General features: G+C 59.6%; 54 protein-coding genes and 2 tRNA genes (1 of these 56 running past the window's edge). 30 read left to right on the top strand and 26 right to left on the bottom strand.

Going from position 1 to position 57671, the window contains the following annotated elements; translation table 11 throughout:
* The 4 genes in view from KGL31_12475 to mazG are tightly spaced (at most 33 nt apart) and all read right to left on the bottom strand, a layout consistent with a single transcriptional unit that may run on beyond the window.
* Nucleotides 1-255, bottom strand: the 5' portion of a protein-coding gene (locus tag KGL31_12475) for a DUF427 domain-containing protein (protein MDE2322707.1). Its footprint begins 27 nt before the window's first position; 255 of the gene's 282 nt are visible here — the first part of the coding sequence; the start codon lies at nucleotides 253-255; its stop codon lies off the left edge, out of view.
* Nucleotides 252-1070, bottom strand: a complete 819-nt coding sequence (locus KGL31_12470; GenBank protein ID MDE2322706.1) for a slipin family protein — start codon at nucleotides 1068-1070, stop codon at nucleotides 252-254. Before KGL31_12470 ends, KGL31_12475 begins: the two co-directional genes overlap by 4 nt.
* Nucleotides 1067-2425: a nodulation protein NfeD gene (locus tag KGL31_12465; GenBank protein ID MDE2322705.1), complete on the bottom strand. Its 1359-nt coding sequence runs from the start codon at nucleotides 2423-2425 to the stop codon at nucleotides 1067-1069. The genes KGL31_12470 and KGL31_12465 overlap by 4 nt, the downstream gene beginning before the upstream one ends.
* Nucleotides 2426-2458: 33 nt before the next feature.
* Complete coding sequence (mazG, locus tag KGL31_12460) at nucleotides 2459-3265, bottom strand: nucleoside triphosphate pyrophosphohydrolase (GenBank protein MDE2322704.1); 807 nt, start codon at nucleotides 3263-3265, stop codon at nucleotides 2459-2461.
* Between the two features lie 175 nt (nucleotides 3266-3440).
* Between mazG and KGL31_12455 the strand changes: the two genes are divergently transcribed.
* The 13 genes from KGL31_12455 (at nucleotide 3441) to KGL31_12395 (ending at nucleotide 17870) form a co-directional block, all read left to right on the top strand.
* A complete protein-coding gene (locus tag KGL31_12455; GenBank protein MDE2322703.1) occupies nucleotides 3441-4178 on the top strand; it encodes a ZIP family metal transporter in 738 nt (245 codons plus the stop codon).
* A 112-nt stretch (nucleotides 4179-4290) separates the two neighbouring features.
* Entirely contained in the window at nucleotides 4291-4986 is a 696-nt protein-coding gene (locus tag KGL31_12450; protein MDE2322702.1) for a lytic transglycosylase domain-containing protein, read from the top strand.
* 233 nt (nucleotides 4987-5219) lie between these two features.
* Complete coding sequence (gene fae / locus KGL31_12445; GenBank protein MDE2322701.1) at nucleotides 5220-5720, top strand: formaldehyde-activating enzyme; 501 nt, start codon at nucleotides 5220-5222, stop codon at nucleotides 5718-5720.
* 130 nt (nucleotides 5721-5850) lie between these two features.
* Nucleotides 5851-6735: a methylenetetrahydromethanopterin dehydrogenase gene (locus tag KGL31_12440; GenBank protein MDE2322700.1), complete on the top strand. Its 885-nt coding sequence runs from the start codon at nucleotides 5851-5853 to the stop codon at nucleotides 6733-6735.
* Between the two features lie 126 nt (nucleotides 6736-6861).
* On the top strand, nucleotides 6862-7200 hold the full coding sequence (locus tag KGL31_12435) for a formylmethanofuran dehydrogenase (protein ID MDE2322699.1): 339 nt from the start codon (nucleotides 6862-6864) through the stop codon (nucleotides 7198-7200).
* Nucleotides 7193-8548, top strand: coding sequence for a formylmethanofuran dehydrogenase subunit B (locus KGL31_12430; GenBank protein MDE2322698.1), 1356 nt, complete (start codon nucleotides 7193-7195; stop codon nucleotides 8546-8548). Before KGL31_12435 ends, KGL31_12430 begins: the two co-directional genes overlap by 8 nt.
* Before the next feature lie 11 nt (nucleotides 8549-8559).
* Entirely contained in the window at nucleotides 8560-10200 is a 1641-nt protein-coding gene (locus KGL31_12425) for a formylmethanofuran dehydrogenase subunit A (protein MDE2322697.1), read from the top strand.
* A gap of 27 nt (nucleotides 10201-10227) precedes the next feature.
* Nucleotides 10228-11142, top strand: a complete 915-nt coding sequence (fhcD, locus tag KGL31_12420; protein MDE2322696.1) for a formylmethanofuran--tetrahydromethanopterin N-formyltransferase — start codon at nucleotides 10228-10230, stop codon at nucleotides 11140-11142.
* 33 nt (nucleotides 11143-11175) lie between these two features.
* Nucleotides 11176-11985, top strand: coding sequence for a formylmethanofuran dehydrogenase subunit C (locus tag KGL31_12415; protein MDE2322695.1), 810 nt, complete (start codon nucleotides 11176-11178; stop codon nucleotides 11983-11985).
* A 13-nt stretch (nucleotides 11986-11998) separates the two neighbouring features.
* A complete protein-coding gene (locus KGL31_12410; GenBank protein MDE2322694.1) occupies nucleotides 11999-12949 on the top strand; it encodes a methenyltetrahydromethanopterin cyclohydrolase in 951 nt (316 codons plus the stop codon).
* Between the two features lie 153 nt (nucleotides 12950-13102).
* Nucleotides 13103-13972, top strand: a complete 870-nt coding sequence (locus KGL31_12405) for a RimK family alpha-L-glutamate ligase (protein ID MDE2322693.1) — start codon at nucleotides 13103-13105, stop codon at nucleotides 13970-13972.
* Between the two features lie 155 nt (nucleotides 13973-14127).
* On the top strand, nucleotides 14128-15003 hold the full coding sequence (locus tag KGL31_12400) for a triphosphoribosyl-dephospho-CoA synthase (protein MDE2322692.1): 876 nt from the start codon (nucleotides 14128-14130) through the stop codon (nucleotides 15001-15003).
* A gap of 200 nt (nucleotides 15004-15203) precedes the next feature.
* A complete protein-coding gene (locus KGL31_12395) occupies nucleotides 15204-17870 on the top strand; it encodes a bifunctional acetate--CoA ligase family protein/GNAT family N-acetyltransferase (GenBank protein ID MDE2322691.1) in 2667 nt (888 codons plus the stop codon).
* Between the two features lie 38 nt (nucleotides 17871-17908).
* Here KGL31_12395 and KGL31_12390 read toward each other — a convergent pair whose 3' ends face one another.
* From KGL31_12390 to KGL31_12335, 12 genes are all read right to left on the bottom strand, one after another.
* A complete protein-coding gene (locus KGL31_12390; GenBank protein ID MDE2322690.1) occupies nucleotides 17909-18862 on the bottom strand; it encodes an alpha/beta fold hydrolase in 954 nt (317 codons plus the stop codon).
* On the bottom strand, nucleotides 18859-20253 hold the full coding sequence (locus tag KGL31_12385) for an aminotransferase class III-fold pyridoxal phosphate-dependent enzyme (protein MDE2322689.1): 1395 nt from the start codon (nucleotides 20251-20253) through the stop codon (nucleotides 18859-18861). The genes KGL31_12390 and KGL31_12385 overlap by 4 nt, the downstream gene beginning before the upstream one ends.
* Complete coding sequence (locus tag KGL31_12380; protein ID MDE2322688.1) at nucleotides 20250-21002, bottom strand: HAD-IB family phosphatase; 753 nt, start codon at nucleotides 21000-21002, stop codon at nucleotides 20250-20252. The genes KGL31_12385 and KGL31_12380 overlap by 4 nt, the downstream gene beginning before the upstream one ends.
* A 254-nt stretch (nucleotides 21003-21256) precedes the next feature.
* Nucleotides 21257-22624: a sigma-54-dependent Fis family transcriptional regulator gene (locus tag KGL31_12375; protein MDE2322687.1), complete on the bottom strand. Its 1368-nt coding sequence runs from the start codon at nucleotides 22622-22624 to the stop codon at nucleotides 21257-21259.
* Nucleotides 22617-23768 carry a hypothetical protein gene (locus KGL31_12370; protein ID MDE2322686.1) on the bottom strand — a complete coding sequence of 384 codons (1152 nt, stop codon included), beginning with the start codon at nucleotides 23766-23768 and terminating at the stop codon, nucleotides 22617-22619. The genes KGL31_12375 and KGL31_12370 overlap by 8 nt, the downstream gene beginning before the upstream one ends.
* 38 nt (nucleotides 23769-23806) lie before the next feature.
* Nucleotides 23807-24796 (bottom strand): kinase, encoded by a 990-nt coding sequence (locus tag KGL31_12365; protein ID MDE2322685.1) that lies wholly within the window; start codon nucleotides 24794-24796, stop codon nucleotides 23807-23809.
* Nucleotides 24793-25386, bottom strand: a complete 594-nt coding sequence (locus KGL31_12360) for a DUF447 family protein (protein MDE2322684.1) — start codon at nucleotides 25384-25386, stop codon at nucleotides 24793-24795. Before KGL31_12360 ends, KGL31_12365 begins: the two co-directional genes overlap by 4 nt.
* Nucleotides 25370-26710 carry a PTS mannitol transporter subunit IIABC gene (locus tag KGL31_12355; protein MDE2322683.1) on the bottom strand — a complete coding sequence of 447 codons (1341 nt, stop codon included), beginning with the start codon at nucleotides 26708-26710 and terminating at the stop codon, nucleotides 25370-25372. The genes KGL31_12360 and KGL31_12355 overlap by 17 nt, the downstream gene beginning before the upstream one ends.
* A 20-nt stretch (nucleotides 26711-26730) precedes the next feature.
* Nucleotides 26731-27486, bottom strand: a complete 756-nt coding sequence (locus tag KGL31_12350; GenBank protein ID MDE2322682.1) for an SDR family oxidoreductase — start codon at nucleotides 27484-27486, stop codon at nucleotides 26731-26733.
* A 186-nt stretch (nucleotides 27487-27672) separates the two neighbouring features.
* Entirely contained in the window at nucleotides 27673-28896 is a 1224-nt protein-coding gene (locus tag KGL31_12345) for a GNAT family N-acetyltransferase (GenBank protein MDE2322681.1), read from the bottom strand.
* The gene (locus KGL31_12340; protein MDE2322680.1) at nucleotides 28842-29207 is read right to left on the bottom strand and encodes an EamA family transporter; all 366 of its coding nucleotides are present in this window, start codon (nucleotides 29205-29207) and stop codon (nucleotides 28842-28844) included. The genes KGL31_12345 and KGL31_12340 overlap by 55 nt, the downstream gene beginning before the upstream one ends.
* Complete coding sequence (locus KGL31_12335) at nucleotides 29204-29659, bottom strand: EamA family transporter (GenBank protein MDE2322679.1); 456 nt, start codon at nucleotides 29657-29659, stop codon at nucleotides 29204-29206. Before KGL31_12335 ends, KGL31_12340 begins: the two co-directional genes overlap by 4 nt.
* Before the next feature lie 225 nt (nucleotides 29660-29884).
* Between KGL31_12335 and KGL31_12330 the strand changes: the two genes are divergently transcribed.
* Nucleotides 29885-29960, top strand: a tRNA-Val gene (locus KGL31_12330).
* A gap of 98 nt (nucleotides 29961-30058) precedes the next feature.
* Entirely contained in the window at nucleotides 30059-30475 is a 417-nt protein-coding gene (locus KGL31_12325) for a cupin domain-containing protein (protein MDE2322678.1), read from the top strand.
* 97 nt (nucleotides 30476-30572) lie between these two features.
* Here the strand turns inward: KGL31_12325 and KGL31_12320 are convergent.
* The 4 genes from KGL31_12320 to KGL31_12305 form a co-directional block, all read right to left on the bottom strand.
* A tRNA-Met gene (locus KGL31_12320) sits at nucleotides 30573-30649 on the bottom strand.
* A 114-nt stretch (nucleotides 30650-30763) separates the two neighbouring features.
* The gene (locus tag KGL31_12315) at nucleotides 30764-31072 is read right to left on the bottom strand and encodes a hypothetical protein (protein ID MDE2322677.1); all 309 of its coding nucleotides are present in this window, start codon (nucleotides 31070-31072) and stop codon (nucleotides 30764-30766) included.
* Between the two features lie 212 nt (nucleotides 31073-31284).
* The gene (locus KGL31_12310; GenBank protein ID MDE2322676.1) at nucleotides 31285-32781 is read right to left on the bottom strand and encodes an HD domain-containing protein; all 1497 of its coding nucleotides are present in this window, start codon (nucleotides 32779-32781) and stop codon (nucleotides 31285-31287) included.
* An 11-nt stretch (nucleotides 32782-32792) separates the two neighbouring features.
* Complete coding sequence (locus KGL31_12305; protein MDE2322675.1) at nucleotides 32793-35273, bottom strand: DEAD/DEAH box helicase; 2481 nt, start codon at nucleotides 35271-35273, stop codon at nucleotides 32793-32795.
* A 190-nt stretch (nucleotides 35274-35463) separates the two neighbouring features.
* Here KGL31_12305 and KGL31_12300 point away from each other — a divergent pair, with 190 nt between their 5' ends.
* Nucleotides 35464-35694, top strand: coding sequence for a hypothetical protein (locus KGL31_12300; protein MDE2322674.1), 231 nt, complete (start codon nucleotides 35464-35466; stop codon nucleotides 35692-35694).
* Between the two features lie 3 nt (nucleotides 35695-35697).
* Here KGL31_12300 and KGL31_12295 read toward each other — a convergent pair whose 3' ends face one another.
* From KGL31_12295 to KGL31_12270, 6 genes are all read right to left on the bottom strand, one after another.
* On the bottom strand, nucleotides 35698-35907 hold the full coding sequence (locus KGL31_12295; protein ID MDE2322673.1) for a hypothetical protein: 210 nt from the start codon (nucleotides 35905-35907) through the stop codon (nucleotides 35698-35700).
* Between the two features lie 13 nt (nucleotides 35908-35920).
* Nucleotides 35921-36586: an ABC transporter substrate-binding protein gene (locus tag KGL31_12290; GenBank protein ID MDE2322672.1), complete on the bottom strand. Its 666-nt coding sequence runs from the start codon at nucleotides 36584-36586 to the stop codon at nucleotides 35921-35923.
* Nucleotides 36583-37977 carry a TolC family protein gene (locus KGL31_12285; GenBank protein ID MDE2322671.1) on the bottom strand — a complete coding sequence of 465 codons (1395 nt, stop codon included), beginning with the start codon at nucleotides 37975-37977 and terminating at the stop codon, nucleotides 36583-36585. The genes KGL31_12290 and KGL31_12285 overlap by 4 nt, the downstream gene beginning before the upstream one ends.
* A 54-nt stretch (nucleotides 37978-38031) precedes the next feature.
* Nucleotides 38032-38472, bottom strand: a complete 441-nt coding sequence (gene mlaD, locus KGL31_12280; GenBank protein MDE2322670.1) for an outer membrane lipid asymmetry maintenance protein MlaD — start codon at nucleotides 38470-38472, stop codon at nucleotides 38032-38034.
* Between the two features lie 74 nt (nucleotides 38473-38546).
* Entirely contained in the window at nucleotides 38547-39293 is a 747-nt protein-coding gene (locus tag KGL31_12275; GenBank protein ID MDE2322669.1) for an ABC transporter ATP-binding protein, read from the bottom strand.
* Nucleotides 39294-39298: 5 nt separating this feature from the next.
* Nucleotides 39299-40069, bottom strand: a complete 771-nt coding sequence (locus KGL31_12270; GenBank protein MDE2322668.1) for an ABC transporter permease — start codon at nucleotides 40067-40069, stop codon at nucleotides 39299-39301.
* Between the two features lie 335 nt (nucleotides 40070-40404).
* Here KGL31_12270 and bioB point away from each other — a divergent pair, with 335 nt between their 5' ends.
* From bioB to KGL31_12200, 14 genes are all read left to right on the top strand, one after another.
* Nucleotides 40405-41451 (top strand): biotin synthase BioB, encoded by a 1047-nt coding sequence (gene bioB, locus KGL31_12265; protein ID MDE2322667.1) that lies wholly within the window; start codon nucleotides 40405-40407, stop codon nucleotides 41449-41451.
* Nucleotides 41452-41459: 8 nt separating this feature from the next.
* Nucleotides 41460-42806 (top strand): adenosylmethionine--8-amino-7-oxononanoate transaminase, encoded by a 1347-nt coding sequence (gene bioA / locus KGL31_12260; GenBank protein ID MDE2322666.1) that lies wholly within the window; start codon nucleotides 41460-41462, stop codon nucleotides 42804-42806.
* Nucleotides 42807-43006: 200 nt separating this feature from the next.
* Entirely contained in the window at nucleotides 43007-43744 is a 738-nt protein-coding gene (gene bioD / locus KGL31_12255) for a dethiobiotin synthase (GenBank protein ID MDE2322665.1), read from the top strand.
* Between the two features lie 4 nt (nucleotides 43745-43748).
* Nucleotides 43749-44408, top strand: a complete 660-nt coding sequence (locus KGL31_12250) for a septal ring lytic transglycosylase RlpA family protein (GenBank protein MDE2322664.1) — start codon at nucleotides 43749-43751, stop codon at nucleotides 44406-44408.
* Between the two features lie 233 nt (nucleotides 44409-44641).
* On the top strand, nucleotides 44642-45157 hold the full coding sequence (locus tag KGL31_12245) for a purine-binding chemotaxis protein CheW (protein MDE2322663.1): 516 nt from the start codon (nucleotides 44642-44644) through the stop codon (nucleotides 45155-45157).
* Nucleotides 45154-46551: a tetratricopeptide repeat protein gene (locus tag KGL31_12240; protein MDE2322662.1), complete on the top strand. Its 1398-nt coding sequence runs from the start codon at nucleotides 45154-45156 to the stop codon at nucleotides 46549-46551. Before KGL31_12245 ends, KGL31_12240 begins: the two co-directional genes overlap by 4 nt.
* Complete coding sequence (locus tag KGL31_12235) at nucleotides 46548-47162, top strand: purine-binding chemotaxis protein CheW (protein ID MDE2322661.1); 615 nt, start codon at nucleotides 46548-46550, stop codon at nucleotides 47160-47162. Before KGL31_12240 ends, KGL31_12235 begins: the two co-directional genes overlap by 4 nt.
* A gap of 26 nt (nucleotides 47163-47188) precedes the next feature.
* Nucleotides 47189-48208: an MCP four helix bundle domain-containing protein gene (locus KGL31_12230; protein MDE2322660.1), complete on the top strand. Its 1020-nt coding sequence runs from the start codon at nucleotides 47189-47191 to the stop codon at nucleotides 48206-48208.
* A 36-nt stretch (nucleotides 48209-48244) separates the two neighbouring features.
* A complete protein-coding gene (locus KGL31_12225; protein MDE2322659.1) occupies nucleotides 48245-48661 on the top strand; it encodes a hypothetical protein in 417 nt (138 codons plus the stop codon).
* 336 nt (nucleotides 48662-48997) lie between these two features.
* Entirely contained in the window at nucleotides 48998-50425 is a 1428-nt protein-coding gene (locus KGL31_12220) for a hypothetical protein (GenBank protein ID MDE2322658.1), read from the top strand.
* A gap of 15 nt (nucleotides 50426-50440) precedes the next feature.
* Nucleotides 50441-52594: a response regulator gene (locus tag KGL31_12215; protein MDE2322657.1), complete on the top strand. Its 2154-nt coding sequence runs from the start codon at nucleotides 50441-50443 to the stop codon at nucleotides 52592-52594.
* A 35-nt stretch (nucleotides 52595-52629) separates the two neighbouring features.
* Nucleotides 52630-53664: a chemotaxis response regulator protein-glutamate methylesterase gene (locus KGL31_12210; protein ID MDE2322656.1), complete on the top strand. Its 1035-nt coding sequence runs from the start codon at nucleotides 52630-52632 to the stop codon at nucleotides 53662-53664.
* A 12-nt stretch (nucleotides 53665-53676) separates the two neighbouring features.
* The gene (locus KGL31_12205; protein ID MDE2322655.1) at nucleotides 53677-55614 is read left to right on the top strand and encodes a response regulator; all 1938 of its coding nucleotides are present in this window, start codon (nucleotides 53677-53679) and stop codon (nucleotides 55612-55614) included.
* A 694-nt stretch (nucleotides 55615-56308) separates the two neighbouring features.
* Nucleotides 56309-57671: HAMP domain-containing protein (locus KGL31_12200; GenBank protein ID MDE2322654.1), on the top strand; the 1363-nt coding region annotated here is incomplete at its 3' end.

Genomic DNA, 57671 nt, shown 5'->3' with positions numbered 1-57671 from the left:
GAACGCGACGCGATCGGCAATCTGTTTCGCGGCGTCCTTAGGCACAGGGTAGTACCACGCCGCGTCCGGATTCACTGCATCGCCGACGATCAGGTCGTAGTAGCTGGCTTCGCCCTTCCAGTGGCAGGTGCTATGGGTGGCGCTTTCGCGGAGACATTCGGATCGGACCGAGGCGCGGGGGAAGTAATGATTGCCCTCGACGACCACTGTATCGGTGCTCTCGGCGATAGTCACTCCCTTCCAGATGGCCTTCATGACTGAGTACTCTTTTTTTGGTCGTACAAGAAGATCTTCAAGATGTCGATCGGGATCGGGAAAACAATCGTGGAGTTCTTTTCTGTGGCGATCTCGGTGAGCGTCTGCAGGTATCGAAGCTGGATGGTGACAGATTCTGTGGCCAGGATCCTGCCCGCCTGCGCCAGTTTTTCGGAGGCTTGCAGCTCACCCTCGGCGTGGATGATCTTCGCCCGCTTCTCCCGCTCGGCCTCCGCCTGCTTGGCCATGGCCCGCTGCATCTCGTGCGGGAGGTCCACGAGCTTGATCTCCACCACGGTCACCTTGATCCCCCATGGATCGGTGTGCTGGTCGATAATCTGTTGAAGCCGCTGGTTGAGCCGGTCGCGTTCGGCCAGCAGCTCGTCCAGTTCCGACTGTCCCAGGACGCTCCTGAGGGTGGTTTGGGCGATCTGGGAGGTGGCGAAGAGGTAATTTTCGACCTGGACGATGGCGCGCTCCGGGTCGATCACCCGGAAGTAGATCACGGCGTTCACCTTGACCGACACATTATCCTTGGTGATGACGTCCTGGGAGGGAACGTCCATGGCCACCGTCCGCAGACTGACCTTCGTCATCCGATCGATCATCGGGATCAGGAGGATCAGGCCTGGTCCATTGCCGGTGCCGCCCACATTCACGATCGCCTTGGCGAGACGACCCAGACGGAAGATCACGGCCCGTTCGTATTCAGGGAGTATACGGACCGAGCTGGCAAGGATGAAAAGCGCCAGGATGAGGAGAAAGAGTATCGGGACTAAGCCGAAAACGGTCGAGAGAATCTGCACGGGATTCATGCCTGCCCTCCCTGTCGTTGTTGCGTTGACATGGCATCGGCTTCGACGGTCACTGCCTCATTGTCTTTGCTGACGAATAACATGAGCCCCTTCACCGCCCGGACCCGGACCTTGCTGCCGGGTTCAGCTCCCTCCTTGCATTGAGCCGACCAGAGCTCGCCTCCCACCAAGACGCTTCCCTCCGGTGTGAGCGGCGTCCTCACCGTTCCGATCTGCCCGATGAGGCCCTCCGCGCCGGTGGTGGTCTTTTGGCGCTGGGCCCTGAGGGCCATCGTGACGACGAAGATGAAGAACGCTGCCGTCACCGCTGTTGTCCCCAGAATCGCCGGCAGCGAGATCCGCATGAACGACTCCGGGCTCCTGATCAGCATCGTGGAGCCGAGGATCATGGCGATAATCCCGCCTACGGCAAGTATCCCGTGGGAGACGACCTTGACCTCGGCGATAAACAGAATGATCGCCAGCAGGATCAGGAGCAGTCCGGCGTAATTGATGGGCAGGGTCTGGAAGGCGTAAAAGGCCAGGATCAGGCAGATCCCCCCAAGGACACCGGGCAGGATGGCGCCCGGGGTCGAGAGCTCGAAATAGAGCCCGGCCATGCCCAACATGAGCAGCATGTACGCGATGGTCGGATCGGAGATTACCTTCAGGATCTTATCGCGCAGGCCCATCTCGAGCCGACTGACCTCGACCCCCTTGGTGTGGAGCGTAACCTTGTCGAGGGCCGTCGTGACCTCCCGGCCATCCAGCGCGACAAGCAGGTCATCCAGCTTGTCCGCCACGACGTCGATAATCTTAAGCTTCAGCGCCTCTTTCTCGGTCACCGAGACACTCTTACGGACGGCATCCTCGGCCCACTGGACATTCCGGCCGCGCTGCTCAGCGATAGTTCGGATATAAGCGGCCGCGTCGTTGGTGACTTTCTTGGTCATCTCTTTATCCATCTGGCCCCCCATATTGACCGGGTGGGCGGCACCGATATTGGTTCCCGGCGCCATGGCGGCGACGTGAGCGGCCAGGGTGATGAAGGCGCCGGCGGACGCGGCGCGGGCGCCCCTGGGCGAGACATAGACGATAATCGGGCGCTCGGCCGCCAGCATCTCCTTGATGATGGCGCGCATCGAGAGATCAAGGCCGCCAGGGGTGTCCAGCTCGATGACGAGGGCCTGGGCCACCTCGTGGTCGGTCTGTTTGATGGCGCGGATGATATAGTCGGCCGTACTGGGGGCGATCACCCCTTCGACCTGAATGGCCAGCACGGGCCTGGCGGTGGGCGCCGACCTCGAGTAGGTGGCGGCAGGCCACGCCAGCGCGATACCTATCAATATACACCAGATGACGAGTCGTTTAATCATGTGTGTACTCAAGTCATGGATGGCCAAAAAATGTCATGCGCCGGTGGAGCGGTTTTGACGCTTGGCGTGCTGCCATAGCCGCTCCATCTCCTCCAGGCCGATCTCTTTCATATGGCGACCATCCCGCTGTAGCGCCTTCTCCATAGACTGGAACCTGGTCGCGAATCGCGTGATGCTTTTGCGAAGCGCCTCCTCGGCGCTCAAGTTCAAAAATCTGGCGAGATTGACCAGGCTGAACAGCACGTCCCCCAGTTCTTGCTCAATCTCCTCCGGCGCAGCGGTCTTCATGGCCTCCCTGAGTTCGCCAAGCTCTTCTTCGATCTTTGCCGTGACTCCCGAGATCTCAGGCCAGTCAAATCCGACCCTTGCGGCCTTGTCCTGCAGCCGTTGAGCGCGGAGAAGGCCCGGCAGTTCTCTGGGAACACCGTCCAGGGCCGATACGGGGCTAGCGGCCGCAGTACTACGTTCCTTGCGCTTCAGCTCCTCCCACTGATCCAGGACCTCACGGGCCGTAGAGGCTGTGCCGCCGCCGAAGACATGGGGATGGCGGCGTACCATCTTGTCGGCTGTAGTCGCCAGAACCTGCCCTATGGTGAACTCTCGCCGCTCGGCCGCGACCTGGGCGTGAAAGACCACCTGAAAGAGCAGATCGCCGAGTTCTCCCATGATCTGCTTGGGGTCGCCCTCGTCGATCGCCTCCACCACTTCATAGGCTTCCTCGATCAGAAACGGCTTCAAGGTCTGCCGCGTCTGCTCCCGGTCCCATGGGCATCCATCATCTGCCCGGAGCCGCTCCATAATTCGCACTAACGCATCGAATTGCTCTCCGCTTGCGTCCATGTAGCCTCCTCAAAGCTGTAAACTGGCTGTTTTTTCTATTATAAGTATAATCTCCAGCAGCCTTCCAGGCAAAGCGAATCTCCCTGGGTAGCCAGGCACACCGACAAATGCTTTGACAAGGGGGCAACGACCAGCTACGTTACCATTTCACCAACTCTCCTCCGGGGTAACAATCATGGACTCTTTTTACATCGGCTTGATCTTTGGCTGCGCAGCCGCCGCGGCGAACGTGGCGGGCGGGCTCCTGGTCACGATCAAACAGCGATGGGACGAGGCGCTGCTCAAATACTTCATCGCCCTTGGAGCCGGTTTCATGCTCGGAGCGGCCTTCCTCGGCATGATTCCCGAAAGTATTCGTCTCACCGATCACGCCCCCCTGCTTATTCTGGCCGGCTATCTCCTGATCCATTTTGCTGAACATATACTGGCCTCGCATTTTCACTTCGGGGAGGAGACTCATACGGAGGTCGTCCTGGCGCCGTCGGTGAGCCTCTTTGCCCTCGCTGGGCTGTTGATCCACACCTTCTTCGACGGAGTGTCGATTGCGTCGGGTTTTCATGTCAGTGTGGGATTGGGATTTTTAATCTTTGTCGCGGTTGCTCTTCACAAGATCCCAGAGGGGTTCACGGTCGGCTCGATTATGCTGGCTGCGGGTAGGTCTCGCATGGTGGCGATGAGCTCATCGATTGGCATTGGTCTCTCGACCATAGTTGGCGCGATATGTGCATCTTATCTCCAGGGGCTGTTGGGATATCGGTTGGCGCTGTCTGCCGGGGTGATGATCTATGTGGCGGCGTCTGACCTGATGCCTGAGGTGAACCGCGAGAAGGGGATCCTGATGGCGCTCATGGTGTTTGTTGGCATTCTGCTGTTCTACCTGACCGAGCGGCTGCTCTCGAGTTTCGGCTTCTAAGGCAGAAGTTGGCGGATTCCGCTTGCATCCGGAGGCTGGGTTTGGTATACGGTAAAAATCATAGTTGCGGCCACGACTAGGAGGCGGTGTGAGAAAGAGTTGGCGGATTGCGATGGCGCTGGCGAGCCTCGTCCTGCTATCGGCAGGACCGGCGCGAGGGGAGATCTATTACCGAATCAACGAGGACGGGATCACTCACTTTACCAATACGCCGACAACACCGCAGCACAGGCTGCTCCAACCGGGAGTGTTGCCTTCCACCGCCCGACTTACCGGCGCGAACATGTCAGAACTGATCGACGCCCTCGCTGCTGAGTACGAGATTGATCCCGCCCTGATTCGAGCCGTGATTCAGGTGGAGTCGAACTTTAATCGCAAGGCCGTCTCGCGCAAGGGGGCGCAAGGGTTGATGCAACTCATGCCCGCCACCATCTGGCGCTTCTCAGTGGGTGATGCCTACGATCCTCACGAGAATATCGGGGCCGGCGTCCGCTACCTGCGCCAACTCCTGGACCTGTTCCAGGGGGATCTTACGCTGGCATTGGCCGCCTATAATGCCGGAGAGAACGCGGTCCTTCGGTACAGGGGCGTACCTCCCTATCAGGAGACTCGGGATTACGTAACCAAAGTCCTCGGCCTGTACCGACGCGGGCAACGGGAGCGTCAGAGGAATGGGGCAATCAAGGCGGTCACACAGGTAGTCGCTGCGCAATCGCCGGCCCCTGTACCGCCCTCGTCCATTTACAAGGCGGAGGCGTCCGATACGATCCTGTACTCCAATATCCCGCCTATCGTCCAATCGCCTTAGGCATGTGACGCGCGGTGTTTCCCTGCTGTTATGGTTCCGAGCTTACACCTCAGTAACGTCTGACTGTTGATCCCACCTTTACTTCAATATCTGAACTGAGATGTTGAGCGATAGAGGGAAAAAGCTTGACATGATGATCTGCTCAAATTAAATTATGAGCTTCGTGTCTGAGTAACGATAAATCGTTGTGAGCGGTAAACTTAACCGGTAAGGGTGAATAAGGAGAAGGAGGAATGTCGATGCGCGATATCATGGTTGGCGAGTCATTGGCGGGTGACGGCAACGAGGTGGCACATATTGACCTGATGATTGGTCCCAAGAGCGGTCCCGTCGGCGCCGTCTTCGCACAGCGTCTCGCTCAGCAGAGTGCGGGACACAGCGCCCTGTTGGCGGTCGTAGCGCCGAATTTGCTGGCGAAGCCTGCGACGGTGATGTTCAACAAGGTGACGATCAAGGGCGCGAAGCAGGCGGTCCAGATGTTCGGCCCAGCCCAGGCGGCTGTGGCGAAGGCAGTGGTGGATAGCGTTGCCGAAGGCGTGATCTCCGCCAAGGATGCTGAAGACCTGGCGGTCGTGGTCGGCGTCTTCATCCACTGGGAGGCCGATGACAATAAGAAGATCTACGACTACAACTATAAGGCGACCAAAGAGTCGATCGCGCGGGCCTTGGCAGAGCAGCCCTCAATGAGTGAGATCCTGGCGCAGAAGGATAAGGTCAAGCATCCATTCGCGTAGTCGGATCGATACGAGGCAGAATTAAAGAATACGATCATCTACATCGAAGGGGGCTGTCGGGCGAGCACTGAAGGCCTGATTGGCTTCTTGCCCGCCAGCCCCTTTGATTATTTCCACTGAGTGAGGGCCTATGACGACAGAGCGAAAGCACCTGCTCTATTTTTTGACGACGGAATCCCAACCGAGTCCATTTGACATCAACATGGCGTACGATGCGGGTTTCCACGCCGTAATTCCATATGGTAGTGTGACTGAGGAGTCGGCAGTCCTTCTGGTGCAGGATATCATCTTCTCCCGTGGGCCGAAAGGCGCCAAGTTTAGCGCGCTCTTTATCGGGGGTAACGACATAGAGTCGGCCGAGCGGGTCCGTGAGACCGCTGTGAAGAGCATGTTCCCCCCCTTCCAGGTGTCGATGATGATCGATCCCAAGGGGTCGTATACGACGGCTGTGGCGCTGGTTGCCAAGGCGGAGCAGGCGCTCGGCGGATTGCGCGGCAAACAGGTTGCCATCCCGGGCGGAACGGGCCCCGTGGGTACGGTTGCGGCGAGTCTCTGCGTGAAGCTGGGGGCCGAAGTGATTATCGGTTCCAGACAATTGAGTGCCGTCGAGCGTCTGGCCCAACGGCTATCAGCGCAGACGGGAGGCTCAGTCAAGGGCGCCGCAATGGCGACGGATGATGAGAAGATCTCGCATCTGCGTAGCGCTGATGTCATCCTGACGACCGGCAAGGCCGGCGTGCAGATGATTTCAGAGGCGGTTCTGAAAGCGCTCCCGTCGGGTAAGCTTGTGGCCGACGTCAATGCCGTTCCCCCGACCGGCATCTACAACCTGTCGCCGAATGATGATCTGAAAGAGATCGCGCCGGGTATCAAGGGAATCGGCGCGCTCGCCGTTGGGGTCCTGAAATATGATGTCGAGATCGAAATGCTCGAGACCATCCGAACCTCGGAGAAGTTCGTGGTTCTTGACGAGAATAAGGCTTTGGAGATTGCTCAGAGACGGCTCTTCGCCTGAGGCTTCATTGCGGGTGGCGCATATCGGCGCTTCAACTCTCACCTTCTCTGTTCAGGTGAACGTGTAGGTTCTGCTTGAATCGGTTCTGTGGTAAGATTTCACTATTAGGATAGGAGTGAGAATCAGGTGTCTGAAACACAGTTTATATTGATTACCGGTCGATCGACCAAGCAGGGAAGTTCAGCCCATCTAGGTAAGGAAGCCCAAGAGTACCGAGACGAGGTCTCGACCTTGCAGATGAACCTCAAGGATATTGAAGCGTTAGGGTTACAGGACGGGGTTCAGGCGCGGGTCAAATCGAACTACGGTTCGATCGTGGTCAAATTGAAAAAAACCGATATCCCGCAGGGGATCGTCTTTATTCCTTATGGAGAACTGAGTAACGCCCTGATCGGTCCGGATACCCAGGCTACAGGGATGCCGGATTCGAAGGGGATCACGGTGGAGGTTGAACGCCATGGCTGAGAGCGTTGCCGTGAAAGAACCGGCTGTGAAAGAACCGTATGTGATGACGGGCGTCGTGTGCCCCTTCTGCGGTGTGACGTGTGACGATCTTGAGGTCAAGGTCGAGAATGGGAAGATCGTAGAGGTTAAGAATGCCTGCGTCCTGGGTAAAGCCACCTTTCTCCATCACCTGGAGGGGTTGTCGACCCCGAGGATTCATGGAAAACCGGCGACGGTTGATGAGTGCATCGATGCGGCGGCAGAGATTCTCGCCAAGGCCAAGTACCCCCTCATCTATGGACTCGACTCGACCGAGCTGGGCGCGCAGCGGGCGTCGATCGAGCTGGCCGATCTGATCGGTGCGAATATCGACCATACCTCCTCGGTCTGTCACGCGCCGAGCTATCAGGCGGTGATGACCGTCGGCATCCCGACCTGCACGTCTGGAGAGACGAAGAACCGGGCCGATCTGGTGATCTTTTGGGGTTGTAATCCGGCCGAGGCTCACCCACGGCACGCCACTCGTTACTCGGTCACCGTCAAGGGGATGTTCACCCCCAAGGGTAAGAAGGACCGGATGGTCATTCATGTCGATGTCAGGCCGACGCCGACCACACGAATCGCCGACGCCTTTATCCAGATGAAACCGAACTCCGACTACGAGGTCATCTCTGCGCTCAGGGCGCTTGTGAGGGGCCACGAACTGCCGCAGGCCGAGGTTGGAGGCATACCAGTCGATGAGTTGAAAGCGCTTGTAGAGAAAATGAAGAGCGCCAAGTTCGGGATCATCTATTGGGGGATGGGTCTGACCCAGACCAGAGGAAAATACCTGAATCTTGTTGCGCTGCTCAAGCTCGCTCAAGATCTCAACCAGTTTACAAAGTTTTCGTGCGCGGCGATGAGGGGTCACGGGAATGTGGTGGGAATGGCACAGGTGCTGACATGGCAAACCGGCTTTCCGTTCCACGTCAACATGAGTCGCGGCTATCCCCGATTCAACCCCGGAGAATTTTCTGTAGTCGATATGTTGGCCCGTAAAGAGATCGATGCGTCGCTAGTGATCGCGGGTGACGCCATCGGGAACTTTCCCGGCAGTATGGGGGAGCATCTCAAATCAATCCCGCTGATTGCCATCGATCCTAAAGAGAGCGATACGACCAGAGTCGCCGACATCGTGATTCCGTCGGCGCAGGGCGCCATCGGTGCCGGAGGAATGGCGTACAGGATGGATCACATCCCCCTGTTGTTCAAAAAGGTGGTTGAGTCACCCTACCCATCGGATCGGGAGATCCTTGAGCGCATTATCGCAAAGATAAAGGCGATAAAGAGTCATAGCAATGCCGCTCCCGCCCCGGCCGGTAGAGGCTGAGGATAATCGACATGGGACGCTCATTACGAATTGTCGGCGGCGAGGTCTACGACCCGGCGAACGGGATCGATGGGACCATTAAAGAGATCTGTGTTGAGGATGGAAAGATCGTAGAGTCCTGCACCGCGCCTGCCGAGGTCATTGACGCCAGTAACTTGGTGGTTATGCCAGGTGGTGTCGATATTCATACCCACATCGGCAGTCCGGCGGTCAACGCGGCTCGCGGGTTCAGGCCGGAGGACCACCGGCATATGCTGTTCAGTGCGAAACCCGGCATGAGATCCGGCGTTGGTTCTACGGTCCCTTCTACATTTGCGACCGGCTACCTGTATGCTCAGATGGGCTATACCACGGTGATGGAGGGCGCAAACGCCCCCATCGGCGTTCGGCATACCCATGAGGAGTTGATCGACATCCCGATCGTAGATAAGGGGCTGTATATCGAATTGGGGAGTAATGAGTTTATTCTGAAGTTCATCAAGGCCGGCGAGATGGAGAAGGTCAAGCGATATGTCGCCTGGCTCCTCCGGTCGTTGAAGGCCTATGGCGTGAAACTGGTCAACCCCGGCGGGGTAGAGCAGTGGAAGTACGGGAAGGATATCGCGAATCTTGACGACAAGGTCCATTATTTCGACGTGACGCCGCGCCAGATTCTGAAGGCGCTCTCCTGGGCCAACGAAAGCCTCGGGTTGCCTCACTCGATCCACCTGCACGCCAATAGCCTGGGCACACCCAATAATTACCTGACGACCTTAGACACGATGCGGACGCTCGAGGGCGCACGGCTCCACGTGGCGCACGCGCAGTTTCACAGTTACGGCGGGGAAAACTGGGGCGGCTTCTGCTCAAAGGCGACTGAAATCGCGGAGTATATCAACACCCATCCCAACATCACGACGGACATCGGTCAGATCGTCTTCGGCGATGCCACTACCATCACGGCGGACGGCCCGTGGCAGTACCGGTTGTACAAGCTCAGTAAGAATAAGTGGTACAACCAGGACATAGAGGTAGAGTCAGGGTGCGGGATCGTCCCGTACACATATCGAGAGAATAACTTTGTGAACGCCCTTCAATGGGCCATTGGGCTGGAGCTCTTTCTCCTGATCCGTGATCCGTGGCGGGTGTTCCTCTCCACCGATCATCCCAACGGCGGTCCCTTCTACTTCTATCCCTGGATCATCAGGTTGCTCATGGACAAACCGTTCCGGGATGAGATGCTGAAGCGTGTTCACAAGCGTGTGATGCCCGAGACCATCCTGTCGTCCCTTGACCGTGAGTACACCCTGAATGAGATTGCCATCATCTCCAGGGCGGGTCCAGCGAGAGCATTGGGGCTCACGCACAAGGGCCACCTGGGGGTCGGAGCGGATGCCGACATTACGATCTATTCCAAAGATAGCGATAAGGAACAGATGTTTGAGCACCCGGTCTATGTCATCAAGGGCGGAGAGATGGTCCTTCGAGATGGTGAGATCGTTCATAGCCCTGACGGGAAGACGCTGTTTGTTATCCCGCCTGAAGTCGGCGAGATGGATCCGACCTTTAAGACCGAATTCGAAAACTACTATACGATCCGGTACCAGAATTTCCCAATCGATATTGAGGACATCCCCAACCGAGAGGCGATCCCTGTGGGAGCGCCTCGATGATATTGTTGTTGATCTGACGGAGACACGATGGAGATTAATGGTGTTTGCATCGACGAGACATATGCAGAGGCATTCGGCGCTTATGCCGGCCGGGTACTGATTACCGCGTGCAGCAAGGCGTGGGCCCTGGAGGCGGCGCGGAGCATGGCAGGTTTCGGCACGTCAGTCATTGGCTGCGGCTGTGAAGTGAGTATCGAGGGGATCGAGCCTCAGGAGACTCCTGATGACCGCCCCGGCGTAAGTGTGCTGCTGTTTGCCATGTCAAAAAAGGCGGTTCAGGAGCAGCTTATCAACCGGATCGGCCAGTGCGTGATGACCGCTCCTTCCTCGGCCTGTTACAACGCCTTGGAGGCGGAAGATCGTCTGTCGATAGGGGGCAAGCTCAAGTTCTTCGGCGACGGATTTCAGATCAGCAAACGATTCGACTCGCGGATGACCGGCAATGGGACCGGACCTCGCCGTTTCTGGCGGATTCCTGTAATGGACGGTGAGTTTATTGTCGAAGACCGGTTCGGCGTACAAAAGGGTGTCGCCGGCGGCAACTTCTTGTTGTTGGGAAGCGAGCTGTCCGGAACCCTGCAGGGCGCGGAGCGGGCAATTGAGGCGATGCGAAAGGTGCGAGGCGTGATTATGCCCTTCCCCGGCGGTATCGTCAGATCCGGCAGTAAGGTTGGCTCCCGCTACAAGTTCCTCAATGCCTCAAGCAACACGGCTTTCTGTCCATCGCTGAGAGGGGCGGTCCGGAGTGAACTGCCGGAAGGGGTCGGGGCGGTCCTTGAGATCGTCATCGATGGCCTGACGCCGGAGGCGGTAGGAGAGGCCATGCGGGTTGGTATTCGAGCCGCGTGCGGTCCAGGTGTCATGAAGATCTCCGCCGGTAACTACGGCGGAAAGCTGGGAAAACATCACTTTCACCTCCATCAGCTATTAGCTGAAGGCTGATCGCTGACAGCTGATTTATGAAAAGAGGGTAGCATGTCACCAGTCGTACTTCATACAAAAGAGATTCCGACGAATATCCCGCTTGAGGCTGAGTCGATCTCGCCCGATCTGTTCGTCGAGCGCAGCCAGGCCGAGATCGAGGCGATGCCCGTCGCATTGGGAAATGAGAGCCACCGACTTGGCGACTTCTTCAAGGTCGAGGGGGAGCGGTCGGACGAGATCATCATTGAGGGCTGCGCGGGACGGGTGAAGTGGATCGGCTCCGGAATGACGCGAGGTCGGGTCGTCGTCCGTGGCGATGCCGGGATGCATGCCGGGTCGTACATGCGAGGCGGCGAGATCCTCATCGAAGGCAATGCCGACGATTTCCTCGGTGTCGAAATGCAAGGTGGGCTGATCCGCGTCACGGGTAATGCCAGGCATCGCGTCGGAGCCGCCTATCGGGGCAGCAAGTACGGCATGCAGGGCGGGATTATCATAGTCGGGGGGAACGTCGGGCATGAAGTGGGCGCCTATATGCGGCGAGGCCTCATCGTCATCAAAGGGAATGCCGAGGACTTCCTGGGAGCCATGATGACGAACGGGACGATCTGTCTGTTTGGCCAGGCAGGCATCAGGACAGGAGGTGGAATGCAGAAGGGGACGATCGTCTGCCTGCGGCCCGTTGACCTGCTGCCGACCTTTGCCTACGACTGCACCTATGCGCCGGTCTTTCTCCGAATGCTGTTCAAAGGGCTCACGCAACTTGGGGTGGAGCCTCCCGTTCCTACGAATGGCCTGGTTCGACGCTACCATGGGGACCTGGCCGATGTCGGTAAGGGCGAAATCCTGATCGCCGCCTGAGGAGGATACGGCTGTGTCGCTCAGTCTGAATCGCCAGGCGGTTGAGATTCTTAATAGGATGTCGGCTCGAGCCTCCGCGCTCGGGATCTCGGTCTCGACGTTGAAGAACGGTGCCAGACTCGTCGATCTTGGGGTCAAGGTGCCGGGGGGGTTGCTGGCGGGGAAAGGGCTGGCGGAGATCTGCCTCGGCGGACTTGGGGAGGTCTCGTTCCTTCCGCTGGATTATGGCGACTTCTCGTTTTCCGGCATCAGCGTGGCGATCGACGGTCCGGTGCTCCCGTGCCTTGGTTCACAGTATGCCGGTTGGCGGGTCCATCGCGGGAAGTTTTTCGGGATGGGGTCGGGGCCAGCCCGGGCGCTGGCCAGGACCGAGGAGCTCTACGAAACGATCCGCATCCGGGACGACGCCGACTCAGCAGTTCTGGTGCTGGAGAGCGGGCGACTGCCGGATGAAGAGGTGGCCGAGTACGTGGCCGAGAAGTGCGGCGTCAAGCCGGATCGGGTCTCGTTGGCGGTCGCGGCCACGCGAAGTGTAGCCGGCGCGGTACAGATTGCGGCGCGGTCGGTCGAGACCGCCATGCACAAACTGTTCGAACTCGACTTTGACGTCACCAAGACGCTCAGTGGCTTTGGAACCTGTCCTATTGCCACCCCTTCTGCCGACGATCTGACGGCTATCGGACGGACCAACGACTGTGTGTTGTACGGCAGCAAGGTCTATCTGACGGTGTCGTCGACCGATGACGAGATCGCGGCGTTGATCGATAAGATTCCGTCCTGCGCGTCGCGGGACTATGGTCAGTTGTTCCGCGACCTGTTTAAGCGGTATGACGGCGACTTCTACAAGATCGATCCGTTCCTCTTCAGTCCGGCCAAGATCGCCATTACCAATGCCGCCAGCGGCCGAACCTTCAGGGCCGGGCGCTTCAATGCCGAACTGCTCCAGACTTCTCTCCTTAGTTGATCAGAAATGCTGTCAGCCGACAGCGATCAGCCATTGACAAGCAAGCTTGCAGCTCTCAGTCATCGGTTGTCAGCTACAAACGCGAGTTGGGATGGCGCCATCGGATCCCTTGGTTTGTGCTGTATGCTGACGGCTGATAGCTGATCGCTCAAAATGAAGATCGGGATCCTCGCCGATAGAAAAGCGTGGCACGTCGAGGCCCTTGCGAAGGCGCTGGCGCGACGCGGTTGCCAGACCGACTTTTTGCCGATTACCCGGCTGGTGGCCCGCGCTCCAGGTGATCCGCTTGTCGCGATCGATGGCCAACCCCTCGAATCGTACGATGCACTGCTGGTTCGAACGATTCCGGAAGGGTCATTAGAGCAGATCGTCTTCAGGATGAACGCACTGCACCGTCTGGAAGCGTCAGGGATTCGGATCATGAATCGGCCGAGCCCGCTGGAACAGACCGTCGATAAGTATTATACGTCCAGTCTGCTTGCGTCACGCGGCCTGCCAACTCCGAAGACCATAGTAGCTGAGGGGTTCGACGAGGCGATAGCGGCGTTCCACGAACTTAGCGACGTGGTCGTCAAGCCGCTTTTCGGCGCCGGGGGAAGAGGGATGATGCGACTCTGCGACGCCGATGTCGCCTATCGAGTCTTTCGCGCCCTCGCGCTGACTCGGAGCATCTTCTACATCCAGGAATTTGTCCCGCATGGCGATTACGATCTGAGGGGTCTGGTGATCGGAGATCGGGTGGTTGCGGCCATGCGTCGGCGGTCGGAAGGGTGGCGGCATAATGTCTCTCAGGGTGCGCGACCGGAGCCTCACGTTATGGATGACGAGGCAACCGGTCTCTGCCTCGAAGCGAGTAGACTCCTCGGGACCGATTATGCCGGGATCGACCTGCTTCAGACCTCTCACGGTTACACGGTTGTGGAGGTCAACAGCATTCCCGGCTGGTCCGGCCTGCAGCGGACTACGGAGATCGAGATCGCTCAAGAGGTCGCCGATCACCTGCTCAGGCAACTGCAACCATAAGCGATGCGAACTGACTCGTCATTGCGAGCCGCAGGCGAAGCAATCTCACCGTTCTCAGCTTACAGGGACACTATTACAGAACTTGGAGATTGCCACGGTCGCGGTACTCCCTCGCAATGACGCCACGCAAATGTACCTGTGCTAGGGATAGACTGATGTCGCCGGCCGACAAAGTCTCCCTCGCTGCTCAACTCGCCTGCCTCCTGGAGGTGAGCGCCGATAAGCCCGGGAACGTTACCCCATTCGCCGACTTCGCCGATACGCGCTATACCGATTTTCTCGCCAGTTCCATCGTCCTTGGACAGGTCCTGCGGAAAGCGGCCACCGTAGCGATCGGTTCATTGGTCCTTGACGCGGTTCGAGAGACGAAGCGGCTGGTCGGCCGGAACACCAACCTTGGTATCGCGCTCCTCTTTGTTCCGCTGGCAAAGGCGGCCTTGCGCAAAGGACGCCGATCCCTTCGGTCCAGCCTTCGGAGTGTGCTGACTGCCCTCACGCCCTACGATGGACAACGAGTTTACGAGGCGATTCGCCTGGCAGCACCCGGCGGCCTCGGACAGGCGGATCAGTTGGATGTCCGGGCAACGCATGGCAGGGTGCCGCTCCTTGAGGCGATGCGCGCGTCGGCTGATCGGGATTCGATCGCGCGCGAGTATGTTACCGACTTCGAGATTACCTTTACCATCGGTGCTCCGACCCTCGAGCGCTCTCTCCGGGAGTCAGGCGATCCGGAAGCTGCGGTCATTCAGACCTGTCTGACGCTGCTGTCGCGCGTACCGGATTCGCTCATTGCGCGTAAATGCGGAGCGCGCGAGGCCGCCAGGATCTCGCGGGAGGCGGGCAAGATCCTCGCTATCGGCGGGGTCTATACTGAGCAGGGTTGGCGAAGACTTCGGCGTTGGGATCGCGCTCTCCGCAGAGACGACAACCGACTCAATCCGGGGACCACCGCGGACCTGACCGCCTCGGCGCTCTTTGTGGTGGCGTTGGAGCGGGGGGGCGAATTTGTGCTGGGTGGCAGCGCACGTTGATATACGCGGTACGCTCTACAGCTCCTTGCCCCTCGTTCCCGTTCCCCTCTTTAAGACCCTCACGTTCGATCTGACATCCGCAATCGTCTGTCCGCAGTGCATGTCTTGTTTGAAACGCCGTTCTATACTATAGTTCCTTGTACTTTATTGTCAGACAACGTTCCATGTACAGTGCCGACGAACACGTGAGGGAGACGGGTATGAGTGGCCTGGATAAAATCGTCAGTCCGAAGACCATTGCCGTTATCGGTGCCTCTGAGCATACAGGTTCCGTGGGACGGGCCATCATGGAGAATCTCCTCGCGCAAAAGACTGCGTCGATCTTTCCGGTGAATCCGAACCGAAAAAAGATCCTGGGGATAGATGCCTGTACCCAAATTGCGGCGGTCCCGAAGCCGGTCGATCTTGCCGTGATTGCCACGCCTGCGTCCACAGTTCCCGATCTTGTTGGAGAGTGCGGAGAGGCCGGAGTGGGGGGGATCGTCATCATCTCCGCAGGGTTCAAGGAGGTCGGTGAAAAGGGCAAGAGGTTGGAGGATCGGATCCGGGAGACCCGGAAACGGTACGGTATGAGAATCATCGGGCCCAATTGTCTCGGTGTCATCCGGCCCGTCACCGGGCTGAACGCCTCTTTTCTGAAAGCCCGTCCTGACGCCGGGCGGATCGCCTTTATCTCCCAGAGTGGAGCGCTGGGGAGCGCGATCCTCGACTGGGCCATGCATGCCCATGTCGGTTTCAGCCTCTTTGCCTCTCTCGGCTCTATGATCGATGTCGATTTTGGGGATCTGATCGATTTCCTCGGCGATGATCCGAACACGAAAAGTATCATGCTCTATATGGAGGCGGTCGGGAACGCGAAGAAGTTCATCAGCGCCGCCAGGGGGTTTGCGAGGAACAAACCGATCATCGTGTTAAAGCCCGGAAAATTCGCCGAGAGCGCACAGGCTGCGTTGTCTCATACCGGATCGATGGGGGGTGAAGATCGAACATACGATGCCGCCTTCAAACGGATCGGCGTTGTCAGGGTGAGAGATATTTCGGATCTGTTTAATGTGGCTGAGGTCCTGCATGCAAAGCATCTCCCGAAAGGGTGCGAGATCGCGATTGTTACCAATGCAGGAGGAGCCGGGGTCATTGCGACGGACATGTTGATAGGGCTGGGCGGAAGGCTCGCACGACTGACGGATGACAGCACCAGGGCGCTGGACGCCCATCTTCCCGCATATTGGAGTAAGGCAAACCCGGTGGATATCCTGGGGGATGCGGATAGAGAGCGGTACGAGACGGCCGTCACCACCTGCCTGGATGATCCCGGCGTGAACGGCGTGATTACCATCTATACGCCGCAGGGGGCCACACAACCGGACGAACTCGCCAGGCGCTTCACCGAGATCGCCGATCAGAGCCGTAAACCATTCATTACCGTCTGGATGGGCGGGGAGCAGGTCGAAGGCGCGCGGAATACCACCCTTCAACACAACATCCCCACATATGCGACGCCGGAAGAGGCCGTGAAGACCTACCTCTACATGTACCGGTACGGGCGGAACCTCGAGCTCCTGTATGAAACCCCTGGGCAATTATCGGTAGACCAGGCGCCGCCCAAACATAACCTCAAGGCCTTCATCGCCGAGCTGTACAAAGAGGGGCGGATGCTCCTGACGGAGAACGAATCGAAGCGGTTTCTCGTGAATTACGGTGTTCCCACCGTCAAGCCGCATCTCACGAAGAATCTGGAAGAAGCCCTGAGTCTGGCGAATTTGGTCGGTTACCCGGTTGTGCTGAAGATCGTGTCCCCCGATATCTCTCATAAAAGCGACGTCGGCGGTGTGGTCATCGGGATCGATTCCGACCGTGAGCTGAAGAATAATTATGAACGTCTGATGAAAAGGGTTCAGAAGAAAGCCCCGCAGGCGAGCATCTCGGGGATCTCCGTTCAGCAGATGGTGGAAAAGGTCGATTACGAACTGATCCTGGGGATGAAAAAGGATAAAGAGTTCGGTGCGGTGATCCTCTTTGGAATGGGGGGAATCGGGGTAGAGATGTTTCAGGACTTCTCCATCGGTCTGCCGCCGTTGAACCAGACCCTTGCGAGAAGGCTGATGGAGGAGACGAAGGTCTTCAGGATGATCCAGGGCTATCGGGGGAGGCCCCCTGCGGATATGCAGCAGTTGGAGCAGATTCTGACGAGCTTTTCTAATCTAGTCGTCGATTTTCCGGAGATCGCCGAGATCGATATCAACCCACTCGCCATCTCCGAAGGCAAGGCCTGCGCCCTCGATGCCAGAATCATCCTCGATCCGGCGGGCCTGGGACACACCGACGGCTATCCCCATCTCGTCATTACCCCGTATCCTGCGCGATATGTGGCCCCATGGCGATTGACCGACGGGACCGAGGTACTCTTGAGGCCGATCCGACCGGAGGACGAACCTCTGGAGCGTGAGATGCTCTCGACCCTCTCCGAGGAGACATTGCGGGGGAGGTTCTTTCAGGTCTTAAAGAAGATCACGCATGAGATGCTGATTCGGTTCTGCAATATCGATTACGACCGGGAGATGGCGATTGTGGCGGAGCTGAGAGAGGGGGAGAAAAAACGGATTATCGGCATCGGACGGTTGATCATTGAGCCGGATTGCACGAGCAGCGAGTTTGCCGTTGTGGTGCACGATGATTTTCAGGGCAAAGGCCTGGGCTACAAACTGGTGGACATGCTGATTGGTGTGGCCCAGGATAAGGGGCTGGGAGAGGTCACCGGCACCGTCCTCACCGACAACACCAACATGCTTCGGGTGTGCGAGACGCTCGGATTCAAGATCAGCCATGAGCCTGAAGGGGTGAGCAAGGTCAGGCTGATATTGAAGTAAGACGAGAAAAAATCTCTTGCCTCGTCGTCCCGGGGAGGCTACGCGAGTTGATGCGTCTCCAATCTGGAGGTCTGGCGACCAAAGAACTCAATCAGGTGGTTGGCAACGGCCCTTCTCTGCTTATCCACTGTGATCACATGGTAGCAGTCATCCAACAGGATCAGGTGCTTCTGTTGTGACGCGATGGTATTGTAGACCAGCTCGCCATTGCGTGGACCGGTCATGTCGTCCTCGCGGGCCTGGAGGATTACGGTAGGTGCCGTCACCTCACCCAAGCGACCACGAACCCGCGCGATGAGCCGGTCGATATGGCTCAAGGTCTTCAGCGGGAAGATCGGATAGCCCTTCGAGGCCGCGGAGTTGGCGCGGATTGCGGCGTCGGCGCCACGGTTCTTCCATTGGGCCCACCTGTCCCTGATCCATCCGCGCATGAGCGCGAGCGGATGATACGCTGCCCGAATGTGGGCCTGAAGCTGCTCGTCCTTAATGCCAAAAGGCGGGCCATCCGCATGGAAGAGGAGATAGTGCAGGGGAGCCACCTTCATGACAAACGGCAAGAGCGCCCTGATCCGAGGCGTATTCCACCCATCATAGATGAATGTGGGCGACAGGACGCCGAGTGCGTCAACGTCTACGGTCACTGAGGATTGCAGGGCCAGAAGTGCGCCCGCACTTAGGCCGGCCACATAGAGGTAGTTATATCGTTCGCGCACGAAAGCCAGTTGTTCCTGCACGTGCGTGATCCAGTCATGTTCGGAAGTTTTCAGCAAATCTCTGATCCGCGTGCAGTGGCCCGGAAGGGTTGTGGCATAGACGTCCCATCCGTTGCGCGCCAGCCGCCGTCCGAGGTAGCTCATCTCCGTTGGTGTCCCTGTTACCCCGTGAATCAAGTACACCAGACCTTGTGAGCGGGTCTGGATGGCCAGGTCGGTCGGCCGTCGGCCGACCATCTCGTCAAGGGGGCCACACTGCGTGGCCGGCGGTCGTCTCATGGTTGTTCCTCGCACTGGGTAAACAGCCGGTCCAGCATTTCGATGGCCAGATCGATCTCGCCAGTGGTGATATCCAGACAAGGCGCAAGGGTGAAGACGTTCTTGTAATATCCCCCGACGTCCAACACTAACCCCATCGGGCCGCGGGATGTTGGAATCCCTCCAGCCAGGCCCCGCTCGAAGATCCGGTCTGTGAGCGGCTTGTTGGGTGTAAACCCGTCGGCCTGCGTGACCTCGATACGAAGCGCCAGACCAAGGCCGGAGACGTCCCCGATGGTAGTATGTCGTTTCTTGAGGTCCTCGAGCTGCTGTAAGAAATAGGCACCTGATTCGGCTACCTTCCGTTCATAATCCTGCTGCTCAATCCACTGCAATGTCGCTAAGGCTGCGGCCGTGCCCAACGGATTGGATGAGAAAGTGGAATGCGTCGACCCCGGTGGGAAGGCCTGGGGAGAGATGAGGCGCTCCTCGGCCCACAACCCGGAGATGGGATTAAGGCCGTTGGTCAATGCCTTCCCGAAGACGACGATGTTCGGCTTGACGCCGAAGTGCTCGATGGCCCAAAACCTCCCCGTCCTGAAAAATCCCATTTGAATCTCATCGTCTACCAGGAGGATTTGTCGCTCATCCAGGATGGTCTTGAGCCGCCGGAAATAGTCCGGCGGGGGTACGACGTAGCCTCCGGTACCCAGTACGGGCTCCACATAAAACGCAATAAACTCCGGCTCTTCAGCCTTCGCATCCCAGAATGAGTTGAACTCCGTTTCAAACAGGCGCCCAACCTGATCGGCGCAGTAATAGTCGCAGCTCTCCAGCTTCATCCCGTATGGACACCGGAAGCAATACGGGAACGGTACGAAATGCGCTCGGTTTGAAAAATGGCCAAAGCGTCGACGGTAGCGGTAGCTGGAAGTGATCTCGGAGGTCCCGAGGGTTCGGCCATGGTACCCGCCCATAAAGGCCATAAACAGGGACTTGCCAGTCGCATTGCGCACGAGCTTCATAGAGTCCTCGATGGCCTGGGAGCCCCCGACATTGAACTGCACGCGCCCTCTCATTCCGAATGCCCGCAGACATTCGGTCGCCAACCGCTCGGCCACCAGGACCTTTTCTTCGTGGAGATACTGGCACGCCAACTGTGGCAACTGATCGAGCTGCACCTTCAGTGCGTCCACAATGCTTGTATTGCGATAGCCAAAGTTCACCGCGGAGTACCACATCTGGAGATCGAGGTATGGCCTGTCCTCGCGATCGTAGAGAAAGCTGCCCTCGCAGCCTTGAAAGAACTTGGGAACGGACGAGTAGTGCACCGTATCGCCATGCGAGCAATACTGCGCTTCCTTTTCACGCAGCGCCGCTTCGCTGAGTCGGTTCTCGTCGACGCGATTCATTCGATCTGTTCTCCCTTCCGAAAGAGACGTTCAGTAACGTCGGTAAGCGTCTCGAACGGCTCACAGGCGATCCCCTGCAGATCGCACCACTCTCGCAGTCTTCCCTTGGCAAAGACCTGTTGTGCCACGGTTGATACGCACCGATCGGAACGTCCGTCTCCGATGTACGCCGTATCCTTCAGCGAAAGCCCGCCGGATGCGGCTGCAGCGCATTTACATGTGCCGGCCCCAACCCAACAGCCAGGCGATGCAAACGGGAAGCTGAGCGAGGGGTACCCGTTCCCATTCCAGACCAGGCGGTTGGAGATCGCAGGGATGTGCGAGAGACCGTGTTGCTGCAATACGGTCTCGATGATCAAATCGAGGCCGTCACTGACAATCATCAGTGGGATACCGCGCTCTATGCACCGTTGGTTAAGTGTGACAATTCCCTCGTCGACGGGGAGTTCAGCCGCAAACTGCACCAGTTCTGCCCGATCTGCCCGGATCAATTCGACTTGTCGAGACAGACACTCCCGGCTGGTGATCTCGCCTCGTTCCCATCGACCCTCCCATTCGCGAAAAGCCGACAGGGCAAAGGTTTCGAGGACGGCGTCCGTAGCATCTACTTTCGTGATGGTCCCGTCGAAATCACAGAGGACTTGAAGCGCTAACAGGTCGCGCGACAGGCCCGTTCGTCTGGGACTCAGCGTGTGGTTGCCGAGCCTGAAATTCGAATAGATTGTTTCTGAAACACACAGTTGATTCATAATAGAACATGAAAGTTTTATGCAAAATATATGCCGATGTTAAATCAGCCCATCGGTCTAACAAGGCTCCTGAGATAATCAATCTATTTTCAATATGTTACACCGCTAGCACGATAGAGATCCACAAGAAATACTAAGTAGCATGTATGTCCTGCTTGATCGGATGAGAGAAGGGAACTCCGTGAGAAATAAGGGGTTCTGACGCAGTGTGGCGTTTTCGCAGGTGTGGCGGATTGGTCGCCGTCCGATGGAGGTCACTCGTCGGTGAGGTCCAGCCCAAAGCGTTCGGCCATCCGATACAGCGTTCGCCGATCAATTCCGAGTATCTTGGCGGCTTGAGTCTTGTTGCCCCGTGTCTCATTAAGAATCCTGATAAGGTACCGCTTTTCCAGCTCTTCCAGCGTGACAAGGTTCGGAAATTCCAGTGTAGTGGCAACGGGCGCTGATTTGCGCAAAGCGACCGGAAGATCGTCCGGCATGATGATCTCGTGGCTGGTCATGATCACCGCCGATTCAACCGTATGCTCCAACTCCCGGATATTCCCGGGCCAATCCGCTTGCTGGAGTACCATCAGGGCTTCCGGCGAAATCCCTACCACCCGTTTCTGGTTCATGATAGCAAACTTTTGTATAAAATGATAGGCCAACATCGGGATATCTTCCCGACGGTCGCGCAGCGGCGGTAATGTAATGATCACACCGTTGAGGCGGTAGTACAGATCCTCGCGGAACTGCTCCTTCCTCACCATGGACCAGAGGTCGCGATTGGTGGAGGCGAGCACCCGGACATCAACGGGGATCGACCTGTCGCTTCCGACCCGTCGGATTTCCTGCTCCTGCAGGACCCGTAACAGTTTGGCTTGCAAGGCGGGGCTCATATCCCCCACCTCGTCCAGGAGAATCGTCCCGCCGGTGGCCTGCTCAAACAGCCCCGGCTTCACGGCCGTTGCCCCCGTAAAGGCACCCTTCTCGTGGCCGAACAGCTCGCTCTCCAGCAGGCTTTCGGTCAGAGCCGCGCAGTTCACCGCCACGAAGGGCGCATTTACCCGAGGCCCATTATAATGAATCGCCCTGGCAATCAGCTCTTTGCCGGTTCCGCTCTCACCTTGCAGCAGGACGGGGCTACGCCCGGGCGCCACACGGGCTACCAGCTTATACACGTCGATCATCACTCGGCTGCTTCCAATGATATTGGAAAACTGATATCGGTTGCGAAGCTCCTGTCGGTACTGCAGGTTCTCGCATAGTAACCGGCGCTGATCCAGGGCTCGACGGATTGTGAGCAGGACCTCATCCTTCTTGAACGGCTTGCTGATGTAATCATAGGCCCCGCCCTTGATCGCCTCGATAGCCGACTCTATGGCGCCGAAGGCGGTAAGGAGGATGATCGGGGTCTCCGGGCTGAACTCTCGAAACCGCTTGAGCACGGCCATACCGTCCATGCCTGCCATTTTGATATCGGTCAGCACCAGATCCACGGGATCCCGCTGACCCATTTCCACCGCTTCGGCTCCTCCGCCTGCCACCTCCACTTCGTAGCCGGCTTTGGTTAAGACTTCGGCCAAGACTGCGCCGGCTGTGGCATCATCATCGACGACGAGGATTCGAGGCGGCTTAGGCATACTGCTCCACACGCGTGTGGATCGGCAAGGCGATCTGTACGGTGGTTCCCGATCCTGCCTGGCTCTCCACGGTGAGGGTACCACCATGGGCCGTAATGATGTCTCTGGAGATCGCCAGTCCCAGGCCACTGCCTTTGCCGATCTCTTTAGTGGTGAAGAACGGTTCGAAGATGAACCTTTGATGTTCCTCAGCAATGCCTCGGCCATTATCCTGGACTGTAATCACCGCAATGCCATCAAGGTTTTTTTCATCCGGCAGTGGGGATGCCGTGTCGGCTTCGGCCCGAGGGTTGCGACGGACAGTTCGAAGGGTAAGTCTTCCGCCTTGCGGCATCGCTTCGATGGCGTTGGCGATGAGGTTCAACAATACCTGTTCGAGTTGGGTTTTATCGCACAATACCGGCGGTAGTGTCGTCAGAAACTCAGTCTGGACTCGTATGCCTTTTGCAGCCAGCATCGGGCGGGTGAGTTTCAGCGCATCTTGAACCACCGTATCGAGCAGGACCGGGGCCAAGGTCGGCTGGGGATTGCGCGTGGACACCAGGAGATCCTGGATGAGCAGCACCACGCGATCGACTTGCGATTGGATGATGCCGATGCGGTTTTTCATCTCTGCTGTGATTCCGGGTTCATCTTCCAGTATCTGGAGATGCATAGAAACCGAATGGAGCGGTGTGCCGATTTCGTGCGCGACTGAGGCCACCAACTTGCCCATCGCCGCCATTTGCTCGGCTCGCTTCAGCCGTTGCTCGGTTGCGAACAGCCGGCCGTACGCCGCGATAAGATCATCGTTCTGTCGCGACATATCCTGTGTCGCCTGCTGCAGTTTGGATTGCAGAGCCTCACGTGCCAGACTGAAATAGCCTGCAGCGGCCAAGACGACCGACGTAATGGACCGGTTAATCAGCGCTTCCCAGGTGAATTGCTCGATGGGACCCCACATTCCGGCATAGGTTAAGACGATGCACATTCCGATAGTGACAATGGCGATCCGCTTTGGGTAGAACGCGGATGCCAGAAGGATAGGTAAGACATAGCCGTACGAAATAAAGATGTTGCCTGGGGTCCACATCTCCATCAGCCAGATCGTAAACATGATCAGACCGAGAATCCAACGGGATCCCTGGATGGTGAATTGTGTCATCTTCGTGTCACTATTCAATGTATCCGGTTCCTTACAACTCAGCGGATGTCGGCCCCTCGATTGAAGGCCCTTACCGGAAAGATATCGGCGTTGATCTTGTGCGGGACGATTGTCCTCATCCTTCCCATAATCGATGCGGCCATCTCCTGATCCTTCGCCAGTCCATAGACCGCCGGTCCCCAGGAACTCTGCCCGACCCCTAACGCCCCAGCCCGCGACATCGCCTTGACCAGCGCCGCCCCCTGCGTGGTGGCGAACGTTCCGCCTTGGACGGATTGGAACCATGCTCCAACAATTCGCTGAATCCTGGTAAGCGACTCACCGAAGACGATAGGGTCGCGCTCAAGCACCGACGGGAGCATCTGCATGAGCACGATTCGGCTGAGTCGTCCCGCGTCGGCAGGACGGCCGGCGAGCCGGTGAAACGCCCGGACCTCTTTTTTTCCGGTGAGCCCATGACCAACGTGTGGGACCGCCACAACAAAGGTCCACTCCCTCGGAAGGGGATAGCGAACGATCGTTGGAGGGAGGAGCCCTGAGGTCCGTGCTTCAATGCGCTTCAACTCGCTCTCCACTGTTCTACCCATGCTCACCCTCCGTCCGGCGTCCACGATGAAACCGCCCCGCTCAAAGGCAGCGATCCCGATCCCCGACCGACCCCCTCTGCCCATCACGGCCGCCAACTTCCGAACATCGGCGTTGATGGAGAAAAGGCGAGCCAGCGCTGAAGCGACGCTGAGCGCAAGTTGCGTTCCCGAGCCTAGGCCGGCATGGGCGGGGATAGTTGTTTTGACGGCGATGTGTGCCCTGTGGCGAATATTATAGTGGCGGAGGAAGCGGCGGGCCAATGCGAGGACACGATCCCGCTCTTGCCCTGCGGCCGAGAGGCGATCTGCCGGCGTGGCCTCGAGTATGATCGCGGGTTCGTTGATTGACAGCCCGATGCTCCCGAACTGTCGACCCGATGAGCCATCGGGGTCGATGAAGCCGAAGTGAAGCCTGGCATGGGCCTTAACCGTCACCCTCATTGAGGCTGCCGCTCCACGTAGTTCTGGAGGTATTGCATCGCCAGGGCTTCCTGCTCACCCCCGGTCTTCTGCACAATCTCGGACAGGCGGCGATACTCCTGAAGGATCGTGTCCACTTCCATGAACCGGACCCGTGTGGCGAGGATGGCCGCCTCAATAATGGCGTTCTTCGCCCGGTTGAACCCGATAAATTCCCGCAGCACCCCCTTCTTGATGATCTTGCAGCGGAAGGTCGCGCGCGACGTGGCGGTATCGGCATACATGACTGAACACTCGTAATACGAGCAGGCGTCGGTCAACACAAGGCCGGTGATAAGCTCAGCCGGAAAGGTCGGAAACTGAGGGCTGGTGATAGCGCTTTCGGCGAACAGCCGGCAGTTGTCGGTCAGATTGACGACAGCAGCACTGGTGGCGACAAGATTCCGACAGGTGGCCGAATCGGTATAGGGCCGGATAACGATCTCCCCTTCGTCGATGGTGACCCCCATCGGCGCGAAGTTCGCCTCTCCCGCCTCATTCATCGTTGTGACGATACTCTCAATAATCATAGCCCTGTCCCCTTGCGCCTGCATTTCATTGAGGTAGGTCATAGTTAAGATATCCCCATTTCAGCTCGTCTTCTTGAATATATTTCTTCCCGAGCAGCATCGCCAACCTCGCCTTCATCAGCTCGCGACCCAGGTAAAAGGCGTGGCCGATCGGTTCCGGGCCGAGGTGTGTCGTGAGCTGGTCGAAGATCCGGCGGATGTCGGTCTCCTTGATGAAGAGATCGCGATTAAACACATAGATGGCTTCTCGGTCGGCAAAGATCCGGAAGTTCGGGTCCGTTACCATCCGCTGCATCTCCCTCAGCTCCGCCTCTGACGGGCAATCGATCCGCCGATCCTTGATGGTAAGCAGGCCGTCGTCGATATCTTTCGGCAACACCCCGTGCTGCCGGGCGTAATACATGAGACGGCGAGCCAGATCCAATTCGCGGACAGAGCCCCTGGCCCACGAGGCCACCTCGGTGGTGAGCGCATAGCGGATCTGTAGCTCCGACATCACCCCGGTGAGCAGCGCATTGATCCCGGTGCTGTCGGCATCGGTCAGCTCGGTGACGTTCCCCACCCCCATGAGGATTTCTGCCTGCGGGAAGCGACGCCTCGCCTCAGCGTAGCGAGCGAGCGATTCGGCGAAACCGAAGCTGATCGGCGCGAGGATCGGGTCGATGAGGTATCGTCGGCCGCCCAGGCGCTCTACCGCCTTGATATTTGCCGCGAGGGAATCCAGCCCCTTGCCGAAGTCGGGAATGATCACCGGGGTACACTGCAGATCCGGGGCCAGATGCAGGTTCTGAGCGTTCAGGCTCAGGAGCAGTTCGGCGCCGGCCTTGTCGGCGGCGAGGATCTCCTGCGGATCGAAACTGTCGATGCTGACCCGGAACCCTTCGGACCGAAGCGCCGAGACGATCTCGCCAACATTGCCGGCCGGTTGCCCCGGTGTACAACCGACGTCGATGACATCCGCGCCGCAGGCCGCGTAGTAGCGCGCCTTGCTGAGGATCTCGCCGACCGGCAGGGTGGGGGCGTCGTTGATCTCGGCCAGGATGGTCAGATCGTGCCCGCCATACCCCTCCCGTTGCTTCTCTACGCCAAAGTAGTAGGGGATATCACGCAGATCCTTGGGCCCCTTTTCGACCTTCACGCCCAGCGACTGCTCCAACTCGTGAGGTTCTATGCGGCAGAGTCCAGGGATCATCAGCAGATCAGCGCTGGGCGACCGAAGCGAATGGAGAATGAACGGCGTAGTCATCAGGGCGGCCACGCTGATCTTGAGAACGGCCACCTCGTGGTCGAACTCGGCCTGCATGCCGGCCAGCGTCTCTTTCAGGGCGCGCTCGGCCAGCTTGCCGGTAATGAAGAGGATCTTCATGCGCCCCCTGCATTCGCTCATTACACCCAGAGGCCGCCGTGGACGTGGAGGATCGCCCCTGTCACATATCGCGCTTTGTCGGACGCCAGGAAACTCACCGCCTCGGCGACATCGCCAGGCGTGCCTAATCGACCGAGGGGGATCATTCTGGTCCAGGCAGCTTTATCCTCGGCGCGATACTGACCGTAGGTTTCGGTTTCGATGAAACCGGGGTTGACGGCGTTCACTCGGATGCCCCATGGCGCTTCGGATCGTGCCAACGATCTGGTCAGCATGATCACGCCGGACTTGGCGATGTAGTAGACTGGGGCCTCAAAGACCCCAATCGGCGAATGCTCCACATTGAGCGCCCCGATATTGGTGATGCTGCCGGCCCGCCGCTTTCGCATGACCCGCAGGGCCGCTCTACTGCAATAAAAGGCGCTGCTCAGGTTGCTGTCCAGGGTTCGTCGCCATTCGTCATCGGTAGTGTCGGATAAGGCCCGCACGAAAAACGGCCCCACGTTGTTGACCAGGACATCAAGAGAGCCGAGTTGGCTGACTGCCGTCTCGATGACAAGGGACGCGCCGGCCGATGTGGAGACATCCGCTTTCACAGCTATCGTCTTGACGGGGAGGCTATCGAACTCCCGGAGGGCCGATTGGGCTGCACCGTCGTCGCCATGATAGTTCAGGACGATATCGCACCCATCCTGGGCGAGGCGGTAGGCGATCGCTTTGCCGATCCCTTTGGTGCCGCCGGTGATCACCGCCACCCGTTGCGCTTCTACTCGCATGATCCCTTACTTATTACCAATACCCTGCCCCCTCGCCTTCATCCTCTCCCCTCTCGGGGGAGAGGAGTCTTTTTATTTTCCCTCGCCCCTTTGGGGAGAGCGCGTGGGTGAGGGGCTCTCGAAGCAGTAATAACAATATGTTATGCCTGTCTTGCTGAAACTTCAAGACGAATCCGCCCTTGTACGTCATATCGAGTCATTCCCATGAGCCTTCAAGAATACCGCCAGATCCTCGTCCAGGGTTTCCCATGTCACATCCCGGGTGGCCGTTTCAAATAGGCCATGAAAGAACGGCGAGATGTGCTTGCAGTAGTTGGTCAAGGGGACCAGATCGTGCCCCACATCCAACTTGGCGCGATAGCCGGTTTGCCCGCTCTGCAGTTCGGTCGCGCCGGTGCGGGACGCCCATTCGACGAACTGTTCCCAGAGCTGGAAATACAGAAACCGATTGCCGCCGTCCAGCGTATAATCGATCCCGAGAAATTTGTTGATCGCCCGTGTCCCAAGCTGAAAGCAGAGCATAAAGGCCGCCAGCGCGTGCGTGTCGGTATCGCGCATCAGGATGAAATGGGCCTGCGGGCATCGGCGGATCTGCCGGAAGAACTCGATGTTGAATCGCTCGAATTTGGTCTTGCCTTTTTCGTAGGTCTGCCAGAACAGGCCCCAGATTTCATCCAGCGTCGCGTCATCTGGATGTTGCACAACCGTCGTGTGCAGCTTGCCCCGTTCCTTGCCGCGTCTGAGCTTCTTCTTCAGATTATGCCGCCGGGAGCCTGTGAGGTTCTTGAGATAGGGTTCAAAACCGGGACCGGAAAGGCGCAATTGAGTACTGGGAAAACTGACCAGCTTGAACAGCCCCAATTCCGTTTTAATCGACTCCAGATCGACCGCCTGAGGACCGGGAAAGTCCTTCCAGACGATCATGTTGCACTGTTCGACCCTGGCCCGTTCATCAGTAGCGCGTTGAATGACGGGGGCGACGTGTGCGAGTGAGATTCCCGGTTTCAGGCCGACCCATCCTTCATCGGCGCACACTGAGCCGATGAACAGTGTTCGCTGATAACGGACGACGCGGATGAGCGCCCCCAGCCACTTCAGGACGCCGGCGAGCTTCGGCGGGGCGACCAGGTCGATCGGCACGTCCATGACGAAGACCGGGACAATGCCCACCGGTTCGCCCGATCGCTCGATCTGCATATAGGCGAATCTGAACTGGTCCTCGATCCGGCTGTTCTCCAGCGCAGCATACCACCACTGGCCCTCCAGTGGAGGAGGGAAGCAGGTCTCCCACAGATCGTCGGCAATCTGCGTTGCGGACGCGAACCAGCGGACAGAGAATTCGGAATGGCCGGGCATCAACTGAATCCGACCAGGCAGACGCCCGCCAGGATCAATCCGATCCCCGCCCATCGCCTTGGGCTGACTTTTTCCTTCAGGAAGCTGCGCGAGAGTAACGTGACGACGACCAGTTCGACGCTGGCCATCGGCTGGGCCACGCTGACCGGCAGCAGGGTGAGGGCGATCGTCCAGAATCCCCATTCGACGCCGAAGCAGCCGATCCCGGCCCCGATCCACTCATACCTGGCAAACACCTTGCGAATCGCTGACAGCCTGGCGCTGCCGTGCGCGTGGTTGGCGGCCCGCTTGAAGCAGAGCTGCCCGACCGCCTCGCAGGCGACAGCGATGAGCACAAGCAGAATGCCGGTCATCCGCTGGCTCATGGCGAATCCTCGAGCGCATCGGTTACCGGATGGACCATTGAGGGTGCGCCGGTATGGTGCGTGGTTCTGCTGATGAGCCATACCCCGATCAGAATAAGCGAAATACCGGCAATTCGCAGCGGGGTAACGCGATCGGCCAGGAAATAGGCCGATCCCGCTGCTGTCAGAACGTAGCTGCACGCAGTGATCGGTTGGGCAAAACTGAGATCGGCCTTAGACAGTACAATCATCCAGTTGACGAACTGCATGGCATACATTCCAAGCATCGCATACAACAAGGGATGAGCGAACATGCCAAGGAGCGTATCCAGCGCGCCATCGCCCAGCACATCGGTGGCGGCCTTTGACCAGACAAGCTGAACAACGGTGTCGATGCAGACCGCAAAGATGAGACCCAGCCAGACACCCAGGGGGACCTTGTGGCCGGTCGTAGGCGGAGAAGCCGGCGACATTGGCCTACAACACTCTCACTTGCAGCATGCGCGACCCTTTCTGGAAAGCAATAACGATCTCTCGCTCAATCTCCTATGTTACCAACAAGAACTGTATGTTATGCTCGCACCGCTCAAACTTCAAGGCGAATCCGCCCTTGCGCGCGCAGGCGGCGCCATGGTCTGTGCCACTGGAATGACTTGACTTATTTTAGGTGGGATGTACAATAGCCAACGTAAAAGGTTGGGCGGTTAGCTCAGTCGGGAGAGCGCCGTCTTCACACGGCGGAGGTCACTGGTTCGATCCCAGTACCGCCCACCATGATCCCCCCGCCGCTTGGCGGGGGTTTCTGTTTTCGGTGGGCATTTGAGCTGTGAGTTTAATCGCGAAACAGTCGACGTTACAGAAAGGAGAAACCCATGAAACGCACCGCCTTGTTGCTCAGTTTCACATTGGCGACCGGGATCGCAGTGGGGGTAATCGGGACTCAAACCGTGAATGCTCAGCAGGCGCCGATGAACCGCACCGTGCTGCTCAAGACGCCTCTGGCAGGGATTGAAGGGAAGGAGGGTATGCTGGTCCTGGTGGAGTTTGCGCCGGGAGCGGTCACCGGGCTGCACTATCACCACGGAGAAGAGCTCATTTACCTCCTTGAAGGCACCATCAGCATGGAGGTCAAAGGGAAGCCACCAGTCACCTTGAAGCGCGGCGACACCTTCCATTTGGCGCCCGAGCAGGTGCATCGCGTCAAGAACCTCAGTGTGGCAACTCCCGCCAAGGCTTTGACGTTCAACATCGCAGAGAAGGACCAGCCGGATACCGTCCCCGTGAAGTAGCAGCGGATCGCGTGTCGGATGGCTGGCTGAATAGCGCGGCGATATTCCAGAGGCCCATGGCGGCTATACGTCGCCAGGGAAAGAAGGCGTGAGGACTTGGTGGCGGTGACTGGACTCGAACCAGTGACGCCGCGGATATGAGCCGCGTGCTCTGACCGACTGAGCTACACCGCCGTGATAACTTACGCACCCTTAAGGGTTTGTACGGTATTGTATAACGCTTGTCAAGCGGGAGGGGCCCCGGCTGGACGGTAGGACCGCCCTGCTGGAGCCTTGGCGAACCCGGTCTTAGAGGAGCTTGGTCATTACCTTGGCATCCCAGTCTTGAGCAATCTCGCTCAGCTCCTGGGCCAGCCGTCGTCCTTCTTGGTCCGTTGTCCAGAGCTTCTCCCATGCGTCGAGATCAGCATAGGCGGGGAACTCCCAGAGTGCCAGGTACTGAGGACGATGCCCCACGTAGAGGTCACGAGAGAAAAGGCCGACAAGCTTAAACTGCGGGAGGAGCTTTGCGAAGTGGTCGGCAAACTGCTGATACGCTTCGGCTACCTGTTTCCGTGTAATCCCTGACTTTTGATCGAACTCGATCATATAGTACATCGCCTGTCCCTCCACGCGGTATCCCTGGCCACAATGTCACAGATCTCTGTCGAACAAGACCGAACTGTTTTCGTGCAGCGTAGCTTGCCATGCGCTCGCCAAGATGTCAAACACTTTTCAGGGCTTTCTGAGAACTCTCAGCCGTTTCTACACCTGGACCGGCCAGGATTCCAGAGGAAGGGGTGTTGAACGCCTACATTAAGGTACCCCGTTTAGATGTTGGTCGGAACCGATTCACCGGCGGCGCCGGTCAGCGCCTTTTCGGAGGCCTCGCTGAGAGCCTTGACATAGCGGCGGTCTGTGGTGAAAACCCGGTACCGGGCTACCTTGGGCGGGATATCGCGAAATAGGTCCATGAGCGGTCTGGGCGACACTTCGCCCGTCGCCGGATTGTACATAAAGATCTGCTTGCTCCCTTCGGCCAGAGGGTTGATGGGCCGGGGATCGAGCGCGGCCATGTCCACCTTGAACTCGATCCCATGCAGGCGCGTGGACAGGTGGCGGCGGATCGCCTCCTCCAGATGTGCGGCGGTCTGAAACTGGACCATCCGCTGCGACTCCTCGATGGTGGACACGAAATCATAGGCCATCTTCCACTTGACCTTCCGACCCAAGATCTTCCCCCATTCCGCTCCCAGCGCCCGTTCGTGCGGATCCTTCGAGGTAGCCCACTCACGAACCCGTTCGAGTAGGAACCAATCGGTCAGTTCCAGGTATCGGTCCAGTGCCTTGTACGGATTATACGGAGCGATTCGCGCCATCGTCTCCTTGAAGATCTCCTGGACGTGCAGATCGATGGCTCTGGTCGTTCGGTGATGGTAGACGTGCGCGTAGAGGGCGAACTTTGCATTCAGGAATCGCATCAGGGCCGACTCTCCGGCTTTGTGCAGGGTCAGCCCCTTCGGTGTAAAAAATGTGTACAGCAGCAGCCGCTCGATGTCCACCATATCCAGCGAGAAACCGGTCATATAGGCATCTCGCTGAACATAATCAAGGTTGTCCACGGTGTAGATCCCGGAGAAGAGCGGGCGAAGCGCCAGCAGCCAGTCCGGAAAGCCGACCACGGGGCCGGTCCTGAGCCCTGTCGAAGGGCCGGTCTCCGGCTTCTTGATCAAAAACGCGATCTGTCCGGGGTCAAGTCGCTCATTCGACTGAAACGGCCCGCTCGGACTTCGGCGGATCGCTTTGATGATCCGCCCCAGCTTCTTCGTGAGGATAGCCATTCCCAGAATCTCGTGGTTCAGTCGCGCGCCACCGACGTGAAACTGCTGCAGGAAGTGGTCATCGAAAAAATGTCCGAAGGGACCATGTCCCACGTCGTGGAGCAGTCCGGTAAGCCTCAACAGCTCTTCGATGAACGGCTCCGACGGCAGGGTCTTCCCGAATGTCTCCTTCAGGGTGGGATAGAGGTGTCTGGCGAACGCGCCGGCCATGTGCATAGTCCCCAGGACATGCTGAAACCGACTGTGCTCGCCCGAGGGGTAGACCCACCAACTGCTCTGCAGTTGGTGAATGCGGCGCAACCGTTGGACCCAAGGGCTATCAATGATCTCCTTCTCGGTCCGTTCCGACCGGTTACCCGTCGGCACTGTGAAGACAATATAGCCGTGGATTGGATCCGCCAGTAAGGCCACCCCTTCGTAGGGTGACGCAAGCGGCGTGCTCCCGTTCCCGGTCGATTGCGGTGGAGTGGTGCGCGGTGCGGCCATCGATCACCCCTCTAGATCAATGCGGATTCCAACACGATGCCTCGATCTAACATCGCGGTCGCCCGCGACAGGGTTCGCGTCAGATCGACCGGCAACTCCGGACTCTCTTCAAGCTGCCGGCACAGGTCGATCAGTCGGCGGAATGCCCGGATGAGGTCGCCCTCATGTCCTCCGAAACTTTGCTCCACCAGCGCCAGCCAGTCGTCCTCGCCGGCAACCCACCGATGGGTGGCTGCCAGATAGGTCGTGTGCATCGAGACCGGAAGCTCAACCTGGTGGGACCGCTGGGCCCTGTCCACCTCCTGGCTCAGATCTTCCAGTATCTTCACGCGTCGGCGAAGGTGCGCCTGATCGCGGAGAAACAGCTTGGCGGCAGGCTGCTCGGTTCTCCGCGGTTCCTCCACCAGGCATGAGAGGAGCGCTGCCAGTTCCTCGGGCGAAAGCCCCTTCAGAAGCCCGGAGAAGACCACCCGGGCCACCAACAGCTCGTTATCGTGGCGCAGTGACGCAATCAGACGGCCTTCCGCACCCAGCCGTCCATCCTCGAGGTAGCCGAACTGCTGGAGGATTCCCACAACCCGCAGGAACTGTTCCCAGTAGGAATTCTGGAGTTGCTGCTGCGTCTGATGGTGGCGATCCAGCATCTTCCCCAGTTGTCGCGACTGCTTGAGCTGCCGCTCACGGAGCGGCCGTTCCGTGCAGCGGTGACACGGCATCTGGGAGAGGGCGAGGGCCATCGCGTCAAGTTTCGACCGGCTCTCCTCGAAGTCGCCCCAGAAAAGGGTTACGGAACCGGCAGGTCGTCGACCGCGACCTCGACCACCTGTACGGCCGGCCCGCGCGGTCGCGACCCGCAGATGCGCAAGCCGTTCCCGCTCGTGCTCCAGCGCGGCGCGCTGCTCCCGATACTCGATCAGCGTGCCGACCGGGCAACAGGGTGATGCTATGCCCTCGGCGTCGGCTAGTCTACGGATTAACCCCTCTTGTTCCCTCCGGCTGGCCTCGATCTTTCGACGATTCTGAAACTGGCCAAAGCTTTTCTCTATGGTTTTGCGGATCGCCTCGGGCTCGCGTTGTATGTCGATCAGTAACGCCGCGCTGCTGTAGCCGATCCGAAATCGGCTCTCGATCGGCTCCGGATCGCCGCATACCAGGCGAACGGCGTCTTCGGCCGCCTCAACTGAATCAAGCGCCAGGAGGCAGGTTCCTTCAGGATCGATCCCCCGTCGCCCGGCCCGACCGGCCATCTGGAACAACTCTCCCACGGTCAGTCCCCGAAACCCGAGATCGGTCCGCTTACGAAGCCCTCCGATCACCACGCTTTTGGCCGGCATATGAATCCCCAGGCTCATTGTTTCAGTCGCAAAGACGACCCGCACCAGTCCTCGTTCAAACAGAACCTCCGTGAGCCGCTTCAATGCCGGCAAGACGCCTGCGTGGTGCAGTCCTACACCGCGACGGAGCCCGTTCAGAATCAGTCGATTCAGATCGCTCTCAGGACTGATGCTCGGGTAGTCGAGCAGCGTCCGTTGAATCGCCTCCTCGATCTCCTCACCCCTGGCGGGATCCAAAAGCGGTATGCCGCGCTCCAGGAGGCGAGCGAGGGCCCGCTCGCATCCTGATCGACTGAAGATAAAGTAGATGACCGGCAACCAACGGCGCGCCCGCAATACGGAAATGGCGATGCTCTCGTCGAGCGCACGACGGCGGAAGATACGGTGCCGCCGCTCCCCGCGCCGATCCCATCGACCCATTTCCCGTCCCTCGTACGCATTTCGGCTGGAGAAGGACGCGTGTAGAATCCGCCGGACCGAAGCCGGCTCAGGCGGCCAGAGTTGCCCCTCCTTATCGCAGAGCAGGTACTGCAGCGGCACCGGCCGGACCGGATGGTGGATAGCTCGAATCGGGCGGTGCGTCTGACCGATCCACTCGGCGATCTCACCGATGTTGCTGACGGTGGCCGAGAGGGCAACAAGCTGGACTTCTGGGGGGCAGTTGATGATGATCTCTTCCCACACGGTTCCCCGTCCCACATTCCCCATGTAGTGGCATTCGTCCAGCACTACATAGCGAAGTCCCTCGAACTCGCCCCCGTAGAACTTATTTCTGAGGATCTCGGTGGTCATGACCACGAGTGGCGCGCGGGAGTTCACCTTTACGTCGCCCGTGACAATGCCGACCGTCTCTTCACCCCACTGACGGGTGAAATCGGCATATTTCTGATTGCTCAAGGCCTTCAGAGGGGTCGTGTAGGCGATGCGGTGCTGATGGGCCAGCGCCCGGTAGATTGCGAATTCAGCGATGAGGGTCTTACCTGCCCCGGTCGGGGCGGAGACGATCACGGAGCTGCCCTCCGCGATCAGACCGATGGCCTCCTCCTGGAATGGGTCAAGGGGGAATGGATACCGGTCGCGGAACGAATCGACAAGCGCCTGCGCGTCCCGCGGCAGGGGCGAGGAATCGATCTCGATGGGTCTGTGTTCTTTTGACATCTTTTTTTATTAAGACTAACAGATTGCGCTCGCCGCTTCAACCACCTCGGATCATCCAGGGTGCCATGGAGCATCGAAGCAGCCTGGAGCGCGACAGGTGATCCCCTTGCGTCAGGCGCGTACGTCGTGTAAGCTGAGCGTGGTGGTGGATGAAGCTGGACAGACTGAGAAGATAGAAAGGTCTTTGAACATGATAGAGGAACCATCGAAGACAGAAGAGGCAGTTCGAGAGCAGGTACGGGCGGCGGTGGAGGCGATCGACGGGGCGCTGGAGGGGATCGTGCGCTTCCTCACACCGCTGAGACCGACCATGCGGAATGAACTGATCCAGTTCCTTGGCGGCCACGTCGAACAGGCAAGGCACGCCAAAGAGTCTCTCGAAAAGATCCTTCTGGAGTTACAGCGGCCGAAGGAGTCGTGAGGGTCAGGTTTCCGCGCTCTGCTTCTCCCCGGCAGATTCCACAATTCGGATATAACCCAGGGTCCGCAGGAATCTCTCTCCCTCAGCCGATTTGAGGAAGCTCAGCAGATAGTCGCTGAAGCTTTTCGCCATGTCCGTTGAGAGATACGGCGGATGACCCGCCGCGCACCAAATCGTGATCTTATGATAAAGGCTCTGAACGTCTCCCGTCATCGCGACTCCTTTTTCACCGGACCTTCGACTTGGGGGCGCCAAGCTCTGACCCCTCCTCACCCTCGACCTTGGCCTGCATCTTCTTCACCAGATCCTGGTACGAGGAGGTGCGAATGATCTTGCTGAACTGGGTACGATAGTTGTTCACCAGGCTGACACCCTCGACAACAATGTCATAGACCTCCCATTTGGAGTCGGCCTTCTGCAGACGGTAGAAGATGGGGATTTCCTGGTTTCGTTTGGTCACGATCTTCGTCCGCACCTCGGAATAGTTTCCATCTCCCGTCTCTTCCAGGTACAAGATCTGCTCGCCTGTATACCCCTCGACTCGATCAACATAGGCCCGCTCTAAAAGATCGGTGAACAGGCCGACGAATTTGGCGCGCTCCTCGGGAGTACGCTCGCTCCAGTACCGGCCCATGGAGCGCTTTGACATCTCAGAGAAATCAAATCGCTCCAATACGGTCTTGCGAAGCTTGGCCCGGCGCTCTTTGGTCTTCTGCTCACCCTTGAGGGCCGGATCGGTCAGGATCTTTAACACCTGGTCAACGGTTCCCTTGACCTGATCTGTCGCGGGACCGGCCAGGCTCTGTCCCGGAGTCCACAATACCGCTATGGCCGCCCCGACAAGTACTAGCATCTTCCATGTGCACCTGGTATCGGAATAGTTCGCGGTCACTTCGCCTCCTCCTTTACCGCTTGACCTGTGGCATGTTCGATGTTCGCAAGCGCAAGATTATAATTGTACATCGCTTTGAAGTTGTCTGCCCGCAGTCTGGCGTATGTCTCCGCAGCCTGGCCGAGTTCCCTGGACTCCCCGACTCCAAGGTCGTAGTTCGCTTTGGCCGCCACCAGCCATTTCTTCGCGTTCCGCCACCCGTCCTCTGTAGCTTTCAGCGCCTCCTGCGCCTCAGTAAGCTCTCGATGGGCCTTACGCACCTGCAACGGGACCCCCTGCTCGGCAAACAACTTCATATCCCCAACCTTCAGGTGCTCCGCCTGAGCCACCCGGATTTTCCCTCGCGTGATTCCGAAGTCAAGGTTGTACTTGAAGCCAAGGACAACCACAGCGTAGCGGTCGTTCAACGGATCATAGGCAAAGGGGTTCTGCTGCCGGGTTCGATTCCCCGCCTGAGCATAGACGCCGTTTAATGCGACGAAGAACTGGGGATACAGGTTACTCTCCTCTGCTTTGACCAGCGATTCCGTAGCCTTGAGCCCTGCCCGCACCTGAGTCATCTCCGGTCGTAGCTCCAGCGCCATATCCATTCCCCGGTCCACCGGTGCCACCTCCTTGGGGGTGACCTCCAGCCCTATCGTATCCAGCTCAAACGGTTTTGTGCGATCAAGACCTGCGTAGAACATCAGACCGCCCGTGGCGAGATCGAACCCTTTCTGGGCCTCTTCCCGGTTCTTCAATACCTCGCCTCGAAATGCTTTTAACTTGTACAGATCCATCTCATCGGCCCCAGGCACTTCAGCCTTGAGCTGTCGTTCCGTCTTCTCGATCGCCTTGTCGAGATCCTCGTTGATCTCATCAATTAACCCAAGCATGTCGCTCGCCAACAGTCGGCCGTAGTACAGCTCCTTGACCTTCAAGATCAGGTCAGCGGCCTTCTCGTCCACCTTCGCCTTCTCGACCTTCACCCCCTGTTCCGCTGCTTCACGGAAGCCCGTAAGCTTTCCGAAAGTATAGAGTGGTTGGACCAGCTGCATCTCGACGCGCTCGAACACATTATTGACAGTGGGTTTGTCCTTTCTATCCGGAGAACCCCCCTCAACGGTACCGCGGGCGCGAGAGGACGGTCCCACCACCCCAGTCACCTCGATCTGCGGGAGCCGCCCCGCATCGGCCTGATCTTTCTTTGCCATCGCCGCCTCGGCGCCTCTCTCCATCTGGCGGATTTCGGGACTTGTAGCCAGGGTGCGCTGAATCAGATCCTTCAAGCTGTAGCTGGCCTTCGGTTCCGGCGACTGTGCGGATGCCGGCAGTACGGTAGCCACCGTTGTTATGAGCGCCAAGGGCAACACGACCCAATGTGCTCGTCTCGCTCGGCCTGCATTCATCATGAGCGCCTCCTTCGAGATCAGCGGTTCAATGTGAGCTTCAGATTGACTTTCCCGCTAGAGCTTGCCAAAGATATAATTCGCGATGAGTTGCTCTATGTCTATGGGGTCTTCGGTATCCCGAAGCTTACCGCCCGGCTGGACCATCGTGTCGGAGCCCCCTGGTGTGATCCTCACATACTTCTCGCCGATTAGCCCCTTTGTCCGGATCGAGACGATCGCGTCATCCTGGAGCTTGACGCTGGGATCGATGCTCATGACCACAACAGCCCGATAGCTCTTCAGGTCGATTTCTTTGACCCTGCCCACCTCGACTCCTGCGATTTCGACGACCGCCCCATTCTTCAGACCTGCAACCGAGTCGAACTCGGCGAGGACAGTATACCCCCGCTCGCCGACTATCTCAAGCTTACCGAGCCTGATTGAGAGCCAGGCTAACGCCACGATTCCCACCACCACGAATAGCCCTACCAGCGTTTCCATGGTCAGTCGCTTCATCGATCCGACTCTCCGTTTTGATCTTCCACAAATCCTGATGGCATCGCCAGGACCTCCCCGATCGATCGCTTTGGCTACTCCGGACCGGTCTGGCCGTTGCTGGCCCCGGTGAGAAACTGTCGAACGACAGGATTGGCGGACGCCATGATCTTGTCCGGACTGTCGTGTTCCACGATGATCCCATTGTGGAGCATCGCCACCGTCTGAGCGATGTCGAAGATCTCCGGGATATCGTGACTGACCACGACTGCGGTAAATCCGAAGCGCTTGTGGGCGTCCAGAATCAGCCGATGGACGGCATTCAGCAAGATCGGATCAAGGCCCGTCGTCGGTTCGTCAAAAAGGATGATCTGCGGGTCGTGGACCAGGGCCCGGGCCAGGGCCGCCCGCTTCTTCATCCCCCCGCTGAGTTCCGCGGGATATTTGTGCGTCATATCAGCGAGCCCCACGGCCTCCAGCCGCTGCATCGTGCGCTTGGCAATCTCGCCTTCCGTCAGCTTGGTCTTTTCTCGGAGTGGGAAGGCCACATTGTCGAATACCGTCAGCGAGTCAAACAGGGCGCCACCCTGGAATAGAACGCCGAACTTTTCGCGTACTGAATCTAAAGCCTTCCCGCGGAGCCGGCAGAGGTCGATCCCGTCGACCAGCACCTGACCGCTGTCCGGTCGCATAAGGCCGACGAGGTGTTTAAGCAGCACGCTTTTGCCGCCTCCGCTCCGCCCGATAACGGCGGTTACCTGCCCTCGTGGGATGGTCAGGTTCACTCCCTTGAGCACCTGTTGCTGCTCAAAGCTCTTGTACAGTTTAATGAGCTGAATCATCCGGTTTAAAACAGGACGGCGGTCATGAAGTAGTTCCAGACCAGCACCAGGACCGACGAGAGAACGACGGCTTCAGTGGTCGCCTTGCCCACGCCCTCGGCCCCATATCCGGTATAAAACCCCTTGTATGTGCAGACCCAGGTGACAATAAGGCCGAAGCTCACCGACTTCAGGAAACCGCCACGCACGTCGCTCATCTCCACCATATTCCGCATCTCGGAAAAGTAGGTGCCGGCGCCGACGCCGAGCAGCTTCACCCCGATGAGGTAGCCGCCAAAGATTCCAACTACGTCGAAGATAGCTGTGAGGAGAGGAACGGCAATCAGTCCCGCGATGACCTTGGGTACCACGAGATACTTCATGGGATTGACGGCCATCGCCTCCAGCGCATCGATCTGCTCGGTGATCCGCATGATGCCGATCTCTGCGGCAGAGGCCGATCCGGCCCGAGCCGCCACCATTAAGGCCGCCATCACCGGCCCTAACTCTCGGATCAGGCTCAGACCAACGGCCGGACCGAGAAGGGCCTCAGACCCGAACTTCCGAAGCGTGTAGTACCCCTGAAGTCCCAGTACCATTCCGCTGAAGGCCGCAGTCAGAAGAATAATTGAGCTTGACTTCACCCCGATAAAATGGAGCTGATCGACAACACGCCTGAACTTCAACGGTGGCAGGACCGCCCAGAAACCGGTGGAACCCAGGAAGATAGCCATGTGCCCCATGGTCTGGACCTGCTTGAGGACCGCGCGTCCGATAGCCTCTAACGGGTTACCCATGCTCTACTCCAAAGGAGATTCCCAGCGTGCCAGCGACGGAACTGACAGCGCGATAGGATCGCATACGCCCTCCAATTTGTCAATCGTTTCCTATCGCCCCGAGAACAGACATTGAAATGCGTCATTGCGAGCGTAGCGAAGCCATCTCGCCGTTGTGTACTGAGATTGCCCCGCACCCTTCGAGCGCTCGCAATGACAGGCATATGAAAAGGGTTGCGCGATCAACATCTGCCCTCAGGTGACCATTTCGGCTTGACATCACCGGACGGCTTCAGTAGGCTCAACTTTATTCGAGGTTTAGATCATGCGTACGGATTAGATACAACGGGGGAATCGTGGAAACCGTACAGTTACACGGGATGACGGCACAAGTGCGGCGGATCGGCGAGCGGGTGCTGGCCGGAGGGACGCTGGCGTTCGAGGAGGCCGCCCTGCTATTCGAGCGGTCCGATTACGACGTCCATGAACTGTTTCAGGTGGCGAATCGTCTCCGGCTGGATCGGTTCGGGAATCGGATCCATCTGTGCGGCATCGTCAACGCCAAGAGTGGCGGCTGTCCGGAGGATTGCGGTTTCTGTAGTCAGTCGTCCCGCCAGGCCACCGAGGTCGCCAGGTATAGCGTGATCTCTCCGGACGAGATGGTCCTGGCCGCCAGGAAGGCGCGAGCGTACGGCGCCACCGCGCTTGGGGTCGTGACCGCAGCGCGCGGCTACGCCGCTGCATCCACGGATTTTCAGCGACTTGTCGAGGGGCTTCGCGCCATTGCGCAGGACGGCCTGGTCGAGGGGCATGCCTCACTCGGGATCATGGGCGATGAAGAGTTCCGACAGCTTAAGGCGGCCGGCCTCACCACGTTCAACCACAATCTGGAGACCGGCCGTTCCTACTTTCCGAAGGTCTGCACGACCCACTCCTATGACGAGCGGGTCGCGACCATCAGGGCGGCGAAGGCCGCCGGGATCAGGGCGTGCAGTGGAGGGGTCTTCGGGATGGGAGAGGAGCCCAGGCATCGCGCCGAGCTGGCCTTCGCCCTGAGAGAGCTGGACGTAGACGAGGTCCCTCTGAACTTTTTCATCGCCGTGGACGGGACCCGGTTCCAGCAGTTCCCTCCATTAGCGCCCCTTGAGATACTGAAGGTGATCGCGCTCTTTCGATGGATCCTTCCGACCAAGAACATCTTCATCTGCGCGGGGCGGCAGCATCTGGGCGAGCTGCACCCGATGATCTTTTTTGCCGGCGCAAGCGGGGTGATGGTCGGCGACTTCCTGACCACCAGGAATCGAAGCGTGAGCGACGACCTCAAGATGTTCCGTGATCTGGGGCTTGACTTTGGCGAATCGTTGCTCCCCCCGGAACGCCACGCCGCGACCGCTGCGCTTTGACCTTCGCCATGGCCGCTCGCAGCCATCGGCTCCAGCAGGACGACAAACGCTACGTTTGGCATCCGTTCACCCAGATGCAGGACTGGCTGCAGGAACGTCACCCGATCATCGAGCGGGGTGAGGGGAGTACCCTCATCGATGTGGAAGGGCACCGCTACCTGGACGGCGTCTCCTCGCTCTGGGTGACGGTCCACGGCCACCGCAACGCCGCGATCGATCGGGCCATCCGCGCCCAACTGGGGAAGATCGCCCACACCACCTTCCTGGGTCTTTCGCATCCGCTTGCCATTGAGCTGGCCAGAACCCTCATTCGGATCGCGCCGAAAGGACTTACCAAGGTCTTCTACTCCGACAACGGCTCGACCGCCGTCGAGATCGCGCTCAAGATGGCGTTTCAGTACTGGCAGCAGCAGGGTGGAGCGCTTGCCCGCAAAAGCCGATTTATCGCGCTGGAAGAGGCGTATCACGGCGACACCCTGGGCGCGGTCAGCGTCGGCGGGATCGATCTGTTCCATCAGCTTTACCGGCCGCTCCTCTTTGCCATCCGACGGATCCCGTCGCCGTATCGGGCGCCATGGGACCGTCGCCGCCGGTCAGATCCGCTCATGCGGCTGGAGTCGATGCTGGCGCGCGATCATGATCGGATCGCGGGTCTCGTCATGGAGCCGCTGATCCAGGGTGCGGCCGGGATGCTACCCTCACCGCCGGACTTCTTGAAGGCGGTCCGCTCACTTTGCTCACAGTACAACGTGCTGCTGATCCTGGACGAGGTCGCCACCGGCTTTGGCCGGACCGGGACGATGTTTGCCTGTGAACAGGAGGGGGTGACGCTAGACCTGCTCTGCCTGGCGAAGGGACTGACGGGAGGATATCTTCCGCTGGCTGCAACGCTTACGACGCAGGAGATCTTCGACGGCTTCTGCGCTCCTTATGGGGAAAAGAAGAGTTTCTTTCACGGCCATAGCTACACGGCCAACCCGCTGGCCTGCGCCGCCGCCCTCGCGAATCTCCAGTGCTTTCAGCGGGAGCGCACTCTCAAACGGCTGCAGCCCAAGATCGCGTTACTTCGTCGGGAACTCGAATCGCTGCGATCGCTGCCGCATGTGGGCGACATCCGGCAGGTGGGGTTCATGGTTGGGATCGAGCTGATGCAGGAACCGGCGTGCGGGGAGCCGTACCCTTACGGGGCGAAGATCGGGATTCGGACTATCCTGGAGGCGCGGCGACGAGGGCTGATCATCCGACCGCTGGGCAACGTCATCGTCCTGATGCCGCCCCTGTCGATTTCGCCTGAGGACATCGTCAGGATGGTTCGAATTGTTCGTGACTCTATCAGGGCTGTGACGGAGCAATGAAAGGCGCTAGTGTAGTGAGTCCAACGCTTCTTGACATTCACCGTTCGCCCTGAGCCTGTCGAAGGGTGATGTATTGTGGCTAGTTCCGTTCATGGTTCGACAAGCCTGTCCTGAGCATCCCAGCCGTTTTCCTTCGACAGGCTCAGGGCGAACGGCTGGGATGGCCGAAGGGCTCACCACGAACGGGATGTAAGGGGTCTATGGCGCATTACACTAGACGTCGAGGTCTATTCGTGACCGGCACGGATACCGGCGTCGGGAAGACGCTGATTACGGCCGGGCTGGCGCATGCCTTGCGGACATGTGGGATCGACATCGGGGTGATGAAGCCGGTCGAGACCGGCTGCCCTACGGGAGATGGCCGGCTGCGACCGCCGGACGCCTTGGCGCTTCGTGAGGCGGCAGGATCGCGGGACGCCCTCGACCTGATCAACCCATATCGCTTCCGTGAGCCGCTGGCCCCGATGGTGGCGGCTGAGCGGTTGCGACGATCCATCGATGTCGAGCGGCTGCTGGAGCGCTTCGATCGTCTCGCCGATCGACATGCCATAATGCTGGTAGAGGGTGCCGGCGGTCTATTGGTTCCTATCACCGAAAAGGTGTCGTTCCTCGATCTTGCTGACCGGTTGCAACTGCCTTTGGTCGTGGTGATCGGGTCCAGGCTTGGCGCGTTGAACCATGCCAGACTGACGGTCGAGGCTGCCCTTGCTGCCCGCGTTCCGGTGGCCGGGGCCATCGTGAATCGCGCGACAGCGGAGCGATCGACTGCCCGAACGACCAATCTTTCGGTCCTCCGCCGTCTTTTGCCGATCCCGGTCCTTGGTGAGATTCCTCACCTGTCAGACATCCGGGGAAATACTCTATGGCGCAGCCCGGTCCTTCAGCGAATTCTCGCGTCGTACCTCGACGATCTGTTTCCGGAATCTATCAGGAGGTGATCTAGTGCTCAGAATACGCCAATCCGCGATGCTCGTGCTGCCGCTGCTGTTGCTCTTATTCCTGACGTCGTGTGCGTCGATCAGCCGGGGGCCGCGCGCATGGGAGGACCCATCGGGCGAGAAGGGGCTGGCGTCCTGGTACGGTCATCCGTATCATGGTCGCCGCACCAGCAGCGGCGAGGTGTACGATATGTATCAGCTTACAGCCGCTCACCGCGAGATCCCGCTCGGAAGCTGGGTGGAGGTGATCAATCTCACTAACGGCCGTTCTCTCACCGTCAGAATCAATGATCGCGGGCCGTTTGTGGACGGTCGGATTATCGACCTGTCGTATGCCTCGGCCCGGTTGCTCGGGGTGGTCGGACCCGGTGTAGCGCCGGTCAGGGTTCGGCTGACCCAGGCGCCGCAGCCGGCTCCCGGCCCGGCCCGCTATTCGGTGCAGGTGGCCTCATTTGTCGAGGAGTCGAACGCCCTCGCGCTGAAGGCGGAGCTGGAGCAAAAGGGTGCAGGTGTGTACCTGGTGAAGGCCCAGATCAACGGGGAGGTCTACTACCGCGTCCGGGTTGGACAGTTCGTCTCCCACCCCGAAGCCAAGACAGCCGCGGAGCGACTGGCTTCGCTGGGTTACCGCGTCCTGATCACGTATTCTGAAGACCGCCTTTAAGGGATTCCACCGTAAGCTGCTCCCCTGTAGCATAATATGGCAAAAATCTGTTCAACTACGCTTTAATAGGACCAGTAGAGTGTAAGTTAACAATGATATATTCAAAAATATCTTGACATATTGTGAAAATTAGGGGAAAACACGTACTTATACGTATATTGATGCATAAAACAAACGGCGATTCGTTCTGCTTGGACGGAGCGAGGCGTGGGTGATCTTGCGGTGATCTTGCCATGAAGCGTGATCTGCCTGCCTGGCTGACAGACAGGTCCGATCAAGACGTTCAGAGCTCTACACTTCGGTTGGTCGTCTTCGACATCGAGGGGCAGCGCTATGCAGTGCCTCTCAACAACGTTGAGCGGGTCTTGCCGATGGTCGAAGTATCGCCGCTCCCGCAGGCCCCGGCGGTGGTTCTCGGCGTGATGAACCTCCATGGCCAGGTTATTCCGGTCATCGATCTCCGGCGCCGCCTTGGTCTGCCCCTCCGCGACTACGGCCTGACTGCCCGCCTGCTGATGGTCCGGACGAGCCGGCGAATCCTGGCCTTGACGGCCGACGAGGTGTTGGGGGTGAGGGATGTTGCACAGGAGACCATTACCCGGCCGGACGCGCTCCTCCCCGGGATCGGTCACGTGGCGGGGATCGTCTCGCTCGCTGACGGCCTCCTCTTCATCCACGATGTGGAAGCATGCCTCTCGCTGAATGAAGAACAACGCCTCACGACAGCCTTGGAAGAGTTAGAGAATTGAGGCTGTCAGAGGAGTTGTACCTTCAGGCGCAGACGCTTATTGCCGGCCGGTTGGGCCTGGACTTCTCCAGGGGACGTCAAGCCGACTTGGAGAGGGGTCTCGTCCAAGCCTGTCACACCTCATCCGTCTCCGCGCCGGAGACGTATCTGGCCTGGCTCGCAACCTTACCGGATGAGAGCGCGGAGTGGAGGCGGCTGGCGAGCCACTTGACCGTAGGCGAGACCTATTTCTTCCGCGATGGTGCCCTCTTCGAGGCGCTGGAGCAGCACGTTCTCCCATCGCTCATTACCGGCCGCCGGACGGAGAGAAACCGACGGCTCCGGCTCTGGAGCGCCGGATGCGCGACGGGAGAAGAGCCTTACTCCCTCGCCATTCTGCTGGATCGCCTGCTCCCCGATCTCGCCGACTGGGCCCTCACGATTCTGGCCACCGACATTAACCCTGATGCTCTTGAGACAGCGCGGCGAGGGCGCTACCGGGAATGGTCCTTCCGGGAGACTCCCCAGTGGATCCGGGATCGATACTTCCACCGCCTGAGCGCGGAGACGTTCGAGGTGGATCCGAGAATTCGGCGGATGGTCACCTTTGCACCGCTTAACCTGGCCAAGGATGGCTATCCGGGTGTGGTGACCAACACGAGCGCTGTGGACCTGATCCTCTGTCGCAACGTCCTCATGTATTTCACTCGTGAGGCTCAACAGGCGGCCACGGTCCTACTCGAACGGGCGCTGGTGAGGGGAGGATGGCTGGCGGTGAGCCCTGCCGAGGCGTCAGTCGAACTCTACCACCCTCTGGTGACTGTTACTTTCCGCGCCGCCATTCTTTACCGGAAGGGGGAAGAGTTCGCCGCTAACCTTCCGCTTTCCGACTTCAACTCCGCGCCGGAGGTGGACAGCGGGTGGAGAGTGGCAGACAGTCCAATGCAAGAGCCACGGCACATGGAGCAAGCGGATCCGCTTATACTCTCGGAAACGAAGCTAACCGAGGCGCCGCCAGAGACGCCATCCGATCTCCAGCGTGCCCAGGCCCTGGCTGACCAAGGTAAGCTTGAGGCGGCTCGCGAGCTGTGCGAGGCCGCGCTGGTGCAGGATCGGCTGGACCCCGGGGCCCACCTGCTGTTGGCCGCGGTCTGTCATGAGCGAGGAGAAATCCCTTTGGCTCTGGAAGCCCTTCGACGGGCCATCTACCTGGCCCCGGATTCCGCCGCCGCCCACTTTCTTCTGGGCAGCCTCCTCCTTCGGCAGGGACAGCGCAAGCGGGGGCGGCGCTCCATGGAGACCGTCGTGAGTTTACTGAACTCCGTCCCGCGCGAAGAAGCGGTGGCGGGCGGCGACGGCCTGACCGCGGGCCGGCTTCTTGAGACTGCCAGGGCGTATCTGGAGATGCCCTCATGAACGAGACTCGACCGGCGGTCAACTGGCAGGTGACCCACTCCCGGCTGGAGCAAACACGGCGGACTCTGGAAGCCGGCGGGAGTCCTCTCCCTGAAGAGGTGAAGCGAATCTTGAGGGGCCGAGCTCAAGCGCTGGCGAAGCCCTTGGTGGAGGTCCGAACCTCTGCAGAGGTTCTTGACTTGCTGGTCTTCTCGCTTCCGGGGGAGCGATACGGCATTGAGACGGCTCACGTCAGGGGGGTGATTTCTCTCCGGGAGCTGACGCCTGTGCCATGCACGCCGCCGGTCATTCTCGGCGTAGTCAACCACCGCGGGTGCATCCTGCCGGTCCTGGACCTCCGAAGGCTGTTCAATCTGCCTGGGCAAGGTATCACCGAGGGGGGCCGGGTTGTGGCGGTGGAGGCTGGAGGGATGACGTTCGGGATCTTCGCCGACGCCGTGGCAGGGTCCATCCGGGTGGCGGCTCACGAGATCGCGCCCCCTCCAGCGACCCTCAGCGCCGGTCGCCAGGCCTGCATCCGAAGCATTACGGGAGAAATGATCGCGGTTCTGGACCTGGAGGCGCTGACCCGGGATCCGCGGATCGTCGTGAACGACGAGGTCGGTGGTTAGGAGAACGTGATGAATAGGAGAGCGGCATGAAATGGACAGTGGGGCAGCGAATTACGGTTGGGTATGCGGTGATCCTGGTGCTCCTCATGGTGGTGGCTGGGGTAGGATACATTGCCCTCTCCCGGACCGCTGAAACGTTCGAGACTGTGATCCACGCCCAGGAGAGAGATCTTGGGGCCGTACGGAGGGGGGACAGCGCCATCGACAGGGCAACTGATATTTTCCTCCGCTACCTCCTGGTACCGGACGAAAGTCTCCTCAAGGATGTTGATGAGGCGAACGCCGAGGTCCGCCGGGTCATGACAGAGTTGCGGGATCAGGCTGGTACTGCAGAGCTGAAGACAGGCTGGGGAGAGCCGCTCAATCTCTTGAACGCCTGGGAAGGAGCCATCCGGTCCTCGATGGCGGCCCAGCGGGCTGGTCGTCACGCTGATGCGCTTCGTATACGTACAGAGCGGGTTCTGCCCGTCCGGCAGCAGCGAGATACCCTGGTCGCCCACCTCGTCGAATTGCAAGGCGCCCGTACGCGAGAAGTTGTACGGTCAGCGGTTACCGGGGCATCTCAGGCGTTGTGGGCGATGCTCATCGTTTCGGGACTTGCGCTCGCCTCCGGAGTCGTCATTACATGGGGGTTGACGCGCTCAATCACCCGCCCCCTGCGCCAGACGATCGGGACCCTGGCCTCCGCGTGTTCAGAGATCCTCGCCGCCACCACTCAGCAGGCCTCGGGGACGGCAGAAGAGGCGACGGCGGTCCAGGAGACCTCCACGACTGTGGACGAGGTGAAGCAGACCGCCCAGGTGTCGGCGCAGAAGGCGCGCGCCGTGACAGAGGGCGTGCAGCAAATCGCGCAGGTCTCCCAGGAGGGCCGACGGGCTGTGGAGGAGAGTATCAAGGGGATGCACGAGACCAAGGGACGGATGGAGACCATCGCCGAGCGGATCCTGACACTGAGCGAGCAGGGTCAGGCTATCGGTGAGATCATCACCGCCGTCAACGATCTGGCGGAGCAGTCAAACCTCCTCGCGGTGAACGCGGCCATCTAGGCGGCCAAGGCCGGAGAAGCCGGGAAGGGCTTTGCCGTGGTCGCGGCCGAGGTCAAGGCGCTGGCCGAGCAGTCTAAGCAGGCGACGACACAGGTGCGAGGGATCCTGAACGAGATCCAGCGGGCTACTCAGGCGGCGGTGATGGCGGCTGAGCAGGGCGTCAAGGCCTCGGAGGCCGGGGTCGGCGTGGCGGCCCGAGGCGGCGAGGCCATCCGGCTCCTGGCCGAGAGGCTGACCGAGTCCGCCCAGGCGGCCCAGCAGATCCTGGCCTCCGCGCAGCAGCAGGTGGTAGGGGTGGATCAAGTGGCGCTGGCCATGCAGAATATCCAGCAGGCCTCCACCCAGAACATGGCCTCGACGCGACAGGTCGAACAGGCCGCCCGGGCCCTGAACGGGCTGGCCGGAGGGCTCAAGGGGCTTGTTGCGGCCTCGAGGAATGGAAGGCGCGCCTAAACGATGACAACTCAAACCAATCCGCCTCTCGTTTCTTCGCTCCGATACCTGTCATACGCTTCCGGTACGACCGTTATTCTTATCGGTTGTCTGGTACTCGTTGGCTGGATTCTCGACATCGCAACGCTGAAAAGCGTCCTGCCTAACTTAGTCACGATGAAGGCCAATACCGCGATCGCCTTCGTTCTGGCCGGCGTGTCGCTGCGACTCTCACTGGCGCAATCTAAGGAGCAACGAACACGTCGCATCGCGCGAGGGTGTGCCTTCGCGGTTGGCCTGGTTGGCCTGCTCACGCTTACCCAATTCGTGTTCAGTCGAGATCTCGGCATCGACCAGATGCTGTTCAAGGAAGCGGTCGGGGCTCTCGCAACATCTCAACCAGGCCGGATGGCACCCAATACTGCCGTAAATTTTCTGCTCGTGGGCTGCGCGCTGCTGCTTCTGGACTCGGAGACCGACCGTAGCCGCCGGCCAGCTCAGATCCTCACGCTCATCGCAGCGGTGGTTGCCTTGTTGGCGCTGGTGGGTTATGCCTACAACGTTAAAGCACTCTATGGCGTCGCCGCCTACACGAATATGGCCATTCACACGGTGGTGACGTTCGTCGTGCTCTGCGCCGGCATCATGTTCGCGCGTCCAGACCGTGGGCTCATGACGGCAATCGTAAACGAAAGTATGGGGGGCATCATCGCGCGTCGTTTGTTGCTCGTCGCGATTGGGGTCCCATTCGTCCTGGGGTGGTTGACATTGGAGGGCCAGCGGGCGGAGCATTACGAGGCAGAGTTTGGCCTCTCGCTTGTCGTCGTAACGAGCATCATCATTTTCGCCATCGTGATTTGGTCAACCGCCGTGTCACTCGATCGGATGGATACCGAGCGCAAGCGGGCGGAGGAGGAAAGGGACAAACTCTTCCAGGCTATCCGGGAGGCGGTCGGGCAGCTTTCCTCGACGAGTACGGAGATCCTCGCCGCCACCACCCAGCAGGCCTCGGGGACGGCGGAAGAGGCGACGGCGGTCCAGGAGACCTCCACGACAGTTGATGAAGTGAAGCAGACCGCGCAGGTGTCGGCCCAGAAGGCGCGCGCTGTGACGGAGGCCGCGCAGAAGACCGCGATGGTCTCCCAGGACGGGCGGCGAGCCGTAGAGGAGAGCATCAAGGGGATGCAGGAGACCAAGGCGCGGATGGAGGCCATTGCGGAGCGGATCCTGGCCCTGAGCGAGCAGGGGCAGGCCATCGGCGAGATCATCGCCAGCGTCAATGACCTCGCTGAGCAGTCGAACCTTCTGGCCGTGAACGCTGCCATCGAGGCGGCCAAGGCCGGGGAAGTCGGGAAGGGCTTTGCCGTGGTCGCGGCCGAGGTCAAGGCGCTGGCCGAGCAGTCCAAGCAGGCGACGGCACAGGTGCGGGCGATCCTCAACGAGATCCAGCGGGCGACGCAGGCGGCGGTGATGGCGACCGAGCAGGGCGTCAAGGCCTCGGAGGTCGGGGTCGGCGTGGCGGGCCGAGGCGGCGAGGCTATCCGACTCCTGGCCGAGAGCCTGGCCGAGTCCGCCCAGGCGGCCCAGCAGATCCTGGCCTCCGCTCAGCAGCAGGTAGCGGGGATGGAACAAGTGGCGCATGCTATGCAGAACATCCAGCAGGCCTCCACCCAGAACATGGCCTCGACGCGACAGGTCGAACAGGCCGCCCGAGCCCTGAACGAGCAGGCCGGAGGGCTCAAGGGGCTCGTCGGGGTATCGGGCAATGGGCGGAGAACCGGGTAACAGAGAGTTTCAGCGATGGCGAATCGAGAGAACGACTTCAAGGCCCGGCTGCTGGTTACGTTCCGGATCGAGGCCGAGGAGCATCTTCAGGCCCTTACGGAGAACCTGCTGGCGCTGGACCGCGGGTTGCCGCCTGCCGAGATGTGCGAGGTCGTTGAGGCGACGTTTCGGGAGGTCCACACGCTGAAGGGAGCCGCGCGCTCCGTCAGCCTGATGGATGTAGAGACCATTTGCCAGGCGTGTGAGTCGGTGCTGAGCCGAGCCACACGCGGCCAGCTCGTACTGAGCCAGCCGATCCTGAATCGCCTCCAGGAAGCAGTCGATGGCGTCGCCCGCCTCTTGGCAGGCAGCGCCGATTCGACGGTGGTGCCTGATCTGATTCGATGCCTCGAGAAAGCGGTGAATGAGACGGGGGTTAGGGATCAAGGGTTAGGGATCAGAGTCCAACCCCCAACCCCCAATCCCCAATCCCCCGCTTCACCCCCATCTCCCATTCCCCACGCGGACAGCGTCCGGCTCGCCACGGCCAAGCTGGACGTCCTGCTTCTTCAGGCAGAAGACCTTCTGGTGCCAAAGCTCGCTGCCGATGAGCGGGTGCGAGAAGCCAAGGCGCTGGTCGAGGCGCTCAAGCGGTTAAGAGCGGGTGTCAGGGGATGGGGATCTGAACTTCAGGCGGTGGAGGCTCAGGCCGAGGATCTGCTTCGCCATCTTGCCGGCGATCAGCGGACCATCAGCAGGGCGGTGGATGGCCTGTATGAAGAGCTGCGGCGGACGAGGCTCACGCCCAGCTCAACCGTCCTGGACCTTTTCCCGCGAATGGTCCGTGATTTGGCACGAACGCACGGCAAAGAGGTTGAGTGGGTGGCCTATGGGGCCGACCTGGAGGTGGACCGGAAGGTCTTGGAAGCGATGAAGGAGCCGTTGATCCATCTTGTGCGAAACGCCATCGACCACGGGATCGAAATGCCTGAAGCCAGGGTAGAGGCGGGCAAATCACGTCGAGGGCGCGTGGTAGTAACCATCAGCGCGCTGGAGGGGGGTCGCATCGAGATCCGCGCTGAGGATGATGGGGACGGGATCGACCTGGGCCGGGTAAAGGCGGCGGCGATTCGGGCGCGCCTCCTGACCGCCGAGGCGGCGGAGGCGTTGACGGGCGACCAAACCCTGGACCTTCTCTTTCGCTCCGGTCTCAGTACCAGCCCCATCGTGACCGATCTCTCAGGCCACGGCTTGGGTCTGGCCATCGTGAAGGAGCGAGTGGAGCGTCTGGGGGGCCAGATCCGGACAGAGACGCGGGCAGGAGTGGGGACGACGGTGCGAGCGATCCTCCCCGCGACGATCACGACGTTTCGCGGTCTTCTGGTCCAGGCGGGCGGGCAGCCCTTCCTCCTTCCCACCGAGGCCATCGAGCAAGCGATCCGCGTCGCACATGATGCGGTCGAGCACGTGGAGGGGCGCGAAGCGATCCGCTGGAACGGCCAACCGCTTTCCATCGCCCGTCTCAGCGGACTGCTCGGACTTTCAGAGGCGGCAGACCAGCCGGAGCCCGGACGCAAGCGGCCGTGCATTATCGTGAAATCCGGCGAGGCGCAGGTGGGGCTTCTGGTCGAAGAGATCCTGGGGGACCGGGAGGTGCTGGTGAAGGAGATCGGGCCCCCGCTCGTCCGGGTCAAGAATGTCGCTGCGGCGGGCCTCCTGGGAACCGGCCAGGTGGTGCTGATCCTCCGCCCCGCGGATCTCCTGAGGTCGATTCGAGAGATCACTTGCCCACCGGTGAAAGCGGTCGCACACGAGGAAAAAGACCGTCAGCCGGTCCTGCTTGTGGTGGACGATTCCATCACCACCCGGACGATGGAGAAGAACCTCCTGGAGGCGGCGGGCTACCAGGTAAAGGTGGCAGTAGACGGGATGGAGGCCTGGACGCTCCTCAACACTGAGGAGTTCGACCTTGTCGTCTCCGACGTGGACATGCCCCGAATGGACGGCTTCGATCTGACAACCCGGATACGGGCCGACCGGAAGCTGTCCGAACTTCCGGTGGTCCTGGTGACTGCACTGGAGTCCCGAGAAAACAAGGAGCGGGGGATCGAGGTTGGCGCGAACGCGTACATCCTCAAGTCAAGTTTTGACCAATCGAGCCTCTTGGAGTTCATCCGTCGGCTGGTGTAAAGCAGGGGTTGGGGGGTGGGGAGAGCGGAGGACGCATGATCCGGATACTCGTAGCCGATGATTCGGCGACGGTGCGGGAATATCTGACCTTTTTGCTTAACCAGGATCCTGCGCTTCAGGTCGTTGGCACAGCCCGGGACGGTCTGGACGCCGTGGAGCAGGCCGAACGGCTTAAACCAGACGTCATCGTGATGGACGTCCACATGCCTCGGATGAACGGCTATGAGGCGACCCGTCAGATCATGGAGCGTGTTCCCACGCCTATCGTGATGGTCAGCGCCAGCTCCACCCGCTATGAAGCGGCCACAGCCTTCGAGGCCCTCAAGGCCGGCGCCTTAACAGTGGTTGAAAAGCCTTGCGGCCCGGATCATTCGGCGCAGGCCGAGGGTACCCGGCGGCTCCTGGAGACGGTGAAGCTTATGGCGGAGGTGAAGGTAGTCCGGCGATGGCCGAAGCGCGAACGTTCGACGCCGCCTTCTCCGCTTTGGGCCATGGCGGACGGAACGATCAGACTCATCGCAATCGGCGGGTCCACCGGCGCCCCTCAGATCATCGCTGACATTCTGGCAAAGCTACCCCGCGACCTCTGGGCGCCTATCCTCGTCGTGCAACACATCGCGCCGGGGTTCACAGGGGGGTTCGCCGAATGGCTCGCCGAGGGGACTCGCCTCACGGTAAAGCTGGCCGAGTCAGGGGAAGCGACCCGGCCGGGCACTGTCTACCTTGCGCCGGAGGGTTCTCAGACGGGGATCACGAAGGAGGGCCGGATTCGGTTGACGAAGGAGCCGATCGAGGACGGTTTCTGCCCGTCGGCTTCCTATCTCTTTCAGTCAGTGGCAGAGGCCTTTGGCCGATCCGCTCTCGGCATCCTCCTGACCGGGATGGGGCGGGACGGCGCGGCTGGTCTCAAGCGGCTTCGGGAGGCTGGCGGGGTGACGATCGCCCAGGATGAGGAGAGTTGCGTAATTTTTGGGATGCCGGCAGAGGCCATCCGCCTGGGGGCGGTCGAGCATGTGCTCTCGCCGGAGCAGATCGTGGGAGCGATCCGCTCCCTGGTAAGTCACGGCTAGGAGGTCACGATTATGGAACGTAGGATTCTCTTGGTGGAGGATAGTCCGACGCAGGCGGAACGGATCCGCCTTCTGCTGGAGGGGGAGGACTATCGGGTTGAAACGGCCGCAAATGGCCGCGAGGGGCTTCAGCGCATTCAGTCGGCGCTGCCCGACCTTATCATTTCCGACGTCATCATGCCCGAGATGGATGGTTACGCCTTCTGCCAGGCAGTGAGGTCGAGCGAGACGAGCAAGCGAATTCCATTTGTCCTCCTCACTGAACGAAAGACACCTCTCGACATCCTCAAAGGTCTGGAGCGAGGCGCCGATAACTTCATTACGAAGCCTTTCGAAGACGACTACCTCTTGGAGCGGATCCGGCGGATATTTGAGCACCTGGAGCTGCGAAAAGCGGGTCGATTCGAGATGGAGGTCGCCGTGCGAGCGAACGGCCGGGACATCACCATCTCCCCTGACAAACAGCAGATCATCGAGCTCCTCTTTGCCAGTTTTGAAGAGATTTGCGACCTGAACGTTCAACTCACAGACTCGAAGAAGAGCCTGGAGAACTATTCCAAGGATCTTGAGGCGAAGGTCCAGGAGCGTACCCAGCAGCTTCAGCGCCAACAGGAGGTACTGCGGGCCTTGTATCTGGCGAGTCTGGAGATCCAGATGCCGCTGGAACTTCATGAGCGACTTGACCGTCTCCTCGAGACCGCCCAGACAGTGTTGGAGCTGGACCGCGTCAATATCCTGCTTGTCGACCCAGAGCAGCGTGAACTACGGGCAGTGGCCAGCCTTGGGGTAGAGGAGCCGCTCGCAGCGATCTGTGTCCCGATTGGGCCGGCAGGAGGCGCACTGGCCGAGGCCTACCGTACCCAGCAGATGGTTGTCTGGGATGGCCGGGCACCTCTCCCCGAGCCGCTCCGGCTCCAGCCACCGTATGACCAGATTGAGGCCTTGAGCTCTCCGGTGTTCGCGATTGTGCCCCTGGTGGTTCAGGGGCAGGCGATTGGAGTTTTTGGGGGGGACCGGAAGCACAGCCGCCGCCCCCTCGACCCCACCACGCGCGAGCTGTTCCAGCTCTTCGCGACCCAGGCTGCCCTCGCGATCGAGTATGCGCGGCTCTATGAGACGCAGCGCATGGTAGCCGTCCAGCTTGAGGCTACAGTTGAGGAGCGCACGCGAGAGCTCCAGGCTACGAATGCGCAGCTCCAGGAGGCGACTCGTAAGGCCGAGGAAGCCTCCCGCCACAAATCGCAGTTTCTCGCGAACATGTCCCACGAACTGCGGACGCCGCTCAACAGCATCCTTGGGTTTTCAGAACTCCTCGAGGCCGGGATCCATGGTCCCATGAGCGAGAAGCAGGCAGGATTCCTTCGCCACATCCACAATTCCGGAATGCATCTTCTGCAACTGATCAACGACCTGTTAGACCTCTCAAAGGTCGAGGCGGGGCGACTGGAGTTACGGCCTGAGGCGTTCAAGCTTACCGATGCCCTGACGGCCGCCCTCGAAGAGTTTCGGATTCAAGCCGACGGGAAGGGGGTGGCGCTCTCGCTGCACCTGGGAGAGGCCCCTGACATCCTGGTGGCTGACCCGCTCCGCTTCAAGCAGATTCTGTATAACCTTTTGAGCAACGCCGTGAAATTCACCCCAGCGAGCGGTTCCGTTACGGTCACTGCACGCACAGTGCGGTGCGCAGCGGAACACACCTCAGAAACCCCCGAGTGGGTTGAGATTGTTGTACAGGATAACGGTATCGGGATCAAGGCTGAGGATCTGAGTCGACTCTTCCAAGAGTTTACACAGTTAGACAGTTCCATCGGAAAGCCGCAACAGGGGACCGGCCTTGGTCTCGCTCTGACCAAACGCCTGGTCGCGCTGCACGGAGGTTTCGTAACTGCCACCTCTCCCGGAGAGGGTCAGGGAAGTACCCTCACTGTTACTCTTCCATTACCCTCCTAAGAGCCTCCAGAGACGGGACGATGAGTGAGATAGATTAATCCCAAGATATATCTTGCCATCACATTAGATATAATCTGAGTGTAGGTAGCAATATTAATGATACATCGACGGTATAAGAAATAAATCTTGACTATTAGACTGAATGGACTAATTTAAATGTACCAGTAACAACGGTCATATAAGTGTGCATGGATTGATGAGACTGCACTGACATTGCTTCACCAGGGTGATGCCACGGCGATGATGAACGAGGTGGTCTCCCCACAACAACCCTTCCGCTTGGCCTGCCACGATGGCAGCCGAAGATGTCTGGCCTGGCTCATTCTGCATGCCTCCCCCCCTCCCCCCCCCCCAGAGATTTCGCGGCTTGCGGGATTCTTCGAGTCGTTCCTTCCCGCGGTGTATAGACCGGAGTCAAGAGTGGCGGCGCTATGTCTTGCCTCTCAACGACGTTGAGCGGGTCTTGCTGATGGTTACTGTGTGGCCCTTCCGGCAGCTTACATTCGATTACCGCGACAGGATCGGTTCATGTGGCGCGCATATTCTTCTCGCTAGTATTTCCCGTTGGTTTCGCCATCAATTCCGCGCGCCCCCGGTATTTCGGCTGTCCGCGATGAGTGAGCAGGGGGGCGGCGCCAAGCCATAGGTGGTACCGAATCGATATCACGGTGAGATGTCTTCAGGAGGACACGCTATGCCAACAGAGCCGGCGACCAGAGGTGGGACGGATACTCTGGATATGAATGAACTGTTGAACGTCCTGCGGGCCTTCAAGAAAGGCGACTTCTCCGCGCGTATGCCGCTCGGGCTGACCGGTGTGGCGGGGAAGGCGGCTGACCTCCTCAACGAGGTCATCGAGGTCAACGAACAGATGGCTGCGGAATTCGACCGCGTCGGCAAGGTGGTGGGCAAGGAGGGGAAGCTCGCCGTACGCGCCTCATTGAGTAATGGGAGCGGCGCATGGGGACGGACGGTGAGTTCGTTCAACACCCTCGTCAGCGATCTGGCGCGGCCCACCAACGAAATCGCCCGCGTCATCGGGGCCGTGGCGCGGGGCGACCTGTCGCAGGCCGTCCCGCTGGAGGTGGAAGGCAAATCCCTCGACGGCGAATTCCTCAGCACCGCCAAGGTCGTCAACACCATGGTCAGCCAGCTCAGCTCCTTCGCCTCCGAGGTTACCCGCGTGGCCCGCGAGGTCGGGATGGAGGGGAAGCTGGGCGGCCAGGCGGTCGTCTCCGGCGTGGCCGGGACCTGGAAAGACCTGACCGACAGCGTCAACGGCATGGCCGCCAACCTGACCGGCCAGGTCCGCAACATCGCGGATGTGACGATCTCTGTCGCCACCGGCGACCTGTCCAAGAAGATCACCGTCGACGTGCGCGGCGAGTTCCTCCAGCTTAAAGAGACCATCAATACGATGGTGGATCAGCTCCGTTCCTTCGCCTCCGAGGTCACCCGTGTGGCCCGCGAGGTCGGCACCGAAGGCAAACTGGGCGGCCAGGCGGTCGTCTCCGGCGTAGGCGGCACCTGGAAAGACCTCACCGATAATGTCAACGGCATGGCGGCCAACCTGACCGGCCAGGTCCGCAACATCGCGGCGGTTACGACGGCTGTGGCGCGTGGCGACTTGTCGCAAAAGATTACGGTAGACGCTCGGGGTGAGATCCTGCAGCTCAAGGACACCATCAACACCATGGTGGATCAGTTGGGGTCGTTCGCCTCCGAGGTCACCCGCGTGGCCCGCGAGGTCGGCACCGAAGGGCGGCTGGGCGGCCAGGCCGAGGTCAAGGGTGTCTCGGGCACCTGGAAGGACCTGACCGACAACGTGAACCTTCTGGCCGGCAACCTCACCTCCCAGGTGCGCAACATCGCCCTGGTGACCACCGCCGTCGCCACCGGCGACCTGTCGAAGAAGATCACCGTCGAGGCGATGGGCGAGATCCTGCAGCTCAAGGACACCATCAACACCATGGTGGATCAGTTGGGGTCGTTCGCCTCCGAGGTCACCCGCGTGGCCCGCGAGGTCGGCACCGAAGGGCGGCTGGGCGGCCAGGCCG

This window comes from Candidatus Methylomirabilota bacterium, assembly GCA_028870115.1.
Classification (GTDB): Bacteria; Methylomirabilota; Methylomirabilia; order Methylomirabilales; family Methylomirabilaceae; genus Methylomirabilis.
The sequence above is the reverse complement of the archived record's forward strand: the minus strand, read 5'-3'. Positions and strand labels throughout refer to the sequence as shown.

Bases quoted from the DNA above. Each gene is read 5' to 3' on its own strand.
- KGL31_12470 (MDE2322706.1), bottom strand. From the start codon at position 1,070: ATGAATCCCGTGCAGATTCTCTCGACCGTTTTCGGCTTAGTCCCGATA.
- KGL31_12465 (MDE2322705.1), bottom strand. From the start codon at position 2,425: ATGATTAAACGACTCGTCATCTGGTGTATATTGATAGGTATCGCGCTG.
- mazG (MDE2322704.1), bottom strand. From the start codon at position 3,265: ATGGACGCAAGCGGAGAGCAATTCGATGCGTTAGTGCGAATTATGGAG.
- KGL31_12455 (MDE2322703.1), top strand. From the start codon at position 3,441: ATGGACTCTTTTTACATCGGCTTGATCTTTGGCTGCGCAGCCGCCGCG.
- KGL31_12450 (MDE2322702.1), top strand. From the start codon at position 4,291: ATGGCGCTGGCGAGCCTCGTCCTGCTATCGGCAGGACCGGCGCGAGGG.
- fae (MDE2322701.1), top strand. From the start codon at position 5,220: ATGTCGATGCGCGATATCATGGTTGGCGAGTCATTGGCGGGTGACGGC.
- KGL31_12440 (MDE2322700.1), top strand. From the start codon at position 5,851: ATGACGACAGAGCGAAAGCACCTGCTCTATTTTTTGACGACGGAATCC.
- KGL31_12430 (MDE2322698.1), top strand. From the start codon at position 7,193: ATGGCTGAGAGCGTTGCCGTGAAAGAACCGGCTGTGAAAGAACCGTAT.
- KGL31_12425 (MDE2322697.1), top strand. From the start codon at position 8,560: ATGGGACGCTCATTACGAATTGTCGGCGGCGAGGTCTACGACCCGGCG.
- fhcD (MDE2322696.1), top strand. From the start codon at position 10,228: ATGGAGATTAATGGTGTTTGCATCGACGAGACATATGCAGAGGCATTC.
- KGL31_12415 (MDE2322695.1), top strand. From the start codon at position 11,176: ATGTCACCAGTCGTACTTCATACAAAAGAGATTCCGACGAATATCCCG.
- KGL31_12405 (MDE2322693.1), top strand. From the start codon at position 13,103: ATGAAGATCGGGATCCTCGCCGATAGAAAAGCGTGGCACGTCGAGGCC.
- KGL31_12400 (MDE2322692.1), top strand. From the start codon at position 14,128: ATGTCGCCGGCCGACAAAGTCTCCCTCGCTGCTCAACTCGCCTGCCTC.
- KGL31_12395 (MDE2322691.1), top strand. From the start codon at position 15,204: ATGAGTGGCCTGGATAAAATCGTCAGTCCGAAGACCATTGCCGTTATC.
- KGL31_12390 (MDE2322690.1), bottom strand. From the start codon at position 18,862: ATGAGACGACCGCCGGCCACGCAGTGTGGCCCCCTTGACGAGATGGTC.
- KGL31_12385 (MDE2322689.1), bottom strand. From the start codon at position 20,253: ATGAATCGCGTCGACGAGAACCGACTCAGCGAAGCGGCGCTGCGTGAA.
- KGL31_12380 (MDE2322688.1), bottom strand. From the start codon at position 21,002: ATGAATCAACTGTGTGTTTCAGAAACAATCTATTCGAATTTCAGGCTC.
- KGL31_12375 (MDE2322687.1), bottom strand. From the start codon at position 22,624: ATGCCTAAGCCGCCTCGAATCCTCGTCGTCGATGATGATGCCACAGCC.
- KGL31_12370 (MDE2322686.1), bottom strand. From the start codon at position 23,768: ATGACACAATTCACCATCCAGGGATCCCGTTGGATTCTCGGTCTGATC.
- KGL31_12365 (MDE2322685.1), bottom strand. From the start codon at position 24,796: ATGAGGGTGACGGTTAAGGCCCATGCCAGGCTTCACTTCGGCTTCATC.
- KGL31_12360 (MDE2322684.1), bottom strand. From the start codon at position 25,386: ATGACCTACCTCAATGAAATGCAGGCGCAAGGGGACAGGGCTATGATT.
- KGL31_12355 (MDE2322683.1), bottom strand. From the start codon at position 26,710: ATGAAGATCCTCTTCATTACCGGCAAGCTGGCCGAGCGCGCCCTGAAA.
- KGL31_12350 (MDE2322682.1), bottom strand. From the start codon at position 27,486: ATGCGAGTAGAAGCGCAACGGGTGGCGGTGATCACCGGCGGCACCAAA.
- KGL31_12345 (MDE2322681.1), bottom strand. From the start codon at position 28,896: ATGGGCGGGGATCGGATTGATCCTGGCGGGCGTCTGCCTGGTCGGATT.
- KGL31_12340 (MDE2322680.1), bottom strand. From the start codon at position 29,207: ATGAGCCAGCGGATGACCGGCATTCTGCTTGTGCTCATCGCTGTCGCC.
- KGL31_12335 (MDE2322679.1), bottom strand. From the start codon at position 29,659: ATGTCGCCGGCTTCTCCGCCTACGACCGGCCACAAGGTCCCCCTGGGT.
- KGL31_12325 (MDE2322678.1), top strand. From the start codon at position 30,059: ATGAAACGCACCGCCTTGTTGCTCAGTTTCACATTGGCGACCGGGATC.
- KGL31_12315 (MDE2322677.1), bottom strand. From the start codon at position 31,072: ATGTACTATATGATCGAGTTCGATCAAAAGTCAGGGATTACACGGAAA.
- KGL31_12310 (MDE2322676.1), bottom strand. From the start codon at position 32,781: ATGGCCGCACCGCGCACCACTCCACCGCAATCGACCGGGAACGGGAGC.
- KGL31_12305 (MDE2322675.1), bottom strand. From the start codon at position 35,273: ATGTCAAAAGAACACAGACCCATCGAGATCGATTCCTCGCCCCTGCCG.
- KGL31_12300 (MDE2322674.1), top strand. From the start codon at position 35,464: ATGATAGAGGAACCATCGAAGACAGAAGAGGCAGTTCGAGAGCAGGTA.
- KGL31_12295 (MDE2322673.1), bottom strand. From the start codon at position 35,907: ATGACGGGAGACGTTCAGAGCCTTTATCATAAGATCACGATTTGGTGC.
- KGL31_12285 (MDE2322671.1), bottom strand. From the start codon at position 37,977: ATGATGAATGCAGGCCGAGCGAGACGAGCACATTGGGTCGTGTTGCCC.
- mlaD (MDE2322670.1), bottom strand. From the start codon at position 38,472: ATGAAGCGACTGACCATGGAAACGCTGGTAGGGCTATTCGTGGTGGTG.
- KGL31_12275 (MDE2322669.1), bottom strand. From the start codon at position 39,293: ATGATTCAGCTCATTAAACTGTACAAGAGCTTTGAGCAGCAACAGGTG.
- KGL31_12270 (MDE2322668.1), bottom strand. From the start codon at position 40,069: ATGGGTAACCCGTTAGAGGCTATCGGACGCGCGGTCCTCAAGCAGGTC.
- bioA (MDE2322666.1), top strand. From the start codon at position 41,460: ATGGCCGCTCGCAGCCATCGGCTCCAGCAGGACGACAAACGCTACGTT.
- bioD (MDE2322665.1), top strand. From the start codon at position 43,007: ATGGCGCATTACACTAGACGTCGAGGTCTATTCGTGACCGGCACGGAT.
- KGL31_12245 (MDE2322663.1), top strand. From the start codon at position 44,642: ATGAAGCGTGATCTGCCTGCCTGGCTGACAGACAGGTCCGATCAAGAC.
- KGL31_12235 (MDE2322661.1), top strand. From the start codon at position 46,548: ATGAACGAGACTCGACCGGCGGTCAACTGGCAGGTGACCCACTCCCGG.
- KGL31_12230 (MDE2322660.1), top strand. From the start codon at position 47,189: ATGAAATGGACAGTGGGGCAGCGAATTACGGTTGGGTATGCGGTGATC.
- KGL31_12220 (MDE2322658.1), top strand. From the start codon at position 48,998: ATGCTGTTCAAGGAAGCGGTCGGGGCTCTCGCAACATCTCAACCAGGC.
- KGL31_12215 (MDE2322657.1), top strand. From the start codon at position 50,441: ATGGCGAATCGAGAGAACGACTTCAAGGCCCGGCTGCTGGTTACGTTC.
- KGL31_12210 (MDE2322656.1), top strand. From the start codon at position 52,630: ATGATCCGGATACTCGTAGCCGATGATTCGGCGACGGTGCGGGAATAT.
- KGL31_12205 (MDE2322655.1), top strand. From the start codon at position 53,677: ATGGAACGTAGGATTCTCTTGGTGGAGGATAGTCCGACGCAGGCGGAA.